This window comes from Euzebya rosea (genome assembly GCF_003073135.1).
GTDB classification, from domain to species: Bacteria; Actinomycetota; Nitriliruptoria; order Euzebyales; family Euzebyaceae; genus Euzebya; species Euzebya rosea.
In genome coordinates this window covers 170,377-217,817 of the sequence record NZ_PGDQ01000011.1, presented here as the reverse complement: position 1 = coordinate 217,817, position 47,441 = coordinate 170,377, and the positions used below count along the sequence as shown (strand labels likewise).

The following is a 47,441-nucleotide window of genomic DNA, read 5'->3' as shown; positions in this document are numbered from 1 at the left end:
CCTCGAACCCCTCCTCGACCGGCCCGACGACCAACTAGCATCCATCCCCGCAGTGACCAACTGAATCAAGCGCACGGGCTTCTACACCACCCGATGGGACTCCATCCAGGCAAGGCCCCAACTTTGGGACGGTTAGTGCCGTACCTAGGTTTGGTCGACTGTTCTGAACCGGAGGGAGTGCTAGGCGTGAGTCGTATGCGCTGGGACAAGGTTGGGATAGAGGACAGGCGGCGGCGGAACACACCAAGGGGGATCATCCCCGAGGTCGCAATCTTCGATCGAATATCTGGAAGGGAAGGCCCGACCGCCATCGACCCGGACGCCCAGCGGCTGTGGGACCTCGCACACCGACCGCCTCGCCGGAGTAGTGCTCTCAGTGCGGTGCTGGTCAGTCGACTGCTGGAGGAATGGGGTTCGACCGACGGCGTTGACGCCGACCTTCTGAAGCTACTGAAGCCGCTCAGGAAGACCGGGGGCGTGCCAGGCCCTGTACTTCTGGAGTTGATGGCGGACCATTTCGACCAGCTCACTCCCGCCACTGCATCCAGCTTGGCCGAATGCTTAGGCCTCGCACGCCGCCGGGACTCCGCCCGATTCGTGCTCGATGCAGAACTGGCGCGGCCGGGCCGGCTTGCCCGAAAGCTGTCACGACCTGGCGAGGAATAGATAGGCGTCCCCGGACGCAAGGAAAGCCGGGGGGATGGAACATGGACATGAGTGGTCGGTGGTCAGTTGCATCCAGACCGTTGGAGAACGAACTCCTCCACGGTTGTCATGGTCAGCTCTGGGCTCGACGCGCCTTGACGGCAGTAGGAACGCCAAACGTTCTTGCGATCTCGGAAGGCCGACAGCTTTCGTACTCGCTTGGAGACGTGCAACCGGATCGCATGATGGCCGTCCACAACGGGGAAGCGCACATCCACAAAGGAGTTGACAGCATTGCCGTCATAGAAGCGGTCCCGGACTTGACTGCGTATCCACAGGTGAAGGCGGTCCTGCCAGTCATCACCCTTATAGCCCAGGATTCCTAGGTCATCAAGGAGCCCGCGACACTTGCCGGTCTTATCGTTCACCCCAACCCAGAGAAGGCCGCCATCAGTGTTCAGGAAGGCGCATACCGTTTTCAAGCACTCGTCTAGCAGGGCTTCGTTGCGGAGATCCTTGGCCGTGGCATTGGGATCGTTTGCGGCTCGACCGACGTCAAAGAGCAAAGACTCCTTGAATTCTTGGCCGCTGTGCTCGCCGGTCACAAGCTCTTTGTCGTAGGCCGTCAGCCATTCCGGGAGGGCTGGGGGCCTGAGTGTGTGGACGGCATCCATTCCGATGCCAAGTGCAGGTTCGACGATGATCTGGTGAACTTGCAGGTACTCTGTCACGATTCGGGGGCCCTGCAAAGGCGATTGTTCCAAGCCGGCCTCGGAAAGCAGTTGTCGGAGCGTCATCTCGACAGGGCCCTGCCGGAGTTCCGCGAGAACCTTCGGCATGTCGATCATTACTAGTGCAGCTCCACTGCTGTCAGCGAGTGGACGGTCTGAGCGAGGGTCTTAGCGCGGTGGTCCCAGAACTTCTCTATCTCAGCTGGCGACTGGATATCCTGCTGAACGAGAATCTCGAAGGCCGTCTCGTCGATTCTGGCAGGCCCAAAGACGTCCTTGCGCGTTAACCATGACATATTGGTTTCGGCAAGGGCTACGCCCGGTCGCTTGGCCCGCCACTTGTTGTTTGAGGGCCGAGAGAGGGGGACCAAGTTGGCCACGCTGCCAACGCGGTCGCTTTCCTTCCACTCCTGGCGGACAGTCCCCGGAACAGTGTCGTTGATCCACCCTAGAGGGAAGATGTGGTGAAGGTCTGAGGCGACACCGCTTGGCCAGCTGATGTCCTCCATGTTCAGTAGGTCCTTGGTGGCTTGGGCGTAGATAGGGAGCAAGAGAGCCTGCCGAAGCGCTCCCCGGCTTGAATCACCGTGGGCGGCAGCTTCGGCTAGTTCGTCGACGGTGCGGACGCTGTCGCCTGCGAACATCAGCTCCAGGCGGTCAGTCGCGTGATCGATCCAATCTTGGTCCGTCGGGTGCTCGGGGCGATCGAGGAGCACCTCCTTGAGAAACTTCAAGTCGGCGCCGATCTGGGTTAGGAATCCCTGGTCGTACCGAGTGGCCAACGCGTTGCGCCAGAAGAAGGCGCGAAAGAGTCCGTCGATATCGGACTTTTGGAAGGGGGTGACGTCGCCGTAGTCCCGGTCGAGGTGCCAGCGAAGCGATACGTAGACCGCCGCCATGACGGGGTACGGGCAACGCTTGTACGGGAACCTGCCTCCGGCGACAACTTCCTGAAAGTCGGCTAACCAACTCGCAAACTTTGCCGTCGACTGCATCGCCTCAGCCCAGTGTTCGGTAGGTGTGTGGAGAAGGTCGGCTGCTTTGACTGAGCGGATAGCTGGAGCTCGCCCACCGATTACTCGCGCACTCGGCTTGTTGTTGGCTGCGACGTGGCATGCAGTCACGATCTGTGCCACGAGCTCAGGACGGTCGCTCTTGCTGCTCCATCCTTCCGCTCCAGGCAACTTGCCGAGATCCTCGAGCCACTCGCGAAGGTCGAGGCCGCCCTGCCCCTCTTCGTCGACGCTGTCCGCGTAGAGCCATGAGTGGATAAGGTCGACGGTCGACACCTTGGTCCCCGTCGTGTTCAGCGTCTCGAAGATCTCGCAGATTTCCGCCAGACCGTAGTCGGGCGGCACGGCGTATGTCGCTAGCCGCGTCTTGTTCAGGCGCTCGAACGCTTGCTCGAGAGCGTGCTGGCGGCGGGCACGTTCCTGCTCAGAGGGCACGGCATCCGCCGGGTATTTACCGGGGTCATTCACTTCGTAAAGGGCGTCCATCCAGTGCTTCATGAACGCTTTGTCTTCAGGCACTGCCAAAGGAAAGTAGCCGCGGCTCAGCGGGGACGTGTCCAATCCCATCTGCTTCTCCTTGGCCGCTTTGAAAAATTCGACGGGGCGGACATCGCGAGTCTCAGTGAGGTTCAGGTAGAAGCCACCCGCGAACTTCATGCTGCCATGTGTTTGCCGCAAGCCGCCGAATACCATTGCGATCGCTGTGCTTCGCTGTCGGCCGTCAAGGACCGCGTAGTGCTTGTTTGTTCGGAGGTCGTTCTCCCCGAACCACTCTGTCGCATCCGCAAAGCCCGGGAGGCTCACATGCTCGAGAGCGAGTCCGGAGTTGTCTGGTTGCTCCCACAGCGTGGCCATCCCGATTGGCTTCGCTTCGAGAATTGAGTTGGCCAAGGCCTCGATGTCGCTCGTCGACCAGACGAACTCACGCTGGAAACGGGGGATCAACCACTCCCCGTTTCGTAGCAGCCCGAGGAGTTCCTCCACCGTGACGGCACTGACCTTGATCTCTGACATGCACTCTCCCTACGACTAATGGGCGGCCAGGTTAGGCCAGACCGTCAGCTCAGGCCCAAGGAAGCTGAAACCAAGCCGGGAATACTGAGGATCTGCGTGGGGGTCTGGTCAAGGAGCGACCGAGCAGTTCAGCCCCGAGGTGCGGGTACGAGCGTTTCGGATGGATCGGGTGCACCGGGATGCCTGCGCTAGCCAGTGGCAGGCGATCACCTCGACCGCAAGAAGGTAGGCTCTTCGCTGAAGCGCGGCGCTTGTGGGTCCGGCTCGTCGAGAGCGATAGTGGCGACCGGCTGGGGTGATCACGGCGCGAGCGGTGCGGATCACAGGGCTGGAGCGAGACTCCTAAAGCCGGTGACGCTGGTAGGCGATGCCGGTATACCCGCCCGAATCACCGTAGTGGCCGAGCTGATGGCTCCGTGAGAGAGATTAACGAGTTGCCCTTGCCGTTCGCCGTCGCGGGGGGACGGCGGAATCATTCTGGCGGCATGGCCCGTAACCGTCGTCGCCGATGCCTACCAAGCCGGCATTATGCAGGCCCCCGACGTGGCGATGTGAAACCCCTGAGGGGCGGGAAGTCACCCGATGGCCTCTGAAGGCCTTCGAGCCCACCGACCCGCGGCTCGACACCCGACGATGTGCCCGACGGGCCACGCCGCCCACTGGTGGACCCTCAGTCGCCCAGGTAGATGCCCTCCGGGGCGACGTCGAACGGGCGGGGTGGGTGGATCGAGTTGTCCAGCAGTGTGCGGTCCCCGAGGGGCTCGGCCAGCTCGACGGTGAACGGGGTGGCCGGGTTGCTCGGGCAGGCAGCGTTGCCGTCGCGGGGCTCGACGGCGATCAGCAGCTCGATCGCATCGGTCGACTCGACCTGCTCGACCAGGCGCACGCGGCCGTCCGCGTCCTCACCGGAGTTGCAGGCCATCTCCACCACCAGCAGCTCGACCGTGGTCGCCGTCGGGTCGGGCTCGGTGGCCAGCCAGACCTGGGCTGCGCCGAGGCCCTCCAGCACCCGCTGCGGGGCGCACTGCGACGCCTGGCTGAGCATCCAGCCCTGCACGTTGGTCGCGTCGACGTCCTCCACCGCGACGATGTCGTGAGTGCGCAGGATGTCGTCATCGGGGTCCTGCGGCTGGGTCAGCTCACGGGCGACCACCAGCCGGTCGTCGGCCTCCTCCAGCACGAACCAGCCGTCCAGCCCGTCCGGGCCAACGGACTCCTGCAGGACGACGTATCCGGGGTGCTCCCCGAGCTCGGTGGCCGGACGTGTGCCGTCCCAGGCGCTGGCCGGGTACGGGGCGGAGAAGCAGCTGAACAGGGCCTCGCCAGCCGTACTGCCGGCAGCGTTCTCGACCGGTCTGGGTGAGGTGGTCTCGGCCGGGGAGGCCGCACCCCCCGGGTCGGCGGCGGTGTCGGCGCACCCAACGAGCAGCAGGGCGAGGAGGAGGACCAGCGGGCGGGAGGACATCAGCGGCTCCAGGGGGCGGGCATGCCCTCGAGGTCGAGGGACTGCGTCGGCGGGTCTGACGCCGGCCACCGCGGGTGGGTTCCCATTGGATCGAGGTGACAGCCCTACCGGGCAGCACCGCGTTGTTGTTCGGTCAGTCCCAGTACGAAGTCCAGTCGGTCGTCAGCGGAGCGGCTCCAGCATCGCCGCCAGGGTGGCCCGGTCCTTGTCGAGGTGGCGCTGCTTGGTCGCTGCCGAGCACTCCATGACCGACGCGCATCTGATGTCGAGGGCCTCAGCGACGGTGGCGAGGATCGCGGTCAGGTGGTCGGGCCTGACGCCGTACGGCTCGGGAAGGTCGACGCTGGTGAAGTGCATCGGGTCGAGGACGTCCAGGTCGAGATGGATGTGGACGGCCGAGGCGCCGTCGAGGCCGGCCAGCACCTTCTCGACCGGGGCGTCGACGGGGAGTACGGGGATGGCGTGTTCGTCGATCCAGCGCTGCTCCTCCGGGTCGGTGGCTCGCACGCCCAGGTAGACCAGTCGCTCCGGCGACTCGGCCATGGCGATGCGAGCGGCCATCCCGTGCACGGCGCCGGAGGGTGAGCTGATCACCGTGTTGGCGTCGGCGACGGACGAGCCCTGCCACAACGGCACGGCGATGGTCAGGGGCGACGCGGACTCCGGGGTGGTGGGCATCCCGCCACGCTAGTGCGAGCCGGCGAACCGACGCTGTAGCGCCCGGCCCGTGGTCAGCAGCGACGTCGGCGCCACGATCCTCGCCGCGTCCAGCAGCAGCCCCGCGGGCGGCGCCAGCCGACGCGGGCGGTCGACCATGGCGCTGGCCAGCATGTTGGCGGCCTGCTCCGCCGTCAGGGCCGGCACTCCCTCGTAGCTGGCCGTCGGGGCGATCATCTCGGTCCGTACCAACGGCAGGTACGCCGACGTCACGCGGATCCCCTCCTCCACCAGCTCCGCCGCCACCGACCGGCTGTACGCATCCAGCGCCGCCTTGCTGCCCAGGTACGCCGCGAACTTCGGCGGGGTCGCCAGCACTCCCAGCGTCAGGCAGTTCACGATGTGCCCGGCCCCCGCCTCGAGCATCCCCGGGAGGACCCGGTGCATCAGCCGGACCGGCGCCAGGTAGTTGAGCTGCACGGTCCGCTCGACGTCGTGGAACCGGTCGAAGGAGTCCGTCACCCGCCGACGGATCGACCGGGCCGCGTTGTTCACCAGCACGTCGACGCGCCCGTGCGCGGCCAGCACCTCCTCCGCCACCGCATCCAGCGCCTCCAGGTCCGACAGGTCACACGCATGCACGGTCGCCGTCCCGCCGTCGGCGCGGATCTCCTCCGCAAGCTCGGCCAGCGCGTCCTCCCGACGGGCGACCAGGGCGACGGTGGCCCCCGCCCGACCACACTGCAGCGCCAGCGCCCGACCGATCCCCGCCGACGCGCCCGTGACGAGAACGGTCCGACCGCCGAGGGCGCGCCGCAACTCCTCCTCCTGTGGGGGCTTGATGCGGGGCCCGCCCATGGTGACGGAGTAGGCGGCGTTGGCGACTCGACTGCGGGTGCTCATGGCGGTCAGTCTCGCAGCCGCCACGCCCACCCCCCGTCACCCGCCAGCCCGGCGGAGGGACGACCGGGTCAGCGCCAGTGGAGGGGTTCGCCGAGCGTGACGGTGACCGACCGGGCGGCGGTGTGCTCGCCGGAGGACCGGAGCAGGCCGTCGGCGCCGATCAGCATCCAGCTGACCCCGAGGCCACCGATGTGGGTCGCCTGATCACCCCTCCACTGCTCCTTCCACACGCTCTCCCCGACGGCGACGGTGCTGTCCAGCACGAGGATGTCGGTGGTCGAGCCGTCCCGCGTGGCCTCGTGGAGCAGCGCGGCCGCGGCCATGGGGGTCAGCCCCGCCGAACCGGCCGTGTCGGCCTCGTGCAGGAACGCATCGACCCGCGTCCCCAGCACGGTCGCCGTGTCGGCCGCCGCGCGGGCCCGGTCCACGTCGGGTTCGTGGGCGGCGAGCCACTCCTCCAGCGCGGTGATCCTCGCCTGCAGCTCGGCCCGGTCCTCGCCGCTGTCCAGCCGGTCGTCGTGGGCCTTCACCAGGCCCGCCAGGACACCGCGTTGCCGCGTGACCTCCGCCGCACGTCCTCCTCGCAGGTGCTGGGCGGTGAACGAGGCTACCTCGTCGGCAACCCGGTCGCGGGTCGTGGCGAGGGTCGCCAACGCCTGGGTGACCTCGTTGTCGGGGATCGTCGTGCACGACGCGATGCGCACCGCCACGTCCCGCTGGCGCAGGCTCCGCGCGACAGCCGCGACGACGACCTCGTCGGCCACCGACACGGTGCTCGGCCGGACCGTCACGTCGGTCTTCAGCAGCTCGAGCACCGCCGGCGCCGCCTTCGCGACGGCCTCGACGCCCTTGAGTGCGGTGATGACGGCTCCCGGGAGGGCGGCCATCAGGATGTCGCGCATCCCGTCGACGTGGTCGAGCCGCACGGGTTCCGGCAGGGTCACGGGAGTGGCAGCAGCAGGCGGGACGAGCGACGCGCTGGCGGCCTCCAGCCGGTCGGTCAGCGCAGCCACCTCGGCCATCATCTTCCGGGCCCGGCTGCTGGCGTGGGTGACGTCGAGGTCGGTGACGACCAGCACGGTCCGCCCGGCGATCGCCGTGTCGTGCACGATGCGCTGCACGACCCCGTCGGCCAGGTCGTCGGCCGCGTCCTGGGCGATCAGCCGTGGCAGCTGGGACTCGCCGTCGCCGACGTCCAGCGACCGGTCCGGCACGTCGACCGACAGGTCCGGCATCGTCGCCGTGGCCCCCTCCGCGATCGTCTTGCGGTACCCGGCCAGCCGCGCCTCCCGCTGGAGCGCCTGCTCCTCCGCGTCGAGCACGATCTCCTGGTCTGCCATGGCGCACCTCCAGCACGCGTGACGAGCCTGTGGAGGGATGCTACGCCCGTACGGCGGGGGAGCGGGGCCGGGACGCGAAGGTTCCGTCCGTCAGGGCTGACGGAGGGCGCCGTGCACAGTGCCGTCGGACGTGGTGCGAACCGAGCACCGCGCGGGGGCAGCGGTCGACGCCACGCCGTCGACCCCACACCGCCGACCGATCGCAGAGGACAGCCCTGATGCACACCGAGCCCGTCACGCAGCCCGCACCGTCGAGGAAGGACCGCCGCACCTTCCTCGTCATCACCGTCGTGATCGCCGCCCTCCTCGGCGGCGTGGCGGTCAACAACTACGCCACCAACCAGCAGACGCTGGACAACCTGGCCGCCGCCCGTTCCGACGTGGCCGCCCTCGAGGAGGACAAGAACGCGTTGTCCTCCGCCCTCGACGGCGTGACGACCGAACGCGACGAGCTCGTGGCCCTGCTGGACGACGCGACCAGCCAGCTCGACGACACCACCACCCAGCTGCTGGATGCCCACGCCGACAACGAGGCCCTGGTCGAGGAACGCGACGACGCGTTGGCTGCGGAGCAGGCGGCCAAGGCCGAGACGGTCGCCCTCCGTGAGCAGTACGACCCGCAGATCGCTGCCGAGCGACAGGCCGCCCACGACGCCGGTGTTGCCGCTGACTGTGCGTCCTCCATCGACGCCGGCGCGATCCTCCTCCGTTCCTGGGACGACGACTTCGCGTCCCTCGACGGGGTCGACCGCCAGACCTACGAGGCCGCCGTCGACGCCTGCGCCACCCCGGTGATCGCCCAGGGTGTCCGGGGTCGGTGCCAGGACCCGGTCGACGTCGAGCAGGTCGTCCGCGACCCCGACGCGTTCACCGGCGACTGCGTCGAGCTCGTCGTCGACATCGTCCAGTTCGACCAGGCCACCGGCCCGTGCGGCTTCCGTGCCTACTTCGACACGACGGCCCACCGGTGGTCCCACCAGTACAAGGGGGACAACGGGATCTTCGCGGCCGCCGACCCTGCCCGTTCCTGACCGCCGTCGGCGTCGACGACGTCGTCCGGGTCTGGGCCGAGATCCGCGGCGAGCTGTCGTACTCCACCACCCTCGGCGGCACCAGCCACGCCGTGTCGTTCCACGTCGTCGACGCCGAGCTGATCACCGACAACTGACCCCTGCTGGGCGACGACTCGGTGGGCCTCCCCGTGGAGCTCGATCGGCGTCCGGGTTAGTGGTCTACTCGCCGACCATGGACGCCGTCACCCCCCACCCGGTGGGGAGGATCGCCTCCCCGTTGACCAGCCGTTCGGACGCACCCCGTCAGGGCGACGAGGGTGCGCCGACAGCGCGGATCGTGCTGGACGCCGCGGCGGGACCGGCCATCGAGGGGCTCGCCGTTGGCGATCGCATCGTCGTCCTCACGTGGTTGCACCTCGCCGATCGCGACACCCTCGTCGTCCATCCGCGGGGCGACCGTTCGCGACCGCCGGCCGGCGTCTTCGCCACCCGCTCACCGGACCGGCCCAACCCGATCGGACTGCACGAGGTCACCGTCCAGGCGATCGACGGCACCCCGGTGCTGGACCTCAAGCCCAGCCTCGGCCCGGTCGACACCCGCTGACGCATGCTCCGGGCGTGCTGAACCGTCGACTCGAGGACCGGATCATCGAGCACGAGCGTCGGCACCACGGCGACGCTGCGTAGCGACGACGTCGGGATCACCCTGCCCGGCCCAGATCCGCCCCATGGATCAGCCGGCGTCGGCCTCGTAGGCCTCGGTCAGCAGGTCGAGGAGCGTCGGGGTGACGTCGGTGGGCGTCCGCAGGTTGTAGGTGTGGAAGTGCGACGAGCCGTAGGACTGGACCTTCAGGTCCGGACGAGGGCGGGTCACGACTCGGGGGAGCTTGACCATCAGCGCCACCCACCGGGTCCTCGTCCGCAGCTGCGCGAACGTGCTGGACCGCTTGACGAACAGGCCGACCTGGACGGGCTCGACCAGCGCGTCAGGCATCTGGGCGAGGTGGTCCAGCACCGGCTGGACGACCGGCGGTTCGTGTGGTGGGGCCGTGGCCAGGTACTCCTCGAGCGTCAGGCCGGGGGAGCAGGTGTGGCCCTGCCGCGGCTTGCCGAACTGCCGACCGCACTCCGGACACGTCCATCTCGTGCCGAGGCATCCCAACGTCAGTGCACATCCCGCTTCGGGGCCAGTGCCCGGGCGCGCAGCGCGGTGAGGGCTGCGGCCCGTCCCGTCTCCGACAGGCCTCGGTCGAGACCCTTGTCGACTGCGACGAAGCCGTGGATGGCACCCCGGCGGTACAGCACCCCCAGTGCCCAACCAACATCTCGGGGATCCACTGGCGCACCACCTCCAGGAGACCACCCGAGCTCGGTCACGAGGGCCGCGACCTGCCGTTCGAGCACGCCGTGTCGACCCGGCGCCCCGTCGACGAGCAGCAGGGCCAACGCCACCTCGCCCACTGCGGCGTCGAAGTCGTCGCCGTCGACCCAGCTCTCCGCCGCCGATCGCCAGCGACTGGCGACGTCGGCCAGCGCCCCCTCGCCTGTCGGGGTGAGCACCAGTGTTCGTTTGGTACGGCGAGCCAGCTTGGTTCGCCTCGCCATGTCGTGCAGCTCCGCGACGAGCGGCTCGTCCACCTCACCTCGACCGGGGAAGCCAGCGAGCGACCAGCTGTGGTCGTCGGCGATCCGGCGCACGAGGGTGGGCGGCAGGTAGTGCTTGGCGGTCAGCCCGAGTCCCTCGCTGCATGCCTGGAGCAGCTGGGCCAGGGGTGCCGTCGCGGTCTCGGCGTCCGTCGGCACCTCGGTCGGGTGGAGGAGGTGCGTGGCGACGCGCGTGAACAGCGAGGTCGCGGCCGGGGATCGGTGACGAGTCACCCACGTCTGCACTCGCTCGGCCAGAATTGCGTCCAGCAGGGTGCCGCCCTCGAGCTCGCCGTCGCTGGGCTCGTTCAGGGCGGCCCGGGCGATGCGCTGCTGTGCAGCCCGCCATCCGCGGGTGCCGGGGGTCAGCTCCTCCCGTTCCCATGCCGCCCCGAGGGCCGCTCCGACGCGACTCCGTGCGGTTGCCTCGACGATCCCCATGATGTCGCCCCAGACCAGTCCGTCCAGCTCGTCGGCGGGGTCGATGTCGGGCGGGGAAACGGCGGACCTGGCCTCGGCGGCGTCGAACGCCCGGAAGCCGGCGCCTCGGTCCTCCTCCCACGCGGCAAGGACTTCTCGGGTCTGCGCGTCGGTGCAGCGAGCGGCCATCCGGTCGCGGCCGGCGTGGGTGAACGCGGCTGCCAGGTCGTCGATGATCTCGTCCCGTGAGGTGGCGTCGACGTGCCACTTCGTGGGCAGCTCGTACCACAGGAACCGCTCCAGGGCGTGGGCGTCGAGGGCGTCCAGGTCGTGCCCACCGGTCGTCCACTCGAGCACCTGCTCCACGTGGTCGTGGCGTCCTTCGTCCGTCATGCGGTCAGTCTCGGTGACCACGCCGCGGCGGTCGTGGAACGCTCGCGGGTCCAGCGCGTCGTTGATCGCCGCGATCGACGCCTGGAGGACGACGCACGCACCCACGTCGCCTGCCCGGACGTCGACTTCGCGTCAGGATCGATCCGCCCAGAGGGGACTGTCGAGGATGTCGGGGCAGCCCGGGTTGTCGTGGCCGAGGTAGTCCCTGCGGTCGGTGTCGAGGGTGACTGACCCCAGGGTGGCGGGGCCGACCGGTGCCATGAGGTCTGCCGGGTCGTCCCCGACGTGTCCGTCCGTGTGGTTGGGTGCGCACTCCCCGACGGCGCCGAGGGCGTCGCCCAGCTCGTGGGCCACGAGACGGCTTGCCCGCGATGGCCACGCTGACGTGGTCGACGGCTGCACGTCGCAGTTGCCGAGGAAGATGACCACCCCGTTCGGCCCGCCCAGGCCACAGGGGCTCAGAGGGCCGGGCACGGTGGTCGTCGCGGCCGGGACCAGCACGACGGGCACCGCGCCGGGGTTGACGTCGGAGCGAGCTCGAAGGGCGTCCAGCACGATGCCGGTGGCGTCCTCGCTGTCGCCGAGAAGCTCCTCGGCCGACATGCGCAGGTCCATCTTCCGGGTCGGCGTGGGGTCGACTCGCAGGGTGCGGCCGGTGGTTGACCCCAGCCACCCGATTGCCAGCGCGGCCTCGTGGTCGAAGGCGCCCATCAGGTTGTCGGACACCGCCACGTCGTCGAGCTCGACGGCGATGAGGGCAAGGGTCGGTCCGTGGACGTACGGGTTTCGACCGTCGACGATCACCATCGCGGCCAGCAGCGCGACGAGGAGCGTCGTGACTTTCCACCGAAGGCGTCCTCGCGTTCGGGATCGCGGCCGGGTGGCTCGCTCGGCGGCGCTGAACTCGGTGAACTTCGCCTGGGCGACGAAGTCGTCGTCGAACAGCGGACGCGGCAGCGACTCACGCTTGGCCGATGGCGGCGTGAAGGACCAATCACCATGCGCGGACCCGGCGCCGTCGGACTCCATCACGAAGCTGATCGGATGGTCTTGGCTGAGACTTGAGCAGGTGCGCGGTGCCACCCACGTGATGGCAAGTGATTGCTGCGTGTGGGGGTCGCCGGGGGCGATTCCGGGCCGTCCCGGTCCTCGTCAGACCTGACGACCCGGTGGGGGCACAGTTCCTGCCGGACGTGGCGCGACCCGCGCGCCGCGACGGGGTGGACGGTGCAGGACGCCACGGGGGCCTCGGTGGCTCGAGCCGACGGCGTCCTGTCCCGCCCCCGCGAACGCAGACGTGGAGAACGACCATGAAGAAGATCGCCCTGACCATCAGCGCCCTGGCGCTGGCGCTGACCGGACTGATGCCCGCGACCGCCAACGACGACGGCTCCTGCTACACCGATGACGTGGGGGAGCGGGAGGTCCACAACCCGACGGGCGACCTGGTCGTCGCCTGCGCCTTCGGGTTCGGCGAGGCCATCATCCTCGACTGGCACACCCGCGAGGTCCCCGACTCCTCCTACGACGACGAGCGCACCTTCTACCGGGCCCGCCTCCGGGACCTGGACACCGGACAGAACTTCCAGATCGGCCTGGCCTGCGACTGGGCCGACTACGAGCTGTGGAACCCGTGCGGCGTCTACGTGATCGACCACGGCGCGAACGGCTACAGCTTCCCGCGCGAGGTCCCACGTCAGGGCTTCCACGTTGAGATCCGCGAGGAGTCCTGGGGCATCCGCCTCGTCCTGTGGAACACCTTCCCATACGGGCGGGCCTACGGCGTGGAGATGTCGGTCACCGGACGCGGCCCCGGCTACCAGCCCGATCGTGACTGCCTTCTCTCCAACAGCAACCACTGGGCCGAGAGCTGTCCCAAGCCGCAGGGCGGGCACTACGACTCCACCCCCGTCATGCCGATCAACACCAACCACTCCATCGACGGTGGGGCGGTCGAGGCGAGGGGGCCGATGAGCGACTGCATGTGGTTGGACTACGTGGACCACTTCCGCGACGAGTACGGCCGGACCAACGGCAAGCAGATCCTGTACAGCTACGGCCCGACCATCGGCGGCGACCGCTACGGCGGCTGGGACGGCTACTGGTGGAACGAGGAGGACGCCCGCACCTACCGCGCCGAGGTCACCGGGATCCCGCGTGTCTGCCACGGCGGTCCTCGCAGCACCGGTACCGGCAACGGGCCCCAGCCGGGCGTCGGCGGCTAGACCGTTCCGAGCGCGTAGCGGTGGAGGGTCACGCCGTTGGGGAACGACGACTGCTCCAGCAGCTCGCACTGCACCGGGGCGTCGAGCGCGTCGAACAGCGGTCGACCCTCCCCCAGGATCGCGGGGTGCACGAACAGCAACAGCTCGTCCAGCAGGCCGGCTCGCAGCAGCTGGGTCGCCAGCGTCGCCCCGCCCACGCCGACGTCACCGTCGGTCTCGGCGCGGATGTCCGCGAGCTGGTCGAGCGCCCCCTCCCCACCGACGACGCGGGTGTTGTGGCCGGCTTCGGTCCGCGAGTCCGACACGAGGACCTTGGGCATGGTCGTCCAGATCCGTCCGAAGTCCCGCAGGTAGTCGTCGAGGGACTCGTCGTCGGCGGCGGCCGGCCAGAACTCCTCCATGATCTCGTACATCACCCGGCCCTCCCACATCATCGCCAGCCCTCGGGCGCGGGCGTTGAACTCCTCGTGCAGGGTCCGGTCGATCCGCGCCCAGTCGGCGCGTCCGTTCTCCCCGACGGTGTGCTCGATCCGGAGGTCGAGGCTGGTGTTCATCCAGTAGACGGTGCGTCCCATGGCTGCACCGTAGGACTCGGTTCGGTCCGCGTCGCCTCGTCCGGTCGGGCACCACCGGCGGGGCTGGCCGAGCCCGATGTCACACCCCCTGCGTATGGTGCGAAGTACGTCGGATCAGGCAGGTCGATCGGTTCTCGGAGGAGGTGGCACGGCGGTGGAACCCGGGGTGGAGGTCGGGTGGGACGAGCTGGTTGACGTGCTGCGTGCCGAGGGTGTGGGCGACGTGCCGATCGGCGTGTGGATGACGGCGGAGGAGCTGTCACGGGTTGCCGGGGTGGCCGGTTGCGAGGGGGAGCCGGTGTCGGCGGTGACCCGCGCGTTGCGTGGGCTGGGCGACCTCAACGCGTGGTTGGCTGGTGGGGGAGCGGCGGGCGACGTCGCGTCGCTGCGGACGGTGGTCGAGGGGTTGGCCGGGCTGGACGCGGCGCTCTCGGCGGCACGGTTGCGGGCCATGCTGGCCGCGCGGGAGGCGGGGCTGCCGGACGCCGACGGGGCCGTGTCGTTGCAGGCGTGGGCGACCTCGGCGATGGCCTTGTCGACCGCCACCGCGACGAGGGAGGTGCGCCTGGCCGAGGGGCTGGCGGACCGGCCCGACGTCGTGGACCTGCTGCAGTCCGGCTCGATCTCCCACGACCACGCGGCCGGGATCGTCGCCGCTGCCGAACGTCAGGCGGCCGACCAGGAAGCCGCGGCCCGTGCGCGCGCTGCGGCGGAGGACGAGGAGCGGGAACGTCGGCGCCGGGCCGACCAGCTGGCGCAGGCCGAGGCCGAGTCGATGGCCGAGCGCACGAGGCTGGCTCGTGAAGCGGCCGAACGCGAGCGGCAGCTGGCGCAGGAACGTGCCGAGCGTGCGGCTGCGGAGGCTGCAGAGGAGGCGGCGGCGCGGCGGGCCAGGCAGGACGCCTTGCTGGAGTCCGCGACGTCAGGGGCCTCCCCTGATCAGGTGAAGCGCCGGGCCGCCCAGCTGCGGACTGGCGACGCTGACGCGTTGGAGCGGGCGGTCGCGGCCCAGCGGTCCCGACGGTCGGTGCGGACGTGGACTGACCGCACAACCGGTCAGCGGGTCCTGCGGGTCGACCTCGTCGATGACGACTACGAGATGTTGACCGCCGGGCTGCAGGCCTGCGCGACGTTCGACCCGCCGAAGACGCCGGACGCGGAACGCCGCACCCCTGAGCAACGGCGCTACGACGCGTTCGTCGACCTTGTCGGTGCGGGGCTGAAGGCCGGCGAGCTGCCGACCACCCGGGGGGTCCGTCCGCACGTGACGGTCACGGTGCCGGTCGACACGTTGACCGGTGATGCCGACCTGCCGGGTGTGGGTGCGTCCGGGGTGACGTTGTCACCGGAGACCGTCCGGCGGCTGGCCTGTGACGCCCGGCTGACCCGCGCGGTGCTGTCACCGACCGGCATGCCGCTGGACATCGGCCGTGCGACCCGGGTCTGGACCGCAGCGCAGCAGCGGGCGGCCGAGCTGCTGTTCGGTGGTTGTGCCTTCCCGTCCGCCGACGGGCAGCCGTGCGGTCGACCCATGGCATGGACTGACCTTCATCACGTCACCTGGTGGCGTCACGGTGGCCGGACCGATCGGGCCAACGGCGTGCCGCTGTGCCGACATCACCACAACGCCGTCCACCACGACGGCTGGCGGCTGGCGTTCGACGTCGAGACGGGCACGGTCACGATCAAGCGGCGCCGGAGCGGCACGACGGTCAAGCGGACAACGGTCTTCCCGCGCGACAACCCGCGGGGTGGTCCGCCACCCGACAGCAGATCTGGCGACGACCGACTACCCATCTGACCCGCACCCCGCCGCCGGCGGGGCCGCTGGGCTGCCCGGAGTCGCACGGATGCCGGGCCGCTCGACGAGCAGGCCCCGGACCCGTGCGGAACGGGCGGTAAGGCGTGGTGGTGCCGGCGGACTCCGCCCGGGGCAGCGTCGGTGGGTTCAGTCGTGCGGTCAGCAGCGGTGGTGGCCGATCGCCGGGGAGGCCAGCTCGAGGTCCTGCTCCCGGCGGTCCGAGGGCTGCGGGCTGCCGGTCAGCCGCGGTCGTCGTCGATGGCGCGGGAGGCCAGCTCGAGGCCCACGCCGGGCGGCACGCCGAGCTCGCGCAGGCGGGCGGCGAAGGCGTCGGCAGCGGCCTCGGCGTCTTGGCGCCACGGCTGGTCCTCGGCGTCGACGACGAACGTGCCCTTGCGGCCGCGCGTGGCGACGACGCCGGCCTGCTCCAACTCCTTGTAGGCCCGGGCGACGGTGTTGGCGGCGATGCCGAGGTCGGTCGCCAACCCGCGGACGGTGGGCAGTCGCTCACCCGGCGCCAGCGTCCCGTCGTCGACCAGGGCCACGATCCCGTCGCGGACCTGCTCGAAGGGTGGACGGTCGGCGTTCGGATCGATCCTGAGCATGCCGGCCACGGTAGCCGGCGCCCACCCACGTCCCCGGGGTGACCGCCCGCCCATGGGGTCGCCGGTCCAGCCGGCCGCAGCGCGCCCAGGCCGGGGCCGACCCAGGCGGCAGCGAGCTCGGGCCCCAGTCGACCAGGGCCGCGGCGAGCCCGGGCCGGGGCCGACCGAGGCGGCAGCGAGCTCGGGCACCAGTCGACCAGGGCCGCGGCGAGCCTGGGCCGGGGCCGTCCGAGACCGCCGCCGACCGGGTCCGCCGCAGACCGGGTCCGCGGCGAGCCACTGGCCCCGGCGAATCCCAGGTGTACTGGCGACGTCGGTCGGACGAACACGATGTCCGGACGGAGGGGTTCGGCTCGGGGATGTCGAACTCAACCTGCATGAGCCGCCTCTTGGGATCCCTTGTCCTGCTCGCCCTACTCCTCGTGGTCACGCCGGCCGGCGCCGTCCTGCAGCCCGGCTCGAGCCAGCCGGGCGCGAGCGAGCCCGGCATGCCCCTGCCCGACCGGAGCCAGCCGGATGGGCTCGAGATGGACGCGACGGGCGCGCCGCAGGCCGACAACCCGTGGCTCGAGCGGCGTGTCCTCAACATCGCCCACCGGGGCGGCGCCGACGAGCTGCCCGAGAACACCCTCTACGCCTTCGCCGAGTCCATGGCCCTCGGCGTGGACATGCTGGAGTCCGACATCTACCGGACCGCCGACGGCGAGATCGTGGTCAACCACGACGCCACCGTCGACCGCACCACCAACGGCAGCGGGGCGATCGCCGACATGACCCTCGCCGAGATCCAGTCGCTCGACGCCGCCCACTGGTATGTCCCCGGCCGCGGTACCCCCAAGGACGCCGCACCGGGCGACTACGTGTTCCGCGGCATGGCCACCGGCGAGACCCCGCTCACCGACGAGCTGGCGGAGGCCGGCTACACACCCGAGGACTTCCGCATCCCCACCCTCCGTGAGGTGCTCGAGCGCTTCCCCGACGTGCCGATCAACATCGAGCTGAAGACCGGCCCGCCCGCCGACCCGTCGATGGCTGCCGACCTCGCCGACCTGCTGGCCGAGCTCGGCCGCACCGACGACGTCGTCGTCGCGTCGTTCCAGGACCAGGTGCTGCACGAGTTCAAGCTGCTCGCCCCCGACGTGCACACCGCCCCCGCGCTCGGTGAGACCGCCGTCCTCAAGGGCGCGTCGATGGCTGCCGCCCCCGGCACACCCCACCCGCTGCACCGCGTCTACCAGGTCCCGATCGCCTTCAGCGGCGTCACCGTCGTCGACGCCGACTTCGTCGCCGACGCCCACGCCAACGGCATGGCCGTCCACGTCTGGACCGTCGACGACGAGGCCGAGATGCGCCACCTCATCGACATCGGCGTCGACGGGATCATGACCGACCGCCCCAGCCTGCTGGAGTCCGTCATCCAGGACATGGGCGTCGCCTACTGAGGCCGACTGTTATCGTCGACCGACGAGCGGGTTCCAGCGATGGGAACGATGATGAGTCGTGTGGTCGGCATCGACGTCGGGGGTTCGGGCGTCAAGGGCGCCGTCGTCGACACGGAAACCGGGGAACTGCTCAGCGAGCGAGTTCGGATCGCAACCCCGAAACCGCCGACCCCGGAGAAGATCGCCGAGGTCGTCGCGGAGCTCGTGGCGCAGTTCGACGCCGACGGCCCGGTCGGGTGCAGCTTCCCGACCGTCGTCGCCAACGGGAAGTCGCTGACGGCTGGCAACATCGACAAGTCCTGGGAGGGCACCCAGGTCGACGAGCTGTTCGCGCAGGCGACCGGCCGCGCGTTCGTCGTGCACAACGACGCCGACGTCGCGGGGATCGCCGAGATGACCCTCGGCGCGGGCCGTGGGTTGGGCGGCACCGTCATCATGATCACGATCGGCACCGGCCTCGGCTCCGGGGTGTTCCACGACGGTCGGTTGATCCCGAACATCGAGCTCGGACGGATGCCCGGCAAGGACGGCGAGCCCATCGAGTTCTACGCGGGCGACCGCGCACGGAAGGTGAACGACCTCAAGTGGAACGAATGGGGTGATCGGTTCAACTACTTCCTGCAGCGCGTCTCGAGGGTCTGTGCGCCGGCCCACTTCATCATCGGTGGCGGGTCCAGCAAGAAGCTCCACAAGTTCCGTGACCAGCTCGAGGTGGATGCCACGATCCACGCCGCGCACTTCCTGAACAACGCCGGCATCGTCGGCGCCGCCCTGTCAGCCGCCGAGCAGAGGTCCGACGCGGCCGCCTGACTGGCCCAGCTCGCGACCGGGGACAGGTCGACGAGGGGAACCCCGGTGGCCAGCCACGACCTGCGCGTCCCGGACACACGACCGCCCGCCACGACTGACGTGGCGGGCGGCTGCGTTGTTGGGCTGTGGACGACGACCGGCTACTGCTCCGGGACCAGGTGGTCGAAGGTGAAGGAGGAGTCGCCGCTCATGGCGATGGTCTGGTTGGCCTGCACGCCGCGGATGACGACGCTGACATTCAGGTTGCTGATCTCCGTGCCGGCCAGGGCGTCGTCGATGTCGGCGGAGAAGTCGAAGGACGGGTTGGTCCCGGTCGCGGGCACGTTCTCGTAGACCTCGTCGATCAGGGTCACCGTGGTGAAGCCGTCCATGCCGGTCACCTTCACCTCCACGGTCATCAGGCCCACGGTGCCGCCGAGGCCGAAGAAGTCCGTGGTGGCGATGGTGCCGGTGACCTCGCCAGCAGTGTCCAGCAGGTAGGTCGTGCCGTCCTCCTGCGGGAAGTCGTAGGACAGCCCGAGGCCGGCCTCGTTGGCCACGCCGAACAGGAAGGCGCAGCCCTCGCTGTCGGCACCGGACCTGGTCGACAGGTGCAGGTGGTCGGCGTCACCGCCGCAGTCGTCACGGCGGAGGAAGTAGGTCTCCTCCTCCGACACGAGCTCGGCGGCGATGGCGAAGGTCGAGAACCCCACGGCCATCAGGGAGGCGAGGGAGAGGACGGCGATCAGTCGGCGCATGGCATGACTCCAGTGTCGAGGGCTGATGAGGGCCTGCTTCGACACCCGACCGCGGATTCCTGCTTCTGGCTCCCTTCCTGCCCCTGGACGCCCTTCCTGCTGCTGGATGCCACGTCCTCGGATACGGGCTGTTAGCGCTCGGTTAGCGGGGTGTGCCCACCATGTGCGTGCACATCGGCAGAGGGAGCACCCGAATGACGACGACTCGGACGACGACGGCTCCGACAACGATGATCGCGTTCGCTGCGGCGGTCGCGGTGGTCATGGCCCTGCTCCCGGCGATCGTGCCGCCTGCGTGGGCGCAAGCCCCCGAGGGTGATCCGGTCGAACGGGTCGGTGGCAGCGACCGGGTGGGCACCGCGGTCGCGGTCTCCCAGCGGTTCTTCGACCGGACCGACACCGCCGTGCTGGCCACCGCCAGCCGTTACCCCGACGCGCTTGCCGCGGGCCCCCTCGCCCGCGCCGTCCGCGGCCCGATCCTGCTGACGCCCACCGACGTGTTGCCGCAGTCCGTCAGCGACGAGCTCCACCGGTTGGGCGTCGACACCGTCCTCGTCGTCGGTGGGGACGCCGCGGTCAGCGACACCGTCGTCGAGGGCATGCGGGCGGACGGCCTGCAGGTCGAACGCATCGCCGGTCCCGAACGCTTCGCCACCGCCGAGGCGGTCGCCCGCTGGATGGCCGAGCGACACTCGCTGGGCACCGTGACCCTGGCACGGGGACGCGGTGACACCCCCGACGACGGGTTCGCCGACGCGTTGACCGCCGCGACGCTCGGGATGCTTGCCGACCGCCGACCCACCGTCCTGACCGAACGCGACGTCCTGCCCGACCCCACGCGGGCGGTCCTGCCCGACGTGTCCGATGCCGCCCTGCTCGTCGGCGGTACCGCGGCGATCTCGACCGAGGTGGCGACCGCCGTGCAGGGGCTGGTCGACCGGGTCGACCGGGTCCAGGGTCTGAACCGGGCCGACACATCGGTCAACCTCGCCGAGATGGTCATCGACCGGGTCGGACCGCCACGGCAGGTCCTGATCGTGACCGGCTCGACGTTCCCCGACAGCCTGGTGGCCGGCGGCATGACCGAGCTGCTCGGTGCGCCCGTGCTGTTGGTTCCCTCCAACCTCGTCGACGGGTTCCAGGGTGGGACACCCACCCCCGCACGGTTCGAGCCGGCCGCGCCCGAGGTGACAGCCTTCCTGCAGGAGTACTGCGAGGAGATCGAGCGGGCGACGGTCCTGGGACTCGAGGCCGCGGTCTCACCGGTGGTGGAGGAGGCCGTCGCGCGGCTGATCAACTGCGCCCCGCTGGGCGAGGAGCCCGAACCGACCCCCACGCCCACGCCCTCCCCGACCCCGACGACGGGCAGCCCCGACCCGACCGCGACGCCCACCCCAACGCCCACCCCGACGCCGACCGCGACACCCACACCCACATCGACCCCGACGCCGACACCCACGCCCACTCCCACCCTGCCGCCCATCGGCGGGGTCATCGTGCCCGACGTGGTCGGCCTGCAGCAGGGCGAGGCCATGGGCCGCATCACCGGGACGTCGCTGGTTCCCGCGTCCGGCGGCAGCCGCCACGACGCCGCACCCGCCGGCACGGTACTGGCCCAGACCCCGCCCGCCGGGACCGAGGTCGCCCGTGGCACCGCCGTGGAGATCGTCGTGTCGCTGGGCCCCGAGCTCGGCGTCATCCCCGACGTGGTCGGCCTGGACGAGGCCGGCGCCCGCCAGGCCATCACCGACGCCGGGTTCGCGGTCGGCCGGCTCGACGACGGCCAGTCCGACACCTTCGACATCGGCCAGGTCAACCGCCAGCTCCCACGCGCCGGCCAGCGGGCCCTCCCGAACACGCCGGTCGACGTGACCCTCACGACCGGCACCGTCAACGACCCGCCGACCATCACCTCCACCCCCACCACCAGCCACACCGTCGGCTCCCCCTGGACCTACGACGCCGCCGCGACCGACCCCGACGGCGACACGCTCGTCTTCGTCCTCCAGGCGGGACCACTCGAGCCCGACGGCAGCCCGGCTGCCACCATCTCACCCAGCACCGGCCTGATCACCTGGGACCCCACCGGCGACGACGCCGGCCCCACCGACTTCGCGGTCCGGGTCGAGGACGGCCGCGGCGGCATCGACGTGCAGTCCTTCACCCTCGACGTCGCCGTCCCGAACCGGGCACCCGTCGCCACCGATGACGTCCATGCCGTGGAGATCACCGACGTCCTGACCGTCGACACGGTCAACGGGGTGCTGTCCAACGACACCGACCCCGACGCCGACCCACTGGTCGTCACGCTGGACTCCCCACCCGCCAACGGCACCGTGGCGCTGCAGCCCGACGGGTCCTTCACCTACGACCCCGACGAGGCCTCCGGACCCAACCAGATCCACGAGGACATCGAGCTGACGTTCCTGACCCGCCCGACGGTCACCGCCAGCGCCGAACAGGGCAGCCGTCCCGCCAGCCGACTGATCGACCGCTATCCGGGTTCGTCCTGGTTCGTGCCGTCCACCAGCCCGACCACCGGCGCGACCATCACCCTCGACTTCCCGCTGCCCATCACCCCCGAGGAGATGACCATCCTCGGCAACCGCCAGTCAGCGGAGAACGGCTTCGGGGTCACCGACGTGCAGCTGGAGCTGCTCGACGCGGGCGGGGCGACGCTGCTCGGTCCCCTCGACGTGACGTTCGACCCGGGCACCCCCGGCGACGGGGCCGACCCCGACGTCACCGTCGACCTCGTCGCAGCCGCCGGCGGCACCGCCCCGGCCGGCGTCACGACGATCGTGGTCACCATCACCGGCACCGAAGGTCGCTACCCCGGCCTCGGGGAGATCATCGTGACCGGCGACGGCCCCGTCACCGAGCTCGCCCCGGAGGTCCAGTGGGCCGACACCTCCAGGGCGGTCTGGGTCCCACCGTCGGTCGGCGACCTCGACCGGGACGGCCACCCCGAGGTCGTCTACGTCAACTTCGACAGCCAGCTTCGTGTCGTCGACGGCCGCGACGGCACGGTGAAGTGGACCGCAGAGGGTCACGAGGACACTGCCGCCACCCCCGTCCTCGCCGACATCCACGACAGCCCCGGCATCGAGGTCATCTCGACGGTCGGCAACACCGTCCGCGTTCTCGGCGCCACCGGTGACGTGCTGGCCGAGGCGGCGACCGGACTCAGCGTCGTGGAGAACAACCTGTTCGTCGCCGACGTCGACACCGACGGCGACCCCGAGGTGCTGATCCCCGGCAGCAACCGGATCGCCGCGTGGGCGTTCGACGACACCGGCACCCTGGTGGAGGAGTGGCGGACCCCCAACCGTGGCTGCGGCATCAACAACTCCTACCGCTCGTGCATCCCGACGGCCGCCGACATCGACCTGGACGGCGCAGTGGAGATCGTCGCCGGGACCAACATCTACGACGGCCGTGACGGTCGGCTGATCCAGGAGATCACCACACCCGCCGACGGCTGGCCCGCCATCGGCCAGTTCGACGACGACCCGCAGGCCGAGATCGTCATCGTCGGCAGCAGCAACGTCTACCTGTTCAACCACGACCTGACGCCGGTGTGGCCAGCACCCTTCGACGTGCCCGGCCGCGGTGGGCCACCGACGGTCGCGGACTTCGACGGCGACGGCGCACCCGAGATCGGGGTGGCCGGCTCGGACCTGTACACCGTCATCGACACCGACGGCACGCTGCTGTGGCAGGCCGACACCGTCGACGGCAGCTCCAACGCCACCGGCTCGACGGTGTTCGACTTCGACAACGACGGGCGGACCGAGGTCGTCTACCGCGACGAACGCCACCTGTGGGTCTACGACGGCCCGACGGGTGCGGTCCGGGTGCAGGAGCCGATGCGGTCGGGCACGACGGTCGAACACCCCGTCGTCGCCGACGTCGACGCCGACGGGCACGCCGAGATCGTCTCCACGAGCGACATCGCCGCGCCGCTGCCCGACGGCACCACCAGGCCGCCCGGCATCCACGTCTGGCAGGGCGCCGGCGACAACTGGGTCCGGGCCCGGACGATCTGGAACCAGCACACCTACCACGTCACCAACATCCGGTCCGACGGCACCGTCCCCATGGTCGAGCAGCCCAACTGGCTGACCGCCGGCCTGAACAACTTCCGCGAGAACGCCTTCCTGCCCGACGAGTCGTCCCGGCTGGACAGCTTCACCTACGTTGCCTCCGACGGCGCCGACAGTGACACGGCCACGGTCTTCGTCGACGTCCTGCCCCCGGAGAACGACCCGTTCTTCACCTGCGACCCGTCTCCCGTCGCCGTCGTCGGCTTCCCCTACGAGTCGCGCATCTGCGCCACCGATCCCGACCCGGGTGACGACCTGACCTACGGCGTGGACGATGCCGGCCTCCAGGTGGTCGTGCCGGGCTCGTCCAACCCCTTCCTGGCCGCCCAGCCGGACGGGACCACCGCCAGCGGTGGCGACATCGCACCGGACCACTCGCCCGTCCGGGTCGAGGGGCTCACCCTCGTCCCGGGTGAGGCGCTGCGGTTCGGCGCGTCGGGGTTCAGCCACCACGCGGGTGGGGTCACCGGCCCCGGACCCGACGGCGAGAGCACCGTCTCCCGCGGGGAGGAACGGGGGATCGCGGGCTACACCATGCCGCTCAACGCGCTGGTCGGCGTGTTCCTCGGCGCCGACGTCCCCGCCGACCCGACCACCCCACCCGCGGGGCTGGACTTCTCCACACCGGAGTCGCGCAACCAGCTCGTGGTCGCGCCGGACGTCGAGCAGGTCTTCTTCATCGGCAACGGCCGGACCGGCGACGGCACGCCGCAGGACATCATCGTCCCGCCGGGCGCCACCCGCCTGTACCTGGGCACCAGCGACGGCTTCGGTTGGTACAACAACTCGGGGGCGTTCGAGGTCTCCGTCGTCGGCGGCACCTACGACGGCCCGACGGTCGACCCGGGGACGGGCCTGATCAGCTGGACCCCCGACAGCGCCGACGAGGGCACCCACGTCTACGTGTTCGAGGTCATCGACTCGACCGGCCGACGGGTGTTCCGCTTCCACACCATCACCGTGGTCCTGCCCGTCGACGTGCCGGACGTCGTCGGCACGGACGTCGCCGACGCCGAGACGACGCTGACCGGCGTCGACCTGCGGGTCGGACAAGTCACCCGCGTCCATGACCGCGACAGCGTCCCGGGGGAGGTGCTGGACCAGCAGCCGCCCGGCGGCAGCGTCGCCGCCCCGCAGGACCGCATCGCCCTGACCGTCAGCCTCGGCCCGGCGCCGGGGGACGAGGACGACGACGGCGACGGCGTCACCCCGAACGAGGGCGACTGCAACGACGACGACGACACCGTGTACCCGGGCGCGACCGAGACGGACGGCGACGGCGTCGACAGCGACTGCGACGGCTACGACGGCGTCCCGCCGACCCTGCAGGACCTGACCATCAGCCCCGACGACCCGGTCATCCGCATCGGCGAGGCCTTTCCGCTGCGCGGCCGGGCCGGCTACAGCGACGGCACCTCTCGCGATGTGACGGCCATCGGCACGTGGACCAGCGGCACCACCGCCACGGCCACCGTCGACGGGACCGGCGTGGTTCGCGGCCGTGCGGCCGGATCGACGACCATCACCTTCGACCACGGCGGGCAGCAGGACACCGTCACCGTGACCGTCCGCGCGCCCGCACCGGCCGACCAGACGCCCCCGACCATCGCCATCACCCAACCTGCCGGCGGCTCCACCGTCACCGCTGTCACCGACGTGGTCGGCACCGCCACCGACGCCAGCTTCGCCAGCTACACCCTGACCCTGCTGGACAGCGGCGGCACGCAGGTTCGCGAGCTCGGCAGCGGCACCGTCGCCGTCGTCGACGGGGTGCTCGGCACCCTGGACCCGGCGGGCCTGCCCGACGGCGTCTACACCCTCCAGCTGGTGGCCCGCGACCAGGCAGGCAACGGCGTCACCGGGCAGCTGCTGATCCGCATCGGCGCGCCACCGGGCGGCGCCACCCTCGAGGGCATCCTGCTGAACCCCGTCAACCCGCAGCTGCTGGTCGGCGACACGCTGGCCATGACCGCCACCGCCCACTACAGCGACGGCTCGACCGTCGCCGTCACCGACAACGGCACGTGGTCCACCGGTGACGGGGCGACCGCGACGGTGTCGACGACCGGCACCCTCACCGGCCAGGCCGCGGGCACGACGACGGTGACCGTCGACTTCGACGGGGGGTCCGCCAGCCGCACCGTCGTCGTGCGCCCGGTCGCCGGCGCCGTCGACCGCATCCCTCCGACCGCGGGCATCACCACCCCGACCGCCGGGACGACGGTGACCGAACCCGTCGATGTCGTCGGCACCGCCAGCGACGCCGAGCTGCTGCGCTGGACCCTGGACCTGGTGAACGGCACCGAGGTGGTCAGCCAGCTGGCGACCAGCACCGTCCCCGTGACCGACGGCGTCCTGACCACGCTCGACCCGACGATGCTGGTCAACGGCAGCCACGAGCTGCGGCTGACCGTCGTCGACGTCACCGGCAACACCGCCACCGCCCGCCAGCCGATCACCATCGACGGCCAGCTGAAGGTCGGCGCGTTCTCGCTGTCCTTCACCGACCTGACGGTGCCCATGCCAGGCCTGCCGCTGGAGGTCACTCGGCAGTACGACACCCGCGACGACGGGCTGGGTGACTTCGGGTACGGCTGGCGGCTGGGCCTGTCCAACCTGCACGTCACCAGCACCGGCACGCAGGGGCTCGGCTGGGCGATCACCGGACGCGGGTTCGCCTTCCAGCTGCAACCCACCAGGCCGCACACCATCACGATCGTCCTGCCCGACGGGCGGACGGAACGGTTCGAGGCCACCACCACCCCGTCGGGAACGGCCTTCGTCCCCCCGACGTTCGTGACGATGGGCTACGTCCCCCTGCCCGGGACCCGCGGCCGCCTCGAACCGCTCGGCAACCGCAACGTCATCGTCCTCGGCAACATCGGCCAGGACGCCGAGCTGGCCGACGACACGACCCTGCAGACCTACGACCCGGCGGGCTTCCGCTACACCACCAACGGTGGCGTCACCTACCTCATCGATGCTGACGGCGACATCCGGTCGGTCACCGACGCCGACGGCAACCGCATCACCATCACCGCCGGTGGAATCACCCACTCCGGCGGCCGCTCGGTCGTCTTCGAGCGCGACGCCCTCGACCGCATCACCGCCATCGTCGACCCCGACGGCAACCGCCAGGTCTACGCCTACGACGCCACCGGTGACCTCGTCGCCCACACCGACCCTACGGGCGCACGGACGACCTACCGCTACACCGGTGCGCACGACCTCGTGGAGATCGTCGATCCGCTCGGACGGACCGTCGATCGCAGGGAGTACGACGCCGACGGGCGGATGGTGGCCTTCACCGACGCACTCGGCAACCGCATCGACCTCGGCCACGACATCGGTGCCCGCCAGGAGGTCATAACCGAGCCCAACGGCGCTGTCACCGTCTTCGACTACGACGAGCGCGGCAACGTGCTGCGCGTCACCGACCCCAGGGGCGCGGTCACCTCGTGGACCTACGACGCCAACGACGTGGCGACCTCCCACACCGACCCGCTCGGCCGGACGTCTACCTACGTCGTGGACGCCGACGGCAACGTGCTGGAGGAAACCGACCCTGCCGGCAACACCACCGTGCGGACGTTCACGGCGGCTGGTGACGTCCTGACCGAGACCGACCCCGAGGGCAACACCACGACCTTCACCCACGACTCCAGGGGCAACGTCCTGTCGGTGGTCGCCGGCGACGGGGAGCTGGTGGAGTCGACCAGCTACGACAGCCGAGGGACCCCCGTCATCGTCACCGACGGCGTCGGGGGGACCGTCCAACGGACCCTCGACGCCTTCGGTCGGGCCACCACCGAAGTGCGGCCGGACGGCGGGACGTATCGGCAGGACTTCACCGACCCTTCGGCCCTCCTCGTCGAGGACCCCCTCGGTAACCTCACGACGATCGAAGCCGACGCCGCCGGACGGACAACCGCGATCGTGGACCCCGAGGGCGCGCGCACGGTCCTCGTGCGCAACGCCGTTGGCGACGTGCTGGAGCTGGACCGTCCGGGCGGCGCCGACCTCGCGATGGCCTACGACCCGGCCGGGCGGATACTCAGCGCGGCCGACGCCACTGGGGTGGGCAGGACCCACACCTACGACGCGGTCGGCCAGCTCGTCCGGGAGGTGGATGCCACGGGAGCCACCACGACCTACAGCCACGACCAGTCGGGCAACGTCACATCGAGGACCGACCCCGACGGCGCCACGACGACCTGGACCTACGACCTCGCAGGCCAGATGACGTCGGAGACCGACGCCAACGGTGCGACCACGACCTTCACCCACGATGCTGCAGGAAACCTGCACACCGCGACCGACCCCGCCGGTGGGGTGACGACCTACGCCCACGACGGGGCGGGGAACCTCGTTCGGGAGACGGACCCGGCAGGGGTCACCATCGCGTATGCCTACGACGCCCGGAACCGGCTCGTCCGCACGACCCATGGTGACGGCGGCACGGTGACCCGGTCCTATGACAACGCCGACCGATTGACCAGCGTGACGGATGCGATGGGCAACGTCCGGTCCCTGGAGTACGACGCGGCCGGGAACCTGATACGGGTCACCGAGCCGGGCGCACGGACGACGATCGCCACGTACGACCGCAACGGCAACCGGACCTCGGTCACCGACCCGCTCGGTCGGACGACCAGGTACGCCCACGACCACGCGGGCCGGATCGTCCGGACCACGTTCCCCAGCGGGCTCGTCGAAGAGACCGAGTACGACGCCGTCGGCAATCCCGTCCGGACCGTCGACCGTGCCGGAGGGCTGACCATCCGCACCTTCGACGACGGTGGCCGGCTGCTGACGGAGACACGACCCGACGGCACCGAGACCACACGACGGTACGACGCCGCCGGACGAACGGTCCACGCCACCGACAGCGGTGTCGCAACCGACATCACCACCGACGAGCTCGGCCGACCCACCGCCATCCAGACGACGGGGGTGGGACGGATCGCCTACACCTACGACGCCGTCGGCAACCTCACGACGATGACGGCCGAGCCCACGGCGGGAACGACGCACACCGTGACGTACGCCCACGATGCCGCCCGACGGCTGGTGGGTACCACGGATGCCGCTGGCACGACCACCTACGCCTACGACCTCGCCGGCCGGCCGACGACGGTGGCGGCCGCCAACGGGGTGACCACGACACACACCTACGACATCGCGGGCCGACTCGACACGGTCACCCTCGCCAACGCCGCCGGTGCGCTGTCGGGGTGGGACGCCACACGTGACCTCAACGGCGACATCACCATGATGACCGCTCTCGACGGGGCGACCTCCACCTACACTTACGACGCGAACCGCTGGCTGGTCGACGAGCAGCACCGCGATGCCGGCGGGACACTCGTCAGCGGGCACACCTACACCTACGACGCCGCGGGCAACCGGACCCTCGACGTCGACCGGACCGGTGCGCGCACCACCTCCACGTACGATCCGGACAACCGCCTGATGTCTCAGGGCGACCTCATCCACTCCCACGACGCACGGGGCAACCGCATCGGCTCGACCGGTCCGGCCGGATCGACGCTGCTGGGTTACGACCGTGCCGACCGGTTGATCAGCGCCAGGACCCCGCAGGGTGTGGTCACCTACACCTACGATGCGATGGGCAACCGCATCACGGAGCAGGACACCTCTGGGACGAGCATCAACCTGCACGATCCCCTCGCGCCCACCGGGCTCAGCGAAGTCGTCATCAGCACCGGGCCCGCCGGGCAGGTCGACCGCACGTTCGGGCTGGACCTGATCGCCGTCACCGGGCCCGACGGACGTGAATGGACCCACGCCGATCACACCGGGGACATGCGTCTGACGACCGACTCCGGCGGACAGGTCGTTGCCCAGCGTCGCTACGACGCGTTCGGAACCGTCGCCGAGTCACAGGGAACCACCCTCGTCACGCACCTCTTCGACGGGGAACGACTGGACGCGCGGACGGGGCTGTACGTGATGCGAGCCCGCGACTACGACCCGACGGCCGGACTGTTCACCGGAGTCGACCCGGAGACCGGAACCCTGGCCGAACCGCTGACCCGGCACGCCTACCAGTACGCCTTCAACAACCCGATCACGTACGAGGATCGGACCGGTCGCGTGGTCACGGTCGGGGGTGTCATCACGGGCTTGGTCATCGGCGCGGTGATCGGCGCCATCGGCGGCATCGTGTCGGCCTACCAGCAGGGTGACGGCTTCACCCACGAGTTCATCGGCGACGCCACCGTCTACGGGCTGGCCGGCGCAGTCGGCGGCTTGGTCGCGGGCATCCTGGGCGGGGCCCTGGTCGGCATCCTTGCTGATGTCACGGCGATCACGGCCGGCATCGCCCTCGTGGTGGCCCTCGTCCTGGTCATCGTGATCTTCGCCGTGAACATGCTGGTGCTGGTCATCCAGGGGACCAGCCCCCGCGTGGCTGCCGAGGAGGCCCTCGTCTCGACCCTGGCAGCCGGCGTCAACATCGCACGGAACACCGTGTTGTTGCTGTGGAACATCGGCATCGGGATCGCCAACTACCTGATCGGCAAGTACGAGGAACCAGGGGACCCACCAGCCACCGCGAGCGGTTGAGCCCCCTTCGCACCCGTACGAACCCATTACGGCTCGCGGGGTCACCGCAAGCCATGAAACACTCCTCGGTCCGGACCGGTTCAGGCCCGTCCGTACCGCGCGAGCCTATGAGGGGATCGCGCCCTGGCAAGGAGTTGACATGCCCCTGTTCAGTCCTGTCCGCCTCTCGCGACTCGGCGCCGGCCCGGTGGTGCTGGCCCTGCTGGCGCTCGTCGCGTCGTTGCTCGCCGCAGCCGGTCCCGCCGCCGCCGTGCCGACCGGCCCCACCCAGCTCATCAGCGTCAACGCCGACGGTGACGACGCCGGTGACGACGACTCCACCGGTCCCGCATCGATCTCCGACAGCGGCCGCTGGGTCGCCTTCACCTCCCGCGCCACCGACCTGGTCGACGGGTTCGTCGACGGCAACGGCGCCAACCTCGGCGACGTCTACCTGCGCGACACCGTCATGGGCACCACCACGCTGGTCAGCCACGCCGCCGGGTCGCCGCTGACCTCGGCGAGCGGTGGCTCCTCGGGTACCCCGGTCGTCTCCGCCGACGGGAGCTACGTGGCCTTCACGACCTTCGCCACCAACCTGGTCGCCGGCGTCACCGACACCAACAACGAACGCGACGTCTACCTGTACTCGATCGCCGACGGCACCACGACGTTGGTCTCCCACGCCCACGACGACCCGAGCCAGACGTGCGACGAGGGCCTGTCCCTGGGCGTCGACCTCGCGGGCGACGGCAGCGCCCTGGCCTACCAGTCGGCCTGCGACGACCTGATCCCCAACATGCAGGCCTCGGCGAACTCCCAGGTCTTCCGGTACGACCGCATGGCCGACACCCACGAGCTGGTCTCGCGTCCCAACGCCATCAACCCCAACGACGTCGAGCCCGGCAACGGCAACTCGCAGAACGCCGACCTCTCGGGTGACGGCCAGTTCGTCGTCTACACCACGTCGGCCACCAACATCGGCGCCGGGGGCGACACCAACAACGCCTCCGACATCGGCTACTACCGGATCAACGCCGTCAACGGCGGCAACCTGCCGTCCCTGTCCACCTACCTGTCGCTCAACAACGCGCTGACCGGCACCGGCAACGGCTTCTCGTCCCGCGCGACGATCTCCGACGACGGTCGCTGGATCTCCTTCGAGACCGAGGCCACCGACATCGGTGGCGGCACCGACGGCAACGGCGGGCTGGACGTCATCCTCGTCGAGGCGCCCCCCGGCCAGGTGCCCACCTGGACGCGCATCTCCTCCAACGCCGGCGGCAACGCCGGCAACGGGCAGTCCTTCAAGGCCGTCGTCGCCGGCTCCGGCGACTACGTGGCGTTCCTGACCCTCGCCACCGACCTCGTCACCACCGGGCCGACCAAGGCCACCGGTACCAGCTGGGACGTCGTCCGATACGCCGTCGACACCGGCGACATCGTCCTGGGATCTCCCAACGCCGCCGGCACCGACGGCGGCAACGAGGACTCCGGCGCACCCGGCCTGGCCGTCGGGCTCGGCATCGCCTCCAACGGTGACGTCATCTACAGCTCCGAGGCAACCGACCTGGTCGACCCGGCCATCGCCCCCGAGCAGCACATCTGGGCCTTCGACGGCACCGACGTGACGCTCCTGTCCACCGTCGCCGGCGGGGTCACTCCCGCCAACGACACCTCGCGCCAGCCGGTCATCGCCTCCGGCGGCGACTGGGCCGTGTGGACCACCGACGCCACCAACGGCACCGTGACCGCCGACACCAACGGCGAGAGCGACATCGTCGCCATCGTCCCCGAGGTCCAGGCCATCGTGCCCGAGCTGACCATCGACGACGTCGAGATGGCGGAGGGGAACGAGGGCGCGACCACGTTCACGTTCACCATCACCCAGGACGTCATGGTCCCCAGCGACGTCACCGTCGACTGGGCGACCGCCGACACCGACACGGGTGAGGGGCACGCCACCGGTGGCGGCCAGCCGCTGGAGGGCGTGGACTACCTGACCGCATCCGGCACGGCGACCGTCATGGCCGGCACGACGACCACGACCGTCGAGGTCACCGTCCACGGCGACACGATCGTCGAACCCGACGAGACGTTCGCCCTCACCCTCTCCAACCCCATGGGCGCGACCATCGCGGTCGACGGTGACACTGCCATCGGCACGATCCTCGACGACGACGGCGAACCCATCGACATCGCCGATCTGCGCGACGGCGTCAACGACACCCTGCGCGTGGTCGTCGAGGGCGGCCCGTCCAACAACGCCAACGCCGACGTGGCCCTGCGGTTCAGCCAGGCCACCTTCCCCGACGCGCCACCGTCGACCTTCGCCCAGGACGGCGGACGGCGTGCGCTGCTGGCCACCGACGCCGGGTTCGCCGACGCGCTGGCCTCCGGTGCGCTGCAGGGCAACACCGTCGCAGACGGCCGCCCGCTGCTGCTGACCGCGACCGACGAGCTGTACCCGTCGGTGCTGGCCGAGCTCCAGCGGCTGGGCGTGACCGAGGTCGGCATCCTCGGCGGCACCGCCGCGATCGACCAGTCCGTCGAGGACGCCCTGACCGCGGCCGGCTACACGGTCGTCCGCTACGCGGGTCCGTCCCGGCTGGAGACCGCCATCGAGGCCGCCCGGCTGGAGTACCCCTCGGCGACCACCGGCATCCTGGCCCGTGCCTTCCCGGCCGCGGGCGGCGACGACACCCAGGCCTTCGCCGACTCCCTCGCCGCCGGCGCATGGGCAGCCGACGAGGGCTGGCCGCTGCTGTTCACCCAGACCGAGGTGCTGTCCACCTCGACCATGACCTACATGCAGCAGTCGACGATCGAGACCCTCTACGTCGTCGGTGGTGAGGCCGCCATCAACGAGACGGTGCTGGACGCCGTCCGTGCGCTGGGCATCGAGGTCATCCGCGTCGCGGGTGGCAGCCGGTTCGACACGGCCCTGGAGATCGCCGAGCAGCGTGGCTACGTCGACGAGCGCGACGCCGAACGGGTGATGGTGCTCGACGGCACCGCCCCGAACGCATGGGCAGCCGGGTTCGCCGGTGCCGGCCACTCCGCCATCCACGGGGCACCCGTGGTGCTTGGGGTCGAGGATCAGCTGGTCCCGCAGACCCAGGCGTTCCTGGACCCGCCGACGTCGTTCGCCGTCGACGAGGACATGGTCGACGGGTACGTGCTGGTCTGCGGCATCGCGCCGGAGCGGTGCACCGAGAGCCGGTCGCTGCTGGGCCTGCCCGACCTGGCCGACGTGGTCGAGCCCGACGGCAGCTACCCGCAGGGCGGGACCATCCCGTTCGAGCTGTCCGGCACCTACAGCGCCACCGGGTACGAGACGCTGCTGGACTGTGACGGCCAGCAGGCGCTCGTGACGGACGGCGGCGCGGTGTCGGGGTCGACGACGATCAGCGTCGACGTGCCCGGGGACCACCCGACCGGTACCTGCCTCGTGAAGGTCAAGCTGGTCTACCCCAACGGCAGCGAGCAGCTGGCCGTGGCCGACGTGGAGGTCACCGAGGCCTCGTAGCCGCAACCCACACCCACGGCCCCTGGGCACCACGCTCGGGGCCGTGGCGTGTGGACAACTGGGGTTGCTCGTCATCGGCGGACCCCACTACCGTCCCTGTATGACGTTTCGTAGTACGATGGGGGACGTGGAGTCCAGACCCATCTCGGCCCGTCTCGACGAGGACGCGCAACGTGCCCTTGCCGAGCTCGAGGCGACCGGGCTCAGCCGTACCGAGGCCGTGCGGCTGGGGTTGCTGACCGCTGCGCGGCAGCTGCGGGACCGCGCTCGCCTCGAGGTGGAGGTTGCCGCGCTGGCGGCGGACGAGGAGGACGTTGCCGAGGCTCGCAGGGTTGCGGCGATGATGGAGGACCTCCGTGACCCGTGGTGACGTGTTCGAGCTCCGGCTCCGGGGTCGAACCGGACACGAGCAGGACGGCCGTCGATTCGGCGTCGTGGTGCAGTCCGATGCGCTCCACCGACTGTCGACCGTCCTCGTCGCCCCCACCTCCCGGTCGGCGAGGCCTGCCACGTTCAGACCGGAGATCGAGGTGGACGGTCGGCGGACCCGCGTCCTGGCCGAGCAGACCTCGGTCGTGGACGCCTCTCGTCTCGGGAACCTCGTTGGACACCTGACGCCCCAGGAGCTGTGGGGCGTCGACCTGGCCCTGTCCCTCGTCCTCGGACTGGGTTGAGGCGCGGGACATCCTGCAAGGATGGGGGCGTCCTCGATCCGCCCCCCAGGGAGCCCCAGCCCGTGGCCAACAACCTCTACATCGCCTCGCTCGAACCGGCGTCCGGCAAGTCCGTCATCGCCCTCGGTGTGATGGAGCTGCTGTCCCGCCGGCTGGACCGGGTCGGCTACTTCCGGCCCGTCGTGGCCACGACCGACCCGATCGACAGCCGGCTGGCGCTGATGGACGGCCGCTACGAGCTGGCCGGTGAACCCGAGGAGCGGTACGCCTTCACCGTCGACCAGGTCGAGGCGCTGCTGGCGCAGGGACGCACCGACGAGCTGTTCAAGGGCGTGCTCGAGGCCTACCGGGCGCTGGCCGACAAGGCCCCGTTCGTGTTGTGCGACGGCACCGACTACACCGGCGTGTCCACGGCGCTGGAGTTCGACTTCAACGCCAAGCTTGCCAACCACCTCGGCGCCCCCGTCCTGGCCATCGTCAACGGGCGCGGCCGGACCGCCCACGACGTCGTCGAGGCCACCCACGTCGCCCGCGAGTCCCTCACCTCCGAGGGCTGCACGCTGCTGGCCACCGTCGTCAACCGGGTCGACCCCACCGACCTCGACGCCATCCGCGAGGCCACCGCGGCCGTGCCCCACGACGACCCCGTCTGGGTCGTGCCCGAGGTCCCCACCCTGTCCATGCCGACCGTCCGCGAGGTCGCCACCGGCATCAACGCCCGCGTACTGCTCGGCGACACCGAGGCCGCCATGGACCGTGTCGCGTCGAAGATCACGATCGGCGCGATGACCCTCCCGCACGTCCTCGAGCGGCTGGTGGAGGGCGCGATCGTCCTGACTCCCGGGGACCGGGCCGACGTCGTCCTCGGCGTCATCGGCTCGCGCATGGCGACCACCTTCCCCAACGTCGCCGCGGTGGTCCTGACCGGCGGCTACCGCCCCGAGGCGTCGATGGTCCGGCTGCTCGACGGGTTCGCCACCCTGCCCTGCCCGATCCTGTCCGTCGACGACGACACGTTCACCACCGCCACCCGTGCCGACGCGGTCCCGGCGGTCCTGCGTGCATCCCAGACCCGCAAGCTGGCCACCGCGCTGGACACCTTCGACGAACACGTCGACGTCGAGGCGCTCGCCCAGCGGATCGAGGTCACCCGGTCGACGGTCGTCACCCCGCTGATGTTCGAGTTCGACATCATCGAGCGGGCCCGACAGGACCGCCGGCACATCGTCCTGCCCGAGTCCACCGACGACCGGATCCTGCGTGCCGCGGAGATCCTCAACCGTCGTGGCGTGGCCAGGCTGACGCTGCTCGGATCACCCCAGGCCGTCGAGGCCCGCGCGGCAGGGCTCGGCGTCGACCTCAGCGGCATCGAGGTCATCGACCCCGTCACCTCGCCGCTGCGGAAGGTCTTCGCCGACCGCTACGCCGAGCTGCGGGCCCACAAGGGGGCCACCCCCGACCTGGCGTACGAGCTGCTGCTCGACGTCAGCTACTTCGGCACGATGATGGTCCTGATGGGCCACGCCGACGGCATGGTCTCCGGCGCCGCCCACACCACCCAGCACACCGTCCGACCCTCCCTGGAGGTCGTGCGCACCAAGCCCGGCGTCGCCATCGTCAGCTCGGTGTTCTTCATGCTGCTGCCCGACCGGGTGCTGGTCTACGGCGACTGCGCCATCAACCCCAACCCCAACGCCTCGCAGCTGGCCGACATCGCCATCAGCTCCGCCGACACCGCCGCCGCGTTCGGGGTCGAGCCGCGCATCGCCATGCTGTCGTACTCCACCGGCGCGTCCGGGTCGGGCACCGACGTCGAGGCCGTCCGCGAGGCCACCGAGCTGGTGCGCGAGCGGCGCCCCGACCTGCAGGTCGAGGGGCCCATGCAGTACGACGCGGCCGTCGATGCGGGTGTGGCCGGCAAGAAGCTGCCCGACAGCACGGTCGCCGGCAACGCCACCGTGTTCGTGTTCCCCGACCTCAACACCGGCAACAACACCTACAAGGCGGTGCAGCGCTCCGCCGGTGCGGTCGCCGTCGGGCCGGTCCTGCAGGGCCTCAACAAACCCGTCAACGACCTGTCACGCGGCTGCACCATCCCCGACATCGTCAACACGGTCGCCATCACCGCCATCCAGGCGCAGCAGGAGATCGCCGAGGCCGCACGGATGCAGCAGGAGCAGGGGGCGGGCGCCTGATGCGGGTCCTCGTGCTGAACGCCGGGTCGTCGTCGCTGAAGTACCGGCTGCTCGCCGACGACGACACCCCGCTGGTCGACGGCATCGTCGAACGCATCGGTGAGGAGGGGGGCGTCGCCGACCACACCGACGCCATCGACCGGGTCGTCGCCCACCTGGTCGAGGCAGGCGTCGACGACGCCGTCCAGGCGGTCGGCCATCGGGTCGTGCACGGCGGGGCGGCGCTGACCCAGCCGGTGCTGATCGACGAGGACGTCATCGCCACGATCGAGTCGCTGGTGCCGCTGGCGCCGCTGCACAACCCGGCCAACCTGCTGGGCATCCGCGCGTCGATGGCCCGCCGGCCGAAACTCCTGCAGGTCGCCGTCTTCGACACCGCCTTCCACGCCACCATCCCGCCGGCCGCGCACCGCTACGCCGTGCCCGAGTGGACGTTCACCGAGCACGGGGTCCGCCGCTACGGGTTCCACGGCACCTCCCACGCGTGGGTGTCCCGTGTCGCCGCCGAGCACATGGGCCGACCGCTGGAGGAAACGAAGCTGGTGACCCTCCACCTGGGCAACGGTGCGTCGGCGGCCGCGGTCGACGGTGGCATCTGCGTCGACACGTCCATGGGCATGTCGCCGCTGGAGGGGCTGGTCATGGGCACCCGGACGGGGGACATCGACCCGGCCGTCGTCTTCCACCTGATGCGCGAGGACGGGCTGTCGGGGGACGAGGTCGAGCGCCTGCTGACCCGCGAGTCAGGACTGAAGGGGCTGTGCGGCGACAACGACATGCGCACCGTCGAGGCGCGTGCAGGAGAGGGGGACACGGCCGCATCGCTGGCCCTTGACGTCTACGTCCACCGCATCGTCCGCTACGTCGGCGCGTTCGCGGCGGTGCTCGGCGGCATGGACGCCCTGGTCTTCACCGCGGGGGTTGGCGAGCACTCCTCGCTGGTCCGCCGTCGGGTCTGCGAACAGCTGGGGTTCCTCGGCGTGTCGCTGGACGACGCCGCCAACGACGCGGCCGTCGGACCGGACGGCGCGACGACGATCAGCACCGGCCCGACCGCCGTCCTGGTCGTCCCCACCGACGAGGAAGCCGAGATCGCCCATCGCACCCGAGCGGTCGCCTCGGGCTGACGGCCCCACCGGGCCGGCCGCACCGACCGCGCCGAGACGACGTTCGCCGCCGCGGTGTCCGGGCTTCGCAACGGCGGTGACGGCAACGTCATCCGCTACCTGTTGTTCGCGTGGGCCCGCTTCCTGCTCGTCCGCCAGCTCGCCTGACCACCTGCCTGCGGGGCGCGGGCCCCGACATGGTGCCCTTGGTCGCACCTCGTAGCGACAACGGGGTGGTGGGTGTCAGCCCATCTCGCTCCGCAGGGCCGCGCGGATCGCCTCCTCCACCGGGGCCGACAGCACCGCCGTGCCGCCGAGGAGGGTCACCCGCTGGGTCGACTCGAGGCCACGTAGCGGGTTCGACGGGTCGAGCAGCAGCAACGAGCCGCCGTCGGCCGCAACCGAGGGACCGGCCGCCAGCGCATCGGCGATGCCGTCACCTGCGGCGATCCACCGTCGGACCGGACGGAGGCCCTCGGCGGCCCCTGCCTCCAGCACCGCGTCGTTGGTGGCGAACCGGTCGGCGCCGGCCAGTCGGGTCGCCTCGGGCAGGGCCGCCGTGACGGCCTCGTCCACGACGGCGGTCCCACCGACGACGGTCGTCCGGGTGATCCCGTCCAGGGCAGCCGCCGTCGCCGACGGGACCGACGACCGCTCGACCAGCAGGATCGGATGACCGGTTACCGCCGCGAGCGGACCGACCGACAGCGCATCGGCCGGGGCCCGACCGTTGACGACCACCGCTGCGTCCCCGTCGAACCGCTCGGCGATGGCCCCGGCGGTCGCGAACCGGTCAACGCCGGCGATCCGCTCCACGGCCAGGCCCGCCGCGACCAGGGCGTCGGTGACGGACTCCGACACCGCCGCGGGGCCACCCAGCACGATGGCCCGTCCGGCACGGAGGCGGCCGACCTCGGCCAGGACCCGGTCGTCCAGCGCGTCAGGGCCGGTCAGCAGCAAGGGAGCGTCCTCGGCGAAGGCCAACGGACCGCCGGCCAGCGCATCGATCAGCCCGGCTGCGACGACGACGGTGTCCGCACGGCCGAACGCCTGCTGGCTGATCGCCACCGACGTACCCACCCGATCCGCACCCGCCGCACGGAGCACGACGGTGTCCTGCGCATAGGTCGCCTGGTCGGTCCGCGAGTCGCTGGTCCCGACGTGCTCGCGCGTCGCCGGGTCGACACCGACGGCCTGGACCCGCGGCAACGCGCCGTACTCCCCGTTGGGCACGACCTGGTGGCCACGTTCCATCAGGTCGGCCTGCACCGCGGGGGACACCCGGACGTTCTCCAGCTGCAGGTCGATCGTGCCGGCGTCCAGCCGTTCGGCGTCGACGGCCTGGGCGACGTCCAGCCCGAAGTCGACCAGCCCGACGATGGCCTGATGAGATCCCATGACGATCGTCGCACCGCCGGCCCCACCGACGGCGATCACTGGCCGGCCGTCGCGCAGCACGATGGTCGGGGAGATCGATGACCGCGGCCGCTTGCCGGGCTCGGGCTCGTTGGCGGTGCCCGCGGCGGAGAAGTCCGTCAGCTCGTTGTTCAGCAGGAAGCCCGTGCCGGGTGCGACGATGGCCGAGCCGAACGCCTGCTCGATCGTGCAGGTCAGCGCGATCACGTTGCCGGTGGCGTCGATGACCGACAGGTGGGTGGTGTTGCCCCGCGGGTTGTTGTCCGCACCGTCGTCGGGGGCGGGCTCGCCGAGGTCGGCGGGTTCGTAGCTGCCGGCCGATGCCAGGTCGATCTCGGCGGCACGCTGGTCGGCGTAGGCCTGGCTGGTCAGCAGGTCGACCGGCACGTCCACGAAGTCGCTGTCGGCCACGTAGGCACCACGGTCGGCCCAGGCGATCTTCTGGGCCTCCGCGACAAGGTGCAGGTGGTCGGCGCTGGACTGCCCCGCCGCGGTCAGGTCGAAGTTCTCCAGGATGTTGAGCATCTCGATCACGGCGATCCCGCCCGACGTCGGCGGCGGCATGGCGATGACCTCGTGGCCGCGGTAGTCCGCCGTCAGCGGCGTCCGGAACCTCGCCTCGTAGCTGGCCAGGTCCTCGGCGGTCATCAGCCCGTCGTCGCCGGGGTAGCCCCCGGCGTTGTCGACCATGTCGGCCACGATCATCTCGGCGATCGGCCCGGTGTAGAACGCAGGGGGGCCGTCGGCGGCGATGAGGGCGAGGGTGTCGGCCAGGTCGGGCTGCACCAGCGTCGACCCGGGCGGGTACGGCGCCACGCCTCCGACGAGGAACTGCTCGGCGGCGGCGGGGAACAGGCGCAGCCGCGGGGCCGCGGCCGCCATGGCCGACGACAACGACTCGGGCACCTCGACCCCATCGCGGGCCAGCGCCTCGGCCGGCGCGACCAGGTCGGCCCAGTCCGTCGTGCCGAACCGTTGGTGCAGCGCCCACAGCCCCGCGACCGTGCCGGGCACGCCGACAGTGGTGTGGCCGGTGAACGCTTGGTACAGCCCGACCCCGCCGAACGTGTCCGGTGTGATCGCCGCGGGGGCGGTCTCGCGGAAGTCCAGCGCCGCGACCTCGCCGTCGACCTGGTGGACCACGGCGAAGCCGCCACCACCGATCCCGCACGACTGGGGGCGGGCGACGTTCAGCGCGAACACCGCCGCGATCGCGGCGTCGACCGCCGTGCCGCCGGCATCCAGCACGTCACGGCCGACCTGCCCGGCCGCGAACGACTCGGTCGACACGACCCCGCCGTGCCCTCGGACGGGCGGGGAGAACTGGCTTCCCTCGGCAGCCGACGCGGCCGTCGGGGCGAGCCCGACGAGCAGGCAGAGGAGGATCGTGGACAGCTTCAGGGACATCCCGGTGTTGTAGCAACCCCTCACCGGCGTTGGCGATTTCGTCCGGCGGGTGGGATAGGCGGGCAGGACCGGGGGGTGGTCGTGGCGAACGTGGTCCCCATGAGCCGATTCCTTGCCGTCCCGCTGCTGCTGGTCCTGGTCGCCGTGGGTGTCGCCGCGCCGACCGTCCGGGCCGACGGGCTCGCCCAGCCGATCCGTAGCGCCGCGCTGACCGCCGCCGTCGAGGCCGAGCTCGACGGGTTGGCATGGGTGCCGTTCGACATGCACCTGCACACCGACCACTCCTCCGACGGTGGGGTGTTCCACCAGGAGTTCGACACCCCCGAGAGCCACGACACGTTCCTCGACGAACAGCGCGACCAGGCGCTGCGGGCCGGCATGGCGGCGGTGGCGTTCACCGACCACCGCAACTTCGCCCAGCACTACGACCCCGACTTCGACCTCGACCGGTCACCGTTCGCGATGGGCGACCGGGTGCTGCTGACCGGTGAGGAGTGGGGCGGTGGCCGGCACGGCACGGCGTTCGCCATCCAGACCCGCATCGACCACGGCTCCACCGACCGGGTCGGCTGCGGCATGGCCGAGATGACGCTGGAGGTCGCCGCCCAGGACGGGCTGCTCGGCATGGCCCACCCCAAGGACGGCGGCGCCGACGACTGCATGGCCGAGCTGGTCGACTTCCCCCTCTCCCACATCGAAGCGCTTCGCGGTGGCGACAGCGCCCTGCAGGACGCCGGCTTCCCCGGCGGCGGCAACGGCTCCAACGAGGCGTACTACCAGGCGCTGGCCGAGGCCGGTGGGCGGGTCGCCGCGGTCAACGGATCCGACAACCACTTCAAGCAGGTGTGGGCCGGTCCCTCCGGTCCCGGCGGCAGCGCGGCGTACGTGCTGACCACCGGGGTGACGGAGGAAGCGCTGGTCGAGGGCATCCGCGCCGGCCGCACGCTCGCCGGACAGGGCATCGCCGGCATCCGCATCGCCACCCTGCTGGACGCCGACGGGGTCGACGGGTTCGAGGCGATCACCGGTGGCTGGGCCGACCCGTCCGGCGACACGGTCACCCTGGCCCTCGCCATCGAGAACGGCGCCGGCCACACCATACGGGTCGTCGACGACACCGGTGCGGTCGTCGCCGAGGTCGTGCCCGACGGGATCGCGGACACCGTTGCCTTCGAGCTGCCGTCGTCGTCGGCCTTCTACCGGGTCACCGCCATGACCGTCGGTGCCAGCCGCGTCGGCCTGCCCGACCCGCTGGACTACGTCGACACGTTCGTCATGAACTCCACGCCGGTGTGGTTGTCCGCGCCCACCTCGGCGGCACGGACGCCATCCCTCGCCGACGGCACCCCGCTCGTGTCGCTGACCGACGCCGACTGGGGTGGCTTCGCCGACCTCGCCCGCGACGGCGACGTCGTGCACCTGGTCCAGCAGCAGCGGACCGGTGGCCAGGCCAGGGTCGTCACCCACCAGCGCTCGCTGGACGGCGGGCTGACGTGGTCGGTGGCGGTGGCGCTGGGGGAGGGACGGTCGCCCTCGATCGTGGTCCGCGACGACACGGTCACGGTCGCCTACGAGGTCCACGACCCGCGACGGTTCGGCGGTGACGTCGTCGTGCGACGCTCGACGGACGGTGGGGCGTCCTTCGGCCCGGCCGAGGTGGTCGCCGAGGGCAACGCCGCCCGTCCGGTGCTGGCCACCGGGGACGGCGTGGACCACCTGGTCTGGCAGGCGCAGGTCGACGACGGGACGTGGGCGATCCACCACCAGCGGCTGGACGGGGTGTCGACCGCGACCCGGCTGTCGTTCGCACAGTCGTGGAGCGGTGGCATGACGCAGTACGCCGTCCCGCCCCGTGAGCTCCTGCACATCCCGGCATCGGTCGAGCCCACCATCGCCGTGCACGGCGACACCGTGGCCGTCGCGTGGGAGGACAACCGCGAGGACCCGACGCCGGGTCGCAGCGGCAACCCCGACGACGTCGGCATCTTCGGTGCCGTGTCGACCGACGGTGGCATCACGTTCTCCACCGACCGCCGCTGGACCGACCGGATCCTGCGTCGCGACGAACCCACCGCCGAGGGGGTCGAGGGCAACCCCGCCCTGTCGCCGTCGCTGGCGATCACCCCCGACGGTGGGATCGTCCTGGCCCACACCAGCACCGTCGACTCGGCGTTCACCGACGTCTGGGTCCAGCGGTCCGACGACGCCGGTGCGACCTGGTCGACGTCCGGCCGGGTCGACGGGCCCAGCGAGTGGTCCTACCAGCCACAGCTGCAGGTCGAACCCGACGGGCTCCGGGTCGTCTGGCAGCAGGCGACGGATCCGACGTGGTCGCTGCGGACGGCCGTCTCGACCGACGGGGGCCTGACGTTCGGGCCGGCCCGGCCGCTGACCGGCGAGGGCCGCTACCACGGCTGGCCGGCGCTGACCGACGGGATGATGGCCTGGACCGCGGAGCTGCCCAGCGGCGTCGGCGTGGTGACCGCCCCGCTGGGCTGAAGCCCGGCCCCGGTCGCTCGCTGGCGGCCAGTCAACCGGAGGGGCACCCCGGTGGGGTGCCCCTCGTCGTACCGATGGCGGGGTCGGGCTACTCCGACGCCTGCCCGTGGTCGATGTGCGAACCACCACCGCTGAGGAACGTGCCTTGCGGCCCGTCGAGGACGACGTCGTCGGGGCCACGGCCCGGCAGGCTGGTGCCCGGCACGCCGTTGATGGCCTCGGTGGAGGCCGCCAGGTTGAAGATGGCGTAGGCGATCGCGTCGACGTTGACGTCCAGCGCTTCGGTGCTGGGGTTGTCGATCGTGTCGCAGGCCAGGTGGTAGCAGGGGTCGTACTGGTCACCGGCGGTGCCGCCCCAGATGGCTTGCTGCTCCTCGGTCTTGACGCCCTCGGCCCCCGTGAACAGCCCGCTGGCGGGGATGCCGACGTCGATGAACGCCTGGTAGTCCGACCGCCCGGAGAACTCGGAGTCCTCGTAGGGGATGTTGTTGGCCGAGTAGAAGGCCTCGAACAGGTCCTCGAGCTCCGCCGACCCCGGCGGGATGAAGACGGGTGCGGGGAACGTGGACTCGTCGGCGTCGTAGACGCCGTAGATGAAGTTCGGCGAGCCGACCATGTCGAAGTTGAGGTACAGCGCGAGCGCGTCGTACTCCTCCTGCGTCAGGCCGAAGTCCGGGTTGAACACGTACTGCTCGGACCCGATGAGGCCGGATTCCTCCGCACCCCACCACGCGAACCGCAGGGTGTTCTGCGGCGTGTACTTCGTGTTGTTGCCGAGCGCCAGCGCGATGGCCAGCAGCGCACCCGAGCCGCTCCCGTTGTCGTTGATGCCCGGACCCGCAGCCACCGAGTCCAGGTGCGCACCGGCCATGACGACGTTGTCGGGGTTCACGCCCGGCAGGTCGCCGATGACGTTCTCGGTGGTGCTGGTGACGATGGTGGTGTCGGCGGACAGGTCGACTGTCGTCGCCCCGAGCACCACCAGGCCGTCGGAGTAGGAGGTGTCCAGGACCGGGATGGTCAGGACGCCCACGACACCCTCGCCGAGCGTGCCCCCGATGATGTCCTGACGGCCCGGGTCGGCCGTGTTGCCCTGGTTGAAGATGATGACGGCCTCCGCCCCGGCGGCCTGGGCGTTCAGGGCCTTGTCGCTGAAGAAGCAGGCCCCGCGCTGGATCAACGCGATGTCATCGGGCCCGGACCAGTCGAGTCCGACGAAGTCGGCGGGTTCGCAGCCCGACGTGGATGCGTTGCCCAGCCCGAGGTCGAGGTCGACCGGGATGACGTTGCCGCCGAGGACGGTGCCGCTGCCCGAGAAGGCGAAGGCCTGGGTCTCGATGGGTGTGCCGTCCGCCACGAGGGAGCTGGAGTTCTCCGTGAACAGGCTGAAGTCGAAGACCTGGCGCTCGACGGTGTAGCCGGCCGCCTCGAGCAGGTCGGCGACGTAGTCCGCGGAGGCGTCGTAGCCGGGGGTACCGGATGCGCGCGTCCCGCCGTTGGCGTCGGCGATCGCCTGCCACGCCTCCATGTGGACGAGGACGTCGTCGGCATTGACACAGGCGAGCAGCTTGTTGGTCTGGTTCAGGTTGCGGGTGAGACAGGCGTTGCCGGACGGTGCGGCACCGGCGACGGTCGGCAGCAGGCTGACGGCGAGCAGCAGCGCGAGGAGCGCGCCGAGATGGGCATGGCGGTTCATCAACATCCTCCTGAATGGCAAGAATGTCGAGGTGCCCACGTCCCGACTCTGACGAGATCTGACCCTAGTCCCCCCGGCCTGCCGACACCACCCCCCTCCCCAAGGGCACGCCGATCGGCGACACTGGCGGGGTGACGGCGATTCGGTCATCCGGCGATGATGCCGGTCTGGTCGTGTCGGTGACCGCCGCGTTGCTGGACGAGCTGCGGCCGCGCGGCCACCCGACCGTGACGCTGGACAGCGACCTCGAGCGCGACCTGGCGCTGGACAGCCTCGCGCTGGCCGAGCTGCTGTCCAGGCTCGAGGACGCGCGGGGCACGAGGATGCCGGCCGAGCTGCTCGGCACCGCCACCACCCTGCGGGACCTGCTGGTGGACGGCGAAGCCCCGAACACGGCCACCGCGTCCACGTCCGCTCCTGCGCCGGTCGTCCCCACGGCCGCCGACGGCCCCCGGCCGACCGACCTGCCGACCCTCCTCGACAGCCTCGACTGGCACCTGGCGACCCATCCCGACCGGCCGCACCTGCGCCTGCTCGACGACGCCCGTCCCGTCGAGCTGACCTACGCCGAGCTGCACGACCAGGCGCTGGCCGTCGCCCACGGGCTGCACGGACGTGGTGCTCAACCCGGGGACGCCATCGCACTGATGCTGCCGACCGGCCGCGACTACTTCGTGTCCTTCCTCGGCGTCCTCCTGGCCGGCTGCACCGCCGTGCCGATCTACCCGCCGGACCGCCCCTCACGCATCGGCGAGCACCTGCAGCGGCAACGCCACATCCTCGACAACGCCCACGCCAGCATCCTGATCACCGTCCCCGAGGGCCGATCGCTCGCCACGCTCATGCGCGCCCACGTCACGACGCTCCGCCACGTCTGCACCGCCGACGAGCTGGCCGAGGTCGACGGCACCGACCCCCTGCCCCGGGCCGGCCCCGACGATGTCGCCCTGGTGCAGTACACCTCCGGCAGCACCGGGGCCCCGAAGGGCGTCGTGCTCAGCCACCGCGACCTCGTCGTCAACATCGACGCGATGGCGCAGGTCATCCAAGCCGCCCCCGACGACGTGTTCGTCAGCTGGCTGCCGCTGTACCACGACATGGGCCTGATCGGCGCGTGGCTCGGGAGCCTCCACGTCGGCATGCGGCTGATCTCGATGCCACCGCAGGACTTCCTCGTCCGCCCGGCGTCGTGGCTGCAGGCCATCACCGACCACGGTGGCACCCTCGCCGCATCACCCAACTTCGGCTACGAGCTGTGCCTGCGCCGCGTCACCGACGAGCAGCTGGCCACCCTCGACCTGTCCACGTGGCGGCTGGCGTTCAACGGGGCCGAAGCGGTCGGTCCCGACACCCTCCGACGGTTCGCCGAGCGGTTCGGCCCGGTCGGCCTGCGCCCCCAGGCGCTCGCGCCCGTCTACGGACTGGCCGAGGCCGCCGTCGGGCTGGCCTTCCCGCCCGTCGGCCGCCCGCCGATCATCGACCGGATCAGCCGGGACCGGCTGCCGCGTGGTGGGGTGGCCGAGCCGGTCCTCCCAGACGCCGCGGGGTCGGACGTGCTCGAGCTGGCCGCCTGCGGACAACCGCTGCCCGGCTACGCCATCCGCGTGGTCGACCGGACCGGCCGTGCCGTGTCCGACCGGACGCAGGGCCGCATCCAGTTCACCGGGCCGTCGGCGACCCGCGGGTACCTCCGCAACGACGAGGCCACCCGGGCCCTGCGTGACGGTGACTGGCTGGACACCGGCGACCTCGGCTACCTGGCCGACGGCGACATCGTCATCACCGGCCGCGTCAAGGACCTGATCATCCGCGCCGGCCGCAACCTGCACCCCCAGGAGCTCGAGCAGGTCATCGGCACCGTCGACGGCGTCCGGGCCGGCTGCGTCGCCGCGTTCGGGGTGGGCGACGCCGAGCGGGGCACCGAACGGCTGGTCGTGGTGGCGGAGACCCGCGAGACCGACCCGGCGGCACGGGAGGCCATCCGCGGCCGGATCCTCGACGCGGCCGTCGCGGTGGTCGAGACCCCGCCCGACGAGATCGTGCTGGTCGGCCCGGGGGCCGTGCCCAAGACGTCCAGCGGCAAGCTGCGCCGGGCCGAGACGGCGGCACGCCACGCCGACGGGCAGCTGGAGCGGCCGGTCCGTGCGGCGTGGATGCAGCTGGCCCGCTTCGGCTGGCTCGGGATCCCCAGCAGCCTCCGCGGGGTGCGTGGTCGGGTCGTGGAGGCCGGCCATGCGGCATGGGCGAGGCTGCTCGCGGTCACCGTCGTCGTGCCCCTCGCCCTGCTCGTGGCGCTGGTGCCTGGCCGGGCGCTGCGGTGGGCGCTGGTTCGCCGGGTCCTTCGTGGGGTCATGCGGCTGACGCGCACGCCTGCGGTGGTGAGGGGGGATTGGCCGCCCCCGCCAGCGGTGGTGGTCGCCAACCACGCCAGCTGGATCGACGGGCTGGCCCTGTCGGCCCACGTGCCCGGTGCCGTCCGGTTCGTCGTCGGGGAGGCGCTGGCCGACAAGCCGATCGAGGGGTTCGTCCTGCGACGGCTGGGTGCGGTGTTCGTCGAACGCCACGACCGCACGCAGGGGGTCGCCGACGTGGCTGCGCTGTCGGCGACGCTGGACAGCCGCAGCTACCTGGTGGTCTTCCCCGAGGGCGGCCTGGACCGCGTTCGCGGGCTGCGCCCGTTCCGTCTGGGTGCCTTCGACGTCGCGGCGACGGCCGGTGTGCCCGTGGTCCCCGTCGCGATCCGGGGCAGCCGCCGGGTGCTGGCCCCTCCCTCCACCCATCTGCGTCGCGGCACCATCGACCTCGTCGTCGGC

General features: G+C 70.9%; 30 protein-coding genes (1 of these 30 running past the window's edge). 16 read left to right on the top strand and 14 right to left on the bottom strand.

The annotated features are described in order from the left end of the window. Window positions 1-186 precede the first annotated feature (186 nt). Window positions 187-666 carry a hypothetical protein gene (locus CUC05_RS24780; RefSeq protein ID WP_157965644.1) on the top strand — a complete coding sequence of 160 codons (480 nt, stop codon included), beginning with the start codon at window positions 187-189 and terminating at the stop codon, window positions 664-666. Window positions 667-728: 62 nt separating this feature from the next. Here CUC05_RS24780 and CUC05_RS16035 read toward each other — a convergent pair whose 3' ends face one another. The 6 genes from CUC05_RS16035 to CUC05_RS16010 all read right to left on the bottom strand — a co-directional run bounded on the left by CUC05_RS16035 (window position 729) and on the right by CUC05_RS16010 (window position 7,768). Beyond that, the gene (locus CUC05_RS16035) at window positions 729-1,493 is read right to left on the bottom strand and encodes an AlbA family DNA-binding domain-containing protein (protein WP_108667130.1); all 765 of its coding nucleotides are present in this window, start codon (window positions 1,491-1,493) and stop codon (window positions 729-731) included. A gap of 2 nt (window positions 1,494-1,495) precedes the next feature. Further along, a complete protein-coding gene (locus CUC05_RS16030) occupies window positions 1,496-3,403 on the bottom strand; it encodes a DUF262 domain-containing protein (protein ID WP_108667129.1) in 1,908 nt (635 codons plus the stop codon). 670 nt (window positions 3,404-4,073) lie between these two features. Beyond that, complete coding sequence (locus CUC05_RS16025; RefSeq protein ID WP_108667128.1) at window positions 4,074-4,868, bottom strand: hypothetical protein; 795 nt, start codon at window positions 4,866-4,868, stop codon at window positions 4,074-4,076. A gap of 162 nt (window positions 4,869-5,030) precedes the next feature. Then, window positions 5,031-5,546 (bottom strand): arginase family protein, encoded by a 516-nt coding sequence (locus CUC05_RS16020; protein ID WP_108667127.1) that lies wholly within the window; start codon window positions 5,544-5,546, stop codon window positions 5,031-5,033. A gap of 9 nt (window positions 5,547-5,555) precedes the next feature. Then, window positions 5,556-6,428 carry an SDR family NAD(P)-dependent oxidoreductase gene (locus tag CUC05_RS16015; RefSeq protein WP_108667126.1) on the bottom strand — a complete coding sequence of 291 codons (873 nt, stop codon included), beginning with the start codon at window positions 6,426-6,428 and terminating at the stop codon, window positions 5,556-5,558. Window positions 6,429-6,496: 68 nt separating this feature from the next. Next, the gene (locus CUC05_RS16010; protein ID WP_108667125.1) at window positions 6,497-7,768 is read right to left on the bottom strand and encodes a hypothetical protein; all 1,272 of its coding nucleotides are present in this window, start codon (window positions 7,766-7,768) and stop codon (window positions 6,497-6,499) included. A gap of 218 nt (window positions 7,769-7,986) precedes the next feature. Here CUC05_RS16010 and CUC05_RS16005 point away from each other — a divergent pair, with 218 nt between their 5' ends. The 3 genes from CUC05_RS16005 (at window position 7,987) to CUC05_RS15995 (ending at window position 9,385) form a co-directional block, all read left to right on the top strand. Then, complete coding sequence (locus tag CUC05_RS16005; RefSeq protein WP_108667124.1) at window positions 7,987-8,799, top strand: hypothetical protein; 813 nt, start codon at window positions 7,987-7,989, stop codon at window positions 8,797-8,799. Continuing rightward, window positions 8,736-8,936 carry a hypothetical protein gene (locus CUC05_RS16000; RefSeq protein ID WP_108667123.1) on the top strand — a complete coding sequence of 67 codons (201 nt, stop codon included), beginning with the start codon at window positions 8,736-8,738 and terminating at the stop codon, window positions 8,934-8,936. The genes CUC05_RS16005 and CUC05_RS16000 overlap by 64 nt, the downstream gene beginning before the upstream one ends. Window positions 8,937-9,013: 77 nt before the next feature. Beyond that, a complete protein-coding gene (locus CUC05_RS15995; RefSeq protein ID WP_108667144.1) occupies window positions 9,014-9,385 on the top strand; it encodes an SAM-dependent methyltransferase in 372 nt (123 codons plus the stop codon). 129 nt (window positions 9,386-9,514) lie between these two features. On the opposite strand, the gene CUC05_RS15990 is transcribed toward CUC05_RS15995, so the two are convergent. Genes CUC05_RS15990 through CUC05_RS15980 form a run of 3 tightly spaced genes read right to left on the bottom strand, consistent with a single transcriptional unit; the run spans window position 9,515 to window position 12,270 of the window. Beyond that, window positions 9,515-9,943 carry a DUF5655 domain-containing protein gene (locus tag CUC05_RS15990; protein ID WP_108667122.1) on the bottom strand — a complete coding sequence of 143 codons (429 nt, stop codon included), beginning with the start codon at window positions 9,941-9,943 and terminating at the stop codon, window positions 9,515-9,517. 2 nt (window positions 9,944-9,945) lie between these two features. Beyond that, window positions 9,946-11,343 carry a hypothetical protein gene (locus CUC05_RS15985; RefSeq protein ID WP_108667121.1) on the bottom strand — a complete coding sequence of 466 codons (1,398 nt, stop codon included), beginning with the start codon at window positions 11,341-11,343 and terminating at the stop codon, window positions 9,946-9,948. Window positions 11,344-11,370: 27 nt separating this feature from the next. Then, window positions 11,371-12,270 (bottom strand): hypothetical protein, encoded by a 900-nt coding sequence (locus CUC05_RS15980; RefSeq protein WP_157965643.1) that lies wholly within the window; start codon window positions 12,268-12,270, stop codon window positions 11,371-11,373. Window positions 12,271-12,548: 278 nt separating this feature from the next. Between CUC05_RS15980 and CUC05_RS15975 the strand changes: the two genes are divergently transcribed. Further along, entirely contained in the window at window positions 12,549-13,463 is a 915-nt protein-coding gene (locus CUC05_RS15975; RefSeq protein ID WP_108667119.1) for a hypothetical protein, read from the top strand. Here the strand turns inward: CUC05_RS15975 and CUC05_RS15970 are convergent. Continuing rightward, window positions 13,460-14,038 (bottom strand): dihydrofolate reductase family protein, encoded by a 579-nt coding sequence (locus tag CUC05_RS15970; RefSeq protein WP_108667118.1) that lies wholly within the window; start codon window positions 14,036-14,038, stop codon window positions 13,460-13,462. The genes CUC05_RS15975 and CUC05_RS15970 overlap by 4 nt on opposite strands. A gap of 154 nt (window positions 14,039-14,192) precedes the next feature. On the opposite strand from CUC05_RS15970, the gene CUC05_RS15965 reads away from it, so the two are divergent. After that, window positions 14,193-15,839: an HNH endonuclease gene (locus tag CUC05_RS15965; RefSeq protein WP_108667117.1), complete on the top strand. Its 1,647-nt coding sequence runs from the start codon at window positions 14,193-14,195 to the stop codon at window positions 15,837-15,839. A 239-nt stretch (window positions 15,840-16,078) separates the two neighbouring features. Here the strand turns inward: CUC05_RS15965 and CUC05_RS15960 are convergent, their stop codons facing one another. Then, on the bottom strand, window positions 16,079-16,444 hold the full coding sequence (locus CUC05_RS15960) for a GntR family transcriptional regulator (protein WP_108667143.1): 366 nt from the start codon (window positions 16,442-16,444) through the stop codon (window positions 16,079-16,081). 377 nt (window positions 16,445-16,821) lie between these two features. Between CUC05_RS15960 and CUC05_RS15955 the strand changes: the two genes are divergently transcribed. Then, window positions 16,822-17,886: a glycerophosphodiester phosphodiesterase family protein gene (locus CUC05_RS15955; protein WP_157965642.1), complete on the top strand. Its 1,065-nt coding sequence runs from the start codon at window positions 16,822-16,824 to the stop codon at window positions 17,884-17,886. Between the two features lie 51 nt (window positions 17,887-17,937). Then, window positions 17,938-18,696, top strand: a complete 759-nt coding sequence (ppgK, locus tag CUC05_RS15950) for a polyphosphate--glucose phosphotransferase (RefSeq protein ID WP_205712372.1) — start codon at window positions 17,938-17,940, stop codon at window positions 18,694-18,696. A gap of 140 nt (window positions 18,697-18,836) precedes the next feature. Here ppgK and CUC05_RS15945 read toward each other — a convergent pair whose 3' ends face one another. Further along, entirely contained in the window at window positions 18,837-19,433 is a 597-nt protein-coding gene (locus tag CUC05_RS15945) for a hypothetical protein (RefSeq protein ID WP_108667114.1), read from the bottom strand. A gap of 194 nt (window positions 19,434-19,627) precedes the next feature. Between CUC05_RS15945 and CUC05_RS15940 the strand changes: the two genes are divergently transcribed. The 6 genes from CUC05_RS15940 (at window position 19,628) to CUC05_RS15915 (ending at window position 37,631) form a co-directional block, all read left to right on the top strand. Then, window positions 19,628-30,127: a cell wall-binding repeat-containing protein gene (locus CUC05_RS15940; protein WP_170128037.1), complete on the top strand. Its 10,500-nt coding sequence runs from the start codon at window positions 19,628-19,630 to the stop codon at window positions 30,125-30,127. 139 nt (window positions 30,128-30,266) lie between these two features. Then, on the top strand, window positions 30,267-33,635 hold the full coding sequence (locus tag CUC05_RS15935) for a cell wall-binding repeat-containing protein (RefSeq protein WP_108667112.1): 3,369 nt from the start codon (window positions 30,267-30,269) through the stop codon (window positions 33,633-33,635). A 127-nt stretch (window positions 33,636-33,762) separates the two neighbouring features. Continuing rightward, window positions 33,763-34,005 (top strand): hypothetical protein, encoded by a 243-nt coding sequence (locus CUC05_RS15930; protein ID WP_157965641.1) that lies wholly within the window; start codon window positions 33,763-33,765, stop codon window positions 34,003-34,005. After that, a complete protein-coding gene (locus tag CUC05_RS15925) occupies window positions 33,992-34,309 on the top strand; it encodes a type II toxin-antitoxin system PemK/MazF family toxin (protein WP_108667110.1) in 318 nt (105 codons plus the stop codon). Before CUC05_RS15930 ends, CUC05_RS15925 begins: the two co-directional genes overlap by 14 nt. Before the next feature lie 62 nt (window positions 34,310-34,371). Beyond that, window positions 34,372-36,504 carry a phosphate acetyltransferase gene (pta, locus tag CUC05_RS15920; RefSeq protein ID WP_108667109.1) on the top strand — a complete coding sequence of 711 codons (2,133 nt, stop codon included), beginning with the start codon at window positions 34,372-34,374 and terminating at the stop codon, window positions 36,502-36,504. Then, window positions 36,504-37,631, top strand: coding sequence for an acetate/propionate family kinase (locus CUC05_RS15915; protein WP_108667108.1), 1,128 nt, complete (start codon window positions 36,504-36,506; stop codon window positions 37,629-37,631). Before pta ends, CUC05_RS15915 begins: the two co-directional genes overlap by 1 nt. A 222-nt stretch (window positions 37,632-37,853) precedes the next feature. Here the strand turns inward: CUC05_RS15915 and ggt are convergent, their stop codons facing one another. Further along, window positions 37,854-40,433, bottom strand: coding sequence for a gamma-glutamyltransferase (gene ggt / locus CUC05_RS15910; RefSeq protein WP_157965640.1), 2,580 nt, complete (start codon window positions 40,431-40,433; stop codon window positions 37,854-37,856). A 99-nt stretch (window positions 40,434-40,532) separates the two neighbouring features. Between ggt and CUC05_RS15905 the strand changes: the two genes are divergently transcribed. Further along, a complete protein-coding gene (locus tag CUC05_RS15905) occupies window positions 40,533-42,932 on the top strand; it encodes a CehA/McbA family metallohydrolase (protein WP_157965639.1) in 2,400 nt (799 codons plus the stop codon). Between the two features lie 88 nt (window positions 42,933-43,020). Here the strand turns inward: CUC05_RS15905 and CUC05_RS15900 are convergent, their stop codons facing one another. After that, a complete protein-coding gene (locus tag CUC05_RS15900) occupies window positions 43,021-44,628 on the bottom strand; it encodes a M28 family peptidase (protein WP_108667105.1) in 1,608 nt (535 codons plus the stop codon). Window positions 44,629-44,759: 131 nt separating this feature from the next. Between CUC05_RS15900 and CUC05_RS15895 the strand changes: the two genes are divergently transcribed. Continuing rightward, window positions 44,760-47,441 carry the 5' portion of an AMP-binding protein gene (locus CUC05_RS15895; RefSeq protein WP_205712371.1) on the top strand. Its footprint extends 105 nt past the window's final position, so the window shows 2,682 of its 2,787 coding nt (coding positions 1-2,682); its start codon is at window positions 44,760-44,762; its stop codon lies off the right edge, out of view.

Bases quoted from the DNA above. Each gene is read 5' to 3' on its own strand.
- CUC05_RS16035 (WP_108667130.1), bottom strand. From the start codon at position 1,493: ATGATCGACATGCCGAAGGTTCTCGCGGAACTCCGGCAGGGCCCTGTC.
- CUC05_RS16030 (WP_108667129.1), bottom strand. From the start codon at position 3,403: ATGTCAGAGATCAAGGTCAGTGCCGTCACGGTGGAGGAACTCCTCGGG.
- CUC05_RS16025 (WP_108667128.1), bottom strand. From the start codon at position 4,868: ATGTCCTCCCGCCCGCTGGTCCTCCTCCTCGCCCTGCTGCTCGTTGGG.
- CUC05_RS16020 (WP_108667127.1), bottom strand. From the start codon at position 5,546: ATGCCCACCACCCCGGAGTCCGCGTCGCCCCTGACCATCGCCGTGCCG.
- CUC05_RS16015 (WP_108667126.1), bottom strand. From the start codon at position 6,428: ATGAGCACCCGCAGTCGAGTCGCCAACGCCGCCTACTCCGTCACCATG.
- CUC05_RS16010 (WP_108667125.1), bottom strand. From the start codon at position 7,768: ATGGCAGACCAGGAGATCGTGCTCGACGCGGAGGAGCAGGCGCTCCAG.
- CUC05_RS16005 (WP_108667124.1), top strand. From the start codon at position 7,987: ATGCACACCGAGCCCGTCACGCAGCCCGCACCGTCGAGGAAGGACCGC.
- CUC05_RS15995 (WP_108667144.1), top strand. From the start codon at position 9,014: ATGGACGCCGTCACCCCCCACCCGGTGGGGAGGATCGCCTCCCCGTTG.
- CUC05_RS15975 (WP_108667119.1), top strand. From the start codon at position 12,549: ATGAAGAAGATCGCCCTGACCATCAGCGCCCTGGCGCTGGCGCTGACC.
- CUC05_RS15970 (WP_108667118.1), bottom strand. From the start codon at position 14,038: ATGGGACGCACCGTCTACTGGATGAACACCAGCCTCGACCTCCGGATC.
- CUC05_RS15960 (WP_108667143.1), bottom strand. From the start codon at position 16,444: ATGCTCAGGATCGATCCGAACGCCGACCGTCCACCCTTCGAGCAGGTC.
- CUC05_RS15955 (WP_157965642.1), top strand. From the start codon at position 16,822: ATGAGCCGCCTCTTGGGATCCCTTGTCCTGCTCGCCCTACTCCTCGTG.
- ppgK (WP_205712372.1), top strand. From the start codon at position 17,938: ATGAGTCGTGTGGTCGGCATCGACGTCGGGGGTTCGGGCGTCAAGGGC.
- CUC05_RS15945 (WP_108667114.1), bottom strand. From the start codon at position 19,433: ATGCGCCGACTGATCGCCGTCCTCTCCCTCGCCTCCCTGATGGCCGTG.
- CUC05_RS15940 (WP_170128037.1), top strand. From the start codon at position 19,628: ATGACGACGACTCGGACGACGACGGCTCCGACAACGATGATCGCGTTC.
- CUC05_RS15935 (WP_108667112.1), top strand. From the start codon at position 30,267: ATGCCCCTGTTCAGTCCTGTCCGCCTCTCGCGACTCGGCGCCGGCCCG.
- CUC05_RS15915 (WP_108667108.1), top strand. From the start codon at position 36,504: ATGCGGGTCCTCGTGCTGAACGCCGGGTCGTCGTCGCTGAAGTACCGG.
- ggt (WP_157965640.1), bottom strand. From the start codon at position 40,433: ATGTCCCTGAAGCTGTCCACGATCCTCCTCTGCCTGCTCGTCGGGCTC.
- CUC05_RS15905 (WP_157965639.1), top strand. From the start codon at position 40,533: ATGAGCCGATTCCTTGCCGTCCCGCTGCTGCTGGTCCTGGTCGCCGTG.
- CUC05_RS15900 (WP_108667105.1), bottom strand. From the start codon at position 44,628: ATGAACCGCCATGCCCATCTCGGCGCGCTCCTCGCGCTGCTGCTCGCC.